The sequence below is a fragment of the Streptomyces spinosus genome (genome assembly GCF_020400655.1).
In the GTDB taxonomy this organism is placed as follows: domain Bacteria; phylum Actinomycetota; class Actinomycetes; order Streptomycetales; family Streptomycetaceae; genus Streptomyces; species Streptomyces argyrophylli.
In genome coordinates, this window is the sequence record NZ_JAINRC010000009.1 from 1 (window position 1) to 57,671 (window position 57,671).

Below are 57,671 nucleotides of genomic sequence, written 5' to 3' on the forward strand. Positions count from 1 at the left end.
ACGTGCGATGCGGGTCCCCGTCCCCCTTCGACGCGAAACAGCCCTTGACCGACCGATCAGCAGATCTTTCGCGCTCGGACGGCAACCGGTCCACGGCACGTCCCCGGCTCAGGTCGCCGGCTGGTCGTCATGGTCGTCCGTCCGCATACGGCGACGTTCCTGTTCGCGCTTGGAGAAGGCAGCCGCCCGGATCGCCTCGTCGCTCTCCAGACCGGATCCCAGCGCGCCGCCCACCGTGGCGATCGAAGCGACGAACCAGGACAGCGTCCAGTACTCCGTGGCATGCAGCGGGGTCCGTGTCATCGAGGCGAAGACCTTGTCGTTGAGGATGAAGAGCGCCCACACCAAGTTGACGACCATCAAACCCGCGTAACAGACGATCACGCCGATGCCCAAGGTCACGACCGTGGACGCGTTGTAGAGAGTCGTCCTCTTCCTCTCCTCCGGCGAGGCGTCCTTCGACCGGTGCCACAGGTGCGCGTCCACGATCAACCAGCCGATCATGAGCGCGACGGACCCGACCATGGCGATCACGAGACGCGGCGTGCTCAGGGCCTCGGACAGGCTCCAGAGGGTGGAGTTCACGGTGGCGACGGCTCCCGTGGCGAGGGCGGCCGCCAGGGCTTTCGACAGGCCCGGCACCAGCCGCCAGGGCTGGTTGGCGCGGACCATACCGCCGAGGACCCTCAGGTAACCGCCCGGCCCGCTGACGACGTACCGCAGATCGGCGATCTCCCCCTCACCGATCGGACCCGGGTGGATAGGCGCAAGACGACTGGCGAAACGTCCCAGCGATCGAGGCCGGGAAGGTTCCTCTTCCCCCGCGGCTCGCGGAGCCGCCAAGCTGAGCACGGCTTCCTCGACCGCCCGCAGGGCCCTTCGCCGAAGCCGCAGCCCCCCCAGCGACGGGAGGGACAGCAGCGCCACGCCGTGTTCATGACTCAGCTCCACGACGAGCTTGTGCCCGTGCGAGTGCAGCGGAAGGTCGGTGAGGGCCACGACGACGTCCCAGTCCTCCGCTCGCGTACGGTCCATGATCCGGTGCATCAGCGTGGCCAGGTCCTCGGTCCCCGCGGTGAAGGGCTCACTGACCACCTTCACGTCGAACCGTCGCCCCTCGCCCGCCTTGTCGGCGAGCCGGGCAGGCAGTACCCGGGCCATGTGCCGCGCGATCTCCGTCGGGGCGTCCGGATCCGCCAGGAGAGCCACGACCGTAACGTCCTGTGACGACTCCCGCATGACCGGACCCTTCTCGTCGCTGCCCCGGCGCTCACCCGTGCTCACAGGATGCCCCCGGGGCGACATCGGCGCGCCCTGACACGCTGACCTCCCCACGCGCGGGCAGACAGACCTCCCCACGGCGGAGACCCGGCAGGACGCGCCCCCCGCTCACGCCGCGCCGAACGCGGCGAACGCCCAGCCCGTCGCCTGGTGCACCGCGTCGCCCGGCAGGGCCGCACGGGCGTCCCGCAGCGCCTCGGCCAGGGAGAGGCCCGCGCCGAGGCCCTTGTGCAGGGCCAGCATCAGCGGGACGACCGCCGCGTCGTTGACCGGGGCGCTGCTCGCCACCACCCCGGCCGTGCCCAGCGGCAGCAACGCCGTGACCAGACCGAGGAGTTCGTCGGCGCCGACCGAGGCGAGGCGGGCGGTGTCGCAGCTGGACAGGATGATCCGGTACGGGCTGCGCGCCAGCCGCTCGAAGTCGTGGACGATCAGCGGTCCGTCGGCCATGCGCAGGGCGGAGAACAGGGGGCTGTCGGCGCGGAACGTGCCGTGCGCCGCGAGATGGGCGAGGCCCGCGCCGTCGAGCTCCGCCAGCACCCGCGGCACCTGCGCGTCGTCGCCCTCCAGGACCGTCGCCGTGCCGTACCGGTCCGCCAGCTCGGGTACCTCCGCGCCGCCCGTCGCCAGGCCGGGACCGCGCACCAGCACGGGCGGGCCGTCCGGCGGCGGCCCCGTCTCCCGGGCGCGCAGCCAGCTCCCCGCCGACGGCGACACACTGAGCACCCGCTCCCGCAGCGCGGGCAGCAGCGCCCACGGCACCCGGTGCAGCGCGCCCGGCGGCACGATCACCACCGGACCCGGGCCGAGGTGCCGTACCGCCCCGGCCAGCAGCAGCTCTTCCAGGCGCCGGCCGGCCGCCTCCACCACAGGGAGCCGCGCCTCGGCACCCGGGTGCGCGAGCCGCCGCAGCCCGGCCTGCACATGCTCGGCCTCGGCCACCGCCTCCGCCAGCGAGCCACCGGCGAACCGGCGCACCTTCCCCTGCCCGCACAGCAGGACGTGCACCCGGCCGTCGACCACCGCCAGTTCGACCAGCCACCCGTCACCGAGCCGGTCCAGCAGCCGGCCCACGTCGAGACGGTCGCCCGCGTCGGCGGCGGCCCCGCCGATGTGCCGGGTGCGCGAGCGGATCTCCCTCTCCAGGCGCCGCTGTTCGCGCTCCAGCGCCGGCACGGGACGGCCCTCCATCCGGGCGGCCTCCGCGCGGGCCGCGATCTCCCGGTAGGCGGTCAGCCCGCTCAGCAGCGCCGGATCGTCGGGCGGCCGGGTCGGCGGCGCGGACAGCACCGTCGCCCGCCAGCGCTCGCTCCACCCGAGCAGCCGCCGCGCAGAGCCCTCGGCGAGGCTCACCTCCTGCGCCAGCGCGGCCAGTTCGGCGCCCTGCGCGGTCGCGTGGGCGCGCAGCTCGGAGGCGCCCAGCGTCATCCGGTGGTCGTCCAGCACGTCCAGGCCGCGCCGGCACGCCTCCAGCACACCGCGCCGGGAACCGGCCGCCCGCGCCCGCAGCGCCTGTGCCGCCCAGCCCGTCATCCGGGCCGGCGGCGGCCCGCCGTGCCGGCTGCGCGCGGCCACCGCCAAGTGCCGTTCCGCGTCCGCCGTCCAGCCCAGCGCCAGCGCGATCCGGCCGGCGAGCAGCGAGGCCTCGGGCGCGGCCGGGGAGCCGAAGGAGGCCAGCCGCTCGGCGACCGCCGCCGCGTCCGCGACCATCCGCCCCGACCGGCGCCCGGCCGCCACCCGCGCCTCGATCAGCACCAGCCGGGCGTGCGTCTCCCACCACGTGCGGCGCTGCGCCGCGAACAGCCGTACGGCCACGGCCGCGCGGGCTATGGCGGTGTGCGCCTCCCCGGCCGAACGGGCGGCCCGCGCGGCGGCCAGCAGCAGCTCGGCCTTGCGGGTCGACTGCCCGCCGATCCGGTCCAGCAGCGCGATCGCCGCGTCCGCCTCGGCCAGCGCCTCCGGGGCGAGCCCCGCCGCCATCAGCACCTCGCAGCGCCGGATGGACAGGTTGTAGGTGGGGGTGTCCAGCTTCGCGTAGCGCTCCTCGGCCTCGTCCAGCAGCCGCAGCGCCGCCGGGATGTCCCCGGAGCGGAACGCGGCAAGGCCCCGGCTCTCCACCGCGTCCGCCTTGTCGTGCTCCTGGCCGGTGGTGTCCCACAGCCGCTCCGCCGCCGTGAAGTCGGCGACGGCCCGCTCCACCGCGCCGAGCGCCAGGTGCACGGTGGCCCGCAGGGTCAGCGCCCGCGCGGTCCAGATGTCGTCGGCGACCTGGCGCAGGACGGGAAGGGCCCGCCGTACGTCCTCCAGGGCCTCGCGGTGGTGCCCCAGCACCCACCACACGTAGGCCCGCCGGTACAGCACCCGCGCCCGGGTGTGCCCGCTGCCCCGGGCGACCCCCCGTTCGAAGGACGCGAGCCCCTGCCGCGTGCGCCCCGCGTGCACCAGTGCGACCCCGAGGGTCGCCAGCACATCGGCCTCCCGGTCGGCCGACTCGGCCCGCGCGGCCAGGTCCCGGGCCCGCCGCAGATGCCTCAGCGCGATGCGCAGATCCCCGAAGTCCCGCTGCCAGATGCCGAGTACCTGATGGGCGACGCTCGCGTGGACCGGTGACGGAGCGGCACGCAGGACGTGTTCGGCACGTGCCCGGGCCTCGCCCGGATCGGCGAACACCATGGGCAGCAGTTCGAGAACCGGCTCGCTTCCCGCTGTCACGTCTCGCATGGTAGTGGCCTGTTGTATCAGACGGCGGTCCCGCGGCTCTCACTGTCGGACACCGTCTCGAGGGGGAGGACACCACATGGCACCACACCGGTTCCACGAGCAGTTCCACCACATCCAGCGCTCCCTGCCGGACGTCCCCCTCACCATGGGGCCGGACGACTCCGCCGGGTACTTCTACGAGAAGGGCGTCGTCCTCGTCCGGGACGGCGAGGAGGCCCGGTTCGTCGAGGACGCCGTGCGCACGCACTTCACCGAGACCCGGGGGCTCGTCCCCGACCACGTGCGCCGCGTGGGCCCGCGGGCCGGCCGCACCGGCGTCACCCGCATCCGGGTCGGCGACCCGGCCGAGGGCGAGGACAGCGTCCCGCACGCCCTGCGCGCGGTCCGCGAGGCCGAGGACCGCCAGGGCCGCCGGCTCGCCGGCCGCAACCACGTGGTGCACATCGCGGGCAACGTCAACGCCTGCCCCGGCGACGAACCCGTGCCCGTCCCGCGCACCGGGACCGCCAACCCCGCGCCCGCCGACGGGAGTTACGACCCGGCCACCGCGGTCGGCGTCCTCGTGGTCGACACCGGGCTGGTGCACGACCACCGCTCCTACCCGCTGCTCGCCCACACCACGGGCGACGCCCAGCTGACCGAGACCGACGCCGACGGCGTGCTGCGCCAGTACGTCGGCCACGGCACGTTCATCGCCGGCATCCTCGCCGCCGTCGCCCCCAACACCGACATCACCGTGCGCGGCACGCTCAACGACGCCGGCGCCGTCCTGGAGTCGGAGTTCGGCGCCCTGCTCTTCGACGCGGTCGACCGGGGCGGCTGGCCGGACATCATCAGCCTCTCCGCGGGCACACCCAGCGCGGACACCGACGGCCTGATCGGCCTGGACGCGTTCATGGCGGAACTGCGCGAGCAGCGCACCCTGCTGGTGGCCGCCGCCGGCAACAACGGCAGCGACGTCCCCTTCTGGCCCGCCGCCTACGCCGGCCTGCCCGGGTTCGCCGACTGTGTGCTGTCCGTCGGCGCCCTGCGCGCGGACGGCGTGTCCGGGGCCTGCTTCACCAACCACGGGCCGTGGGTGCGCGTCCACACCCCCGGCGAACGCCTCACCAGCGCCCTCACCGGCTTCACCGCGCCCGTGCCGTACGTCTACCAGCACTCCACCTACGACGCCTGCCGGTTCGGCGACGCCGACTACGCCTGCACCTGTCAGTTCCCGCGCCACACCGGTGTGCTGAGCGAGGGCCGGGAGAGCACCGGCGCCAAGCCGGACCAGGTGATGTTCGACGGCCTCGCGCAGTGGAGCGGCACCTCCTTCGCCACCCCGGTGGCCGCGGGACTCGTCGCCGCCCGGATGACGGCGTACCGGGAACGCGACCCGCGCGCGGCCGGCGCCGGGCTGCTGGCGGCGGACGCGGAGGGGGCCGAGGTGCGCGGGACGCGGGTCGCGGCGCTCCGGCCGCCCACCTGGCGACCCGTCCCCGTCGTGCTCCCGGCGCTGCCCGCATGACGGCCGGAACCCTCCGCTCCGCGGCGTACGATGACAGGCCGTACACAAGGGGTGGAGCCGTGGACCGAACAGAGGTCGGCGCGTTGGTCCAGTCCGCCGTCGACGGGGACGCCGCGGCCTGGAAGGCGCTGGTGGAAGGGATGAGTCCGCTGGTGTGGTCGGTGGTCCGGGCACACCGGCTGTCGGACGCCGACGGACACGAGGTCTTCCAGACCACCTGGTTCCGCTTCGCCCAGCACCTCGGCCGCATCCGGGAACCCGACAAGGCCGGTGCCTGGCTGGCCAGTACCGCCCGGCACGAGTGCCTGAAGGTGCTCAAGGGCCTGGCGCGGCTGACCCTGACCGACGATCCGCGGGTGCTGGACCGGGCCAGCGAGGACCGGACACCGGAAGAGACGCTGATCGATCTGGAGGAGGCGGCAGACCGGGCCGAGCGGGTCCGCCGCCTGTGGCAGGAGCTGGACGGACTGGGCGAGCGCTGCCGGCAGCTGCTGCGCGTGCTGATGGCCTCGCCGCCGCCCAGCTACGGGGAGATCTCGGCCGCCCTCGGCATCGCGGTCGGCAGCATCGGCCCGCTCCGCCAGCGCTGTCTGCGCCGGCTGCGGGCCCGGATGGACACGCGGGGTGCGGTGTGAACGGCGACGACGGGATGCCCGGGGGGCCGGAGGAGTTCGTGGACGGGCTGCTGGAGGAGGAGCTGCGCCAGGCGGCCGCCGTCCTGGACCCGGTCCCGGCCGAGCTGGTCCAGGCGGCCCTGGAGGCGTTCGCGCTGCACGAGCTGGACGCCCGGCTCGCCGAGCTGACCTTCGACTCCCTCGTGGACGCGCTGCCCATCAGGGGGGTCACCGACGCGCCGCGCATGCTCACGTTCCGCGCGGGCGAGACGACCGTCGACGTCGAGGTCACCGAGGACGGACTGATCGGCCAGCTGCTGCCGCCGCAGCCGGCGCGGATCGAGGTGCTCGGCGGCCCGCAGACTGCCCGCGCCCCGCTCACCGCCGACCCCCTCGGCCGGTTCACCAGCACCACCCCGCCGTCCGGCCCCTTCGCCCTGCGCCTGCGCACCGGCGCGGAGGTGATCGTCACGGAGTGGCTCCGGGCCTGACGAACCCACCCGGACGGAGAGACGGGACCCCTGCCGACCTGACGCGACGGGAACCCGGACCGCGTTCCCGGAGCTACCCGGGCCCGGCTGGGGGCGTACCGGGCCGGGCCGGCCGAGCCGGGCTGGCCGGGCCGGGGCTGGGCGGGTGTGCGTCGGGGGAGGCGAGCTGTGTGCCTGGCTGGGGGTCGAGCGGGGCGTGCCGGAGCCGGGCTGGGTCGGGTCCGGCTGGGGCTGGGCGGGTGTGCGTCGCGGGAGGAGTGTGCCTGGCCGGGGTCGCGGGGCGTGTCGGGGTCGGGCGGGGGTCGGGTCCGGCTGGGGCTGGGCGGTGTGCGTCGGGGGAGGCGAACCGTGTGCCTGGTCGGGAGTCCCGAGCGGTGCGTGCCGGGTGAGGGGCTGGGCAGGGGCTGCCGGGGTCGGGCTGGGGCCAGGGCTGGGCGGTGTGCGTCGCGGGAGGCGTATGCCTGGCCGCGGGTCGAGTGGGGCGTGCCGGATCGGACTGGCCGAGCCGGGCCGGCCGAGCCGGGCTTGGCCGGGCCGGGCCGGGGCTGGGCGGTGTGCTTCGGGGGCGAGCCGTGTGCCCGGCCAGGGGGCGCGAGCGGGGCGTGCCGGGTCGGGCCGGTCTCGCGGGGCGCGCGGCGCGGATTGGCCGCCTGGTGCGCGGTGACGGCGGTCCTGCCGACGCCGGGACGCCCCCCTGCGACCAGCACTCCCCGGCGGGGGAGCCGGGCGCCCGGACAGGGACTGGGCACGGCTGCCGGGGCAGCGGCTCGCGGGGCCCGTTCGGCAGATCGCCGCGCGGTGCGCGGCGACCGCCGGTGGCGGCGCCCTCCGCCAGCACCAGCGTGCCCCCGGTGGTCCGCTCCACCGGCCGGACGGCTACACCGCGTCGACAAGTGCCGCCAGCGCCGCGGCGAGACGGTCCAGGCCCGGGCCGGCCGGGCCGCCCGGCTCCGTCATGTACGTGTCCCGCCGGATCTCCACCATCAGCGCGCCGACCCGGGCGTCCGTGCCGTAGAACTCCAGCGGCACGTACGTCCCCGCGAACGGGCTGTCCAGGCCCGTCTCGCCGCAGCCGGCGAACGCCTTGCGGGCGGCCTCGGTCAGCTCCGGCGGGGTGTGGAAGGCGTCCGTGCCCAGGCACACCGGCGGGCGCGGCCCGCTGCCGTGCAGCTCGTACGGGAGCGGCCGGGCCGGATACGAGTGCACGTCGATGATCACCGCGCGCCCGGTCGCGGCCAGCCGGCCGGCCACGGCCTGCGTCATGGCCGCGGCGTAGGGCCGGAAGTAGCGGGCGAGCAGCGGCTCCGGGTCGGTGTCCGCGGGCCGCAGCTCACCCTTGTGGGTGGTCCGCGTGTACACGGCGCCCATGCCGACGGCGAGCATCTCCTCCCGCTCGTCCGGGAACCGTTCCGGGTCCACCACCAGCCGCGACAGCCGGTTCACGAACCGCCAGGGCCGGAGCCCGGCGAGCGCGGCGGCCCGCTCGGCGATCTCGGCGGTGTGGGCGTCCGTGATGTGGTCCAGCTCCCGCTCCAGCGCGGTGTCGTCCAGCACGATCCCGGCGCGCACGTCCCGCGGTACCGCCCGCGCCGAGTGCGGCACGTGCAGCAGCACCGGCGAGTCGGCGGCGCCGGGGAGGAGGTCGAACGAGGGGATGGCCTGGGACACCGGCTGCTCCTGAGGTGGTGGCGGGAACGTGCACGATCAAGGTGCCATACGGCACTGACAACGCCCCCGCCCCCGCACGCCTCCGCCCCGGCCGGGAGACCCGGCCGGGGCGGAGGGACACGTCACCTGGACGTTACTGGCCGAGCGACGCCAGCGCCTCGTTCCAGGTGGCCGACGGACGCATCACCGCGTCCGCCTTGGCCTTGTCGACCTGGTAGTAGCCGCCGATGTCGGCCGGGGAGCCCTGGACCGAGTTCAGCTCCTCGACGATCTTCCGCTCGTTCGCGGCGAGGGTCTCGGCGAGCGGGGCGAAGGCCTTGGCCAGGTCGGCGTCGTCGGTCTGCCGCGCCAGCTCCTGCGCCCAGTACAGGGACAGGTAGAAGTGGCTGCCGCGGTTGTCGATGCCGCCGACGCGCCGGGTCGGGGACTTGTCCTCGTTGAGGAAGGTCGCCGTGGCGCGGTCCAGGGTGTCGGCGAGGACCTTGGCGCGGGTGTTGCCGGTGGCCGCCGCGTACTGCTCGAAGGACGGCACCAGGGCGAAGAACTCGCCGAGGGAGTCCCAGCGCAGGTAGTTCTCCTTGACGAGCTGCTGGACGTGCTTCGGCGCGGAGCCGCCGGCGCCCGTCTCGAACAGGCCGCCGCCCGCCATCAGCGGGACGACCGAGAGCATCTTGGCGCTGGTGCCCAGCTCCAGGATGGGGAAGAGGTCGGTCAGGTAGTCACGCAGCACGTTGCCGGTCACCGAGATGGTGTTCTCGCCGCGGCGGATGCGCTCCACCGACAGCTTGGTGGCCTCGACCGGGGACAGGATGCGGATGTCCAGGCCCTCGGTGTCGTGCTCCGGCAGGTACTGCTTGACCTTGGCGATCAGCTGCGCGTCGTGGGCGCGGGTCTCGTCCAGCCAGAACACGGCCGGGTCGCCGGTGGCGCGGGCGCGGGTGACGGCCAGCTTGACCCAGTCGCGGATCGGGTCGTCCTTGGTCTGGCAGGCGCGGAAGATGTCGCCCTGCGCGACCGGCTGCTCGATGAGCACGTTGCCGGCCTGGTCGGTCAGGCGGACCGTGCCGGAGGCCGGGATCTCGAAGGTCTTGTCGTGGGAGCCGTACTCCTCGGCCTTCTGCGCCATCAGGCCGACGTTCGGGACCGAGCCCATGGTGGACGGGTCGTAGGCGCCGTTGGCCCGGCAGTCCTCGATGACGGCCTGGTAGACACCGGCGTAGGAGGAGTCCGGGATGACGGCGAGGGCGTCGTGCTCCTGGCCGTCCGGGCCCCACATGTGGCCGGAGGTGCGGATCATGGCCGGCATGGAGGCGTCGATGATGACGTCGGAGGGCACGTGCAGGTTGGTGATGCCCTTGTCCGAGTCGACCATGGCCAGCTCCGGGCCCTCGGCGATCTCGGCCTCGAAGGAGGCCTTGATCTCGGCGCCCTCGGGCAGGTTCTCCAGGCCCTTCAGGATGCCGCCGAGGCCGTCGTTCGGGGTGAGGCCGGCGGCCTTGAGGGTCTCGCCGTACTTCGCGAACGTCTTCGGGAAGAAGGCGCGCACCACGTGACCGAAGATGATCGGGTCGGAGACCTTCATCATCGTGGCCTTCAGGTGCACGGAGAACAGGACGCCCTCCTGCTTGGCGCGGGCGACCTGCGCGGCCAGGAACGAGTTCAGCTCGGCGACGCGCATGACGGAGGCGTCGACGACCTCACCCGCGAGGACCGGCACGGACTCCTTCAGGACGGTGGTGGTGCCGTCCTCGCCGACCAGCTCGATCTTCAGGGCGCCGTCCTCGGAGACGACGACGGACTTCTCGGTGGAGCGGAAGTCGTTCTCGCCCATGGTCGCCACGTCGGTCTTCGACTCGGAGGTCCAGGCGCCCATGCGGTGCGGGTGGGTCTTGGCGTAGTTCTTCACCGAGGCCGGGGCGCGGCGGTCGGAGTTGCCCTCGCGCAGCACCGGGTTGACGGCGGAGCCCTTGACCTTGTCGTAGCGGGCGCGGATCTCGCGCTCCTCGTCGGTCTTCGGGTCGTCCGGGTAGTCCGGCAGCGCGTAGCCCTTGCCCTGGAGCTCGGCGACGGCGGCCTTCAGCTGCGGGATGGACGCCGAGATGTTCGGGAGCTTGATGATGTTGGCCGCCGGGGTCTTGGCCAGCTCGCCCAGCTCGGTCAGCGCGTCGGGGATGCGCTGGTCCTCGTTCAGGTACTCGGGGAAGACGGCGATGATGCGCCCGGCCAGCGAGATGTCACGCGTCTCCACGGGCACACCGGCCTGCGAGGCGTACGCCTGGATCACCGGCAGGAACGAATGCGTCGCCAGGGCCGGGGCCTCGTCTGTGTAGGTGTAGATGATGGTCGAGTCAGTCACCGGGTGCTCCGCTCCACGTCTGCAACATTGCTCGACATCAAGATATCTCGTGCCCGGGGTCGGATCGACAGGGGTCCTGGCCGGAAGAACCCCCGTCCGTCATCTCCCGCGCGATCCACCGGCTGATCACCTCCACCACGTACGCGTGTTCGGTACGGGTCAGCGCGCGCCCCTTCGGGATGCCGTGCCAGCGCTGCAGGCAGCTCCGGCAGCAGGTGGCCGTTGCGTGCTGGGCGACGAAGACCGGGTGACCGCGGTACGGCGTCTGCCGGCCGTCCTTGTACGGCTCGGCCGGCGCCAGCCGTTTCGCGATCAGGTCGTACGCGTGCCACCGCAGGGTCGCCGGTCCCTTCAGGGCGGCGGTCGCCCGGTCCCGCCCGCGCAGGTGGAACTTCGCCCGGAACGGCTGGCGCGCGAGCGCGTCCAGCCGCCGGTCGAGCGTGCGGGGGTCCGGGGCCGGCGTCGTCATGCTGCTTCCAGCGTACGTGCCGGTCAGGACTTCGCGGCCGGGCTACTCCGTGCTCTGCGGCCCCGGCACCGCGCCCTGCCCGCTGCGCTGCTGCGGGATCACCGCGGTGCCCTGCTGGAGCGAGACCGTGCGGGCGGGGGCCGGGATGCGGATGCCCTCCTCGCGGTAGCGGCGGTGCAGGCGCTTGATGAACTCGTGCTTGATCCGGTACTGGTCGCTGAACTCGCCGACGCCGAGGATCACCGTGAACCCGATCCGGGAGTCGCCGAAGGTGTGGAAGCGGATGGCGGGCTCGTGCTCCGGCACGGCGCCGGTGACCTCCGTCATGACCTCCGTGACCACCTCGGCGGTCACCCGCTCGACGTGCTCCAGGTCGGAGTCGTAGCTCACCCCCGCCTGCACCAGCACGGTCAGCTCCTGCTCCGGCCGCGTGAAGTTGGTCATGTTGGCCTTGGCGAGCTGGCCGTTGGGGATGACCACCAGGTTGTTGGAGAGCTGGCGGACGGTCGTCTGGCGCCAGTTGATGTCCACGACATAGCCCTCCTCGCCGCTGCTGAGCCGGATGTAGTCACCCGGCTGGACGGTCTTGGAGGCGAGGATGTGGACGCCCGCGAAGAGGTTGGCGAGCGTGTCCTGGAGCGCCAGGGCGACCGCCAGACCGCCGACGCCCAGGGCGGTGAGCAGAGGCGCTATGGAGATGCCGAGGGTCTGCAGGACGACCAGGAAGCCGATCGCCAGCACCAGCACGCGGGTGATGTTGACGAAGATCGTCGCTGAGCCCGCGACCCCGGAGCGCGACTGGGTCACCGAACGGACCAGGCCGGCGATCACACGGGCCGCGGAGAAGGTCACCACGACGATCAGCCAGACCTCGAGCGCCTGGTTCACGTGGCGCTGGACGGTCCGGGTGAGCGGCAGCACGGCCGCTGCCGCCGCCGCGCCGCCGGCGATCGCCGCCCAGGGCACGACCGAGCGCAGCGCGTCCACGATGACGTCGTCGCCGCTCCAGCGGGTCCGCTTGGCGTGCTTGGCCAGCCAGCGCAGCAGGGTGCGCGACATGAAGGCGAGCACCAGGCCCGCCGCCACGGCGATGCCGGCGAGGACGAGGTCGTCCAGGGTCAGCGCGCGGTTCACCGGTCACCTCCGGGGCGCGGAACCGCTGCGGAGCACCGTCTGTGAAGTCTCGTCACGTTGTCACCTGCTCGAAGTCCGGGATGTGCGACCGCGCCGGCCGGAGGAACTCCGGTGACCGGCGCGCTCGTTCATCCTGCCGCATCCGGCACACCGGTCAGAACCGGGACCGGCGCTCCTCGGGCAGCCGGCTCAGACGATGCCCTCCGCGAGGTCCGCCTGGTCGCGGTCGCTGCCGTACGCGGCGGTGGTGGGGGTGCCGTACGACCGGCGGGCGACGTACCACCAGACGCTGGCCAGGACGAGGACCACGGCGAGGGCGACGGAGGCGTAGTTCATCGTGTCGACCGTGACCGGCGACGACTGCGGCAGGCAGAACAGGACCGTCACGCACGCCACCCACACGACGGCGACCCAGCCGACCGGCCTGCTCCAGCGCCCCAGTTGCCACGGACCCGGCCGGAAACGGTCGCCCGCCCGCAGCCGCAGGAACACGGGGATGGCGTAGGCCGGGGTGATGCCGATGACGTTGATGGCGGTCACCGCGTTGTACGCCGTCGCCGAGTACAGCGACGGCAGGGCGAGGACACAGGCCACGACGACGGACAGCCAGACGGCCGCGACCGGCGTCTGGGTGCGCCCGCTGACCTTGCGCCACAGGTGCGAGCCGGGCAGCGCGCCGTCCCGGCTGAACGCGAACACCATCCGGCTGGCCGCGGCGACCTCGGCGTTGCCGCAGAACAGCTGGGCGACGATGACCACGAGGAGCAGGGCGCCGGCCCCGTCGGCGCCGAGGCCGTCCAGCATGATCTGGGCGGGCGGTACACCGGTGCCGGTGGTGCGCGTGGCGTCGTAGTCCTGGATGGCGAAGGTGAGGCCCGCGAGGAGTACGAAACCGGCCAGCCACGACACCCAGATGGCGCGGACGATGCCGCGGGAGGCGGCCACCGAGGCGTGCGAGGTCTCCTCGGAGAGGTGGGCGGAGGCGTCGTAGCCGGAGAAGGTGTACTGCGCGAGGAGCAGGCCGACCGCCGCCACGTACAGCGGGTTGTCCCAGCCGGTCTCGTTGACGAACTTCGTGAACACGAAGGACGCCGACTGGTGGTGGTCCGGGACGATCACCAGTACGCCGACGATCAGCGCCACGCCCGCCAGGTGCCACCACACGCTGACCGAGTTGAGCAGGCTGACCAGGCGCACGCCGAACAGGTTCAGCACCGCGTGCAGCAGCAGGATCGCGCAGAAGATCAGCATGGTCCTGCCGGGCGTCGGCTCGAAGCCCCACTGGAGGTTGGCGAACGCGCCGGTGAACAGGGCGGCGCCGTAGTCGATGCCGGCGATCGCGCCGAGCAGGCCCAGCAGGTTCAGCCAGCCGGTGTACCAGCCCCAGCGCCGGCCGCCGAGCCGGTCGGCCATGTAGTACAGGGCGCCGGAGGTCGGGTAGGCGCTGGTGACCTCGGCGAGCGCGAGGCCGACGCACAGCACGAACAGGCCGACGCCCGCCCAGCCCCAGAGCATCACGGCGGGGCCGCCGGTGTTCAGGCCGAAGCCGTACAGGGTCATGCAGCCGGACAGGATCGAGATGACCGAGAAGCTGATCGCGAAGTTGCCGAAGCCGCCCATGCGGCGGGCCAGTACCGGCTTGTAGCCGAGTTCCCGCAGCCGCTGCTCCTCGTCCTGCTGCGGCAGACCGGGGGAGGGGGCGGGCGAGGGACCGGGGGTGGGGGACACGCGGGGACCTCCTGGATCAACGGTTGTCGGACGGGCACGTGCAACGGGGTCGTTCAGGGGGCGGGGCGAAGGGGTGGCGCGGGGGGCTCCGGGGTGGTGTGCGGGCGCGGTGGTCAGGGGCGGTGTCCGGGCCGGGAGCCCTTCGCGGCGGCCCGGCAGCGGTCCCGGGCCTGTACGAAGACCTCCACGGCCCGGTCCCGGTCCGGCGTGCGGTACATCCAGGGCGGCGGGGTGAAGTAGGGGCCGATCGCGTCGAACACCCGTGCCGCCTCCGGGAACTGCAGCGAGCCCCACAGCGCGTGCGCCAGGTGGTTGAGGTCCGGCAGCCCGCGCTCGGCGGGCTCCGTCCGCTCGAACCACGAGTGCAGCGCGCGCCGCGCCTCCCGGGTCGCCTCCTCCACCACCCAGTGCAGGTCCAGCGCCGCGTCGTGCCCGCTGTCCCGGCGGTAGCGCTCGACCCGGACGTACAGCGGCAGCAGGTGCAGCGCCGAGCCGGGCGGGGCCTGGCCAGCGGCCCACTGCGCGTACCCGGCGGCCTCCGCGAGCCGGCCCGAACCGCCGCGCGCGTACAGGAACTGGAGCATCCGGTGGTGGGCCTCGCGGTTGAACGGGTCGCGCTTTCCGGCCTCGGCCAGCAGCCCCCAGGGGCCCGGCGGCAGCATCGGCTCCGGCGCGGCGATCCGGTGCTCCTCCCAGCGCTGCTCCGGGTCGAGCTGGGCCAGAGCCAGCAGGCAGACCCAGGGCACCGGGTCCCGCGGGGCGGCCACGGTCGCGGACTGGGCGGCGTCCCACGCCTCGATCCACAGCTCATGGGTACGGCGGTGCCGTTCCCGGCGGGCCCGCAGCGCGCGCTCGACGCCGACGCGGGCGTGCATCACCACCGCGTGCGCGCTGTCCGGCTCCTCGGTGAGCCAGGCCCGCACCACGTCGGTGCCGGCCGCGGCCGCCGCCAGCACCTGGGTGCGCTGGGTCCACTGCCACCACCGCGTGGTCTCCGCGAGCAGGGCGCGCATGGCCATCCAGCGGCCGGTGCGCAGCTCCTGCAGCGCGGCGCGCAGCGCGTGGTCGGGGCCGGCGGGGTCGTAGGAGGGGCGGGCTCCGTCTCTGGCCATCAGCCGCCGGCCCCCGGCCACGGGCGCACGGGCGTGGTGGCGGGGTGACGTTGCAACAGCCCTCCCCTGGGCGGTGATGAAGATGTCTCCTGTGGTCGGCGGTCACTATAGAGGCGTGTGTTCCGCCGTACCATTGTTGCCAAATCAACAAGCCACAGGGCGAGTTGAGGACCGGGGCGGGACCTTGACTCCGGGGCCGCGACGGCGGCAGGCTGACGCGGTGATCTTCCAGGCCGCTGCGCGGGGCGCGGGACGGACACGGGCGTACGACGCCCGGCCCGTCGACGCGGAGGGCGCGCGATGACCGGACCGGTGCTCGCCGTCGACCAGGGCACGTCCGGCACCAAGGCGCTCGTGGTCTGCCCCGAACGCGGTGTCCTCGGTACCGGTTTCGCCGAGGTGCGCCCCCGCCACCTGCCCGGCGGCCTGGTCGAGGTGGACCCCGCGCGGCTGTACGACTCGGTGGTGGAGGCGGGCCGGAGCGCGCTCGCCGAGGCCGGTGAGGACGTCGTCGCGCTCGGCCTCGCCAACCAGGGCGAGACCGTCCTCGCCTGGGACCCGGACACCGGCCGCCCGCTGACCGACGCCCTGGTGTGGCAGGACCGCCGGGCCGAGAGCGTGTGCGCCGAACTGGTCCAGCATTCGGATGAGTTGAGGGAGCTGACCGGCCTGCCCCTCGATCCGTACTTCGCCGCGCCGAAGATGGCCTGGATCCGCCGCCACCTCACCCGCGAGGGCGTCGTCACCACCTCCGACGCCTGGCTCGTCCACCGCCTCACCGGCGCCTTCGCCACCGACGCCGCCACCGCCGGCCGCACCCAGCTGCTCGACCTGGACCGCGCCGAGTGGTCCCCGCGCGCCCTCGACCTCTACGGCCTGGCCGGCGAACGCCTCCCCGAGGTGACCGACGCGGCCCAACGGATCGGCACCACACGCGCGTTCGGCCGGGAGATCCCCCTCACCGGACTCATCGTCGACCAGCAGGCCGCCCTGCTCGCCCAGCGCGTCACCGGGCCCGGCGCCGCCAAGTGCACCTACGGCACCGGCGCGTTCCTGCTCGCCCACACCGGCGACCGTCCCCGGCGCGGCGACTCCGGGCTGGTCAGCTGCGTGGCCTGGCGGCTCGCCGGACACACCGGCTACTGCCTGGACGGCCAGGTGTACACCGCCGCCTCCGCCGTCCGCTGGCTCACCGACCTCGGTGTCCTCTCCGGTGCCGCCGACCTCGACCCGGTCGGCGGCACCGTCCCCGACAGCGGTGGGGTCACCTTCGTCCCGGCCCTCGCCGGACTCGCCGCCCCCTGGTGGCGCGGCGACCTGCGCGGCTCCCTCACCGGCCTCGGCCTCGACACCACCGCCGGCCACGTGGTGCGCGCCCTGTGCGAGGGCATCGCCGCCCAGGTCGCCGAACTCGCCGAGGCCGCCGCCGGCGACCTGGGCGCGCCCCTGACCACGCTCCGCGTCGACGGCGGCCTCACCCGCTCCGCGCTCCTCATGCAGACCCAGGCCGACCTGCTGCAACGCCCCGTGGAGGTGTCCGCGCTTGCCGACGCCACCGCGCTCGGCGCCGCCACCCTCGCGCGCCTCGGCGCGGACCCCGGTCTGAGCGTCGCGGACGCCCTGCCCGACGGGAGACCCGCCACCGTGTACGAGCCCCGCATCCCGGCCGACCAGGCCGCCGAACGCCGCGCCGGCTTCCGCGCCGCCGTCGCGGCCCTCCTCGGCGCGTGAGCGTCACCGCGGCCGGACCGCTGCCCACGGCGCCCTACGACGTGGCCGTCGTCGGCGCCGGTGTCGTCGGCTGCGCCATCGCCCGCGAACTCGCCCGCCGGCCCCGGCTGCGCGTCGCCCTGGTCGAGGCCCAGGACGATGTCGGCCAGGGCACCTCCAAGGCCAACACCGCGATCCTGCACACCGGTTTCGACGCGGCCCCCGGCACCCTGGAGGCCCGCCTGGTCCGCGAGGGGTACGCGCTCCTCGGTGCCTACGCCGCCGGGAGCGGCATCCCCGTCGAGCGGGTCGGCGCGCTGCTGGTCGCCTGGGACGAGGAACAGCTCGCCGCGCTGCCCCGGCTGGCGGGGAAGGCCGAGCGCAACGCGTACCACGACACCGCCCTGCTGGGCCCCGGGGAGCTGTACGCCCGCGAGCCCCGCCTCGGCCCCGGCGCGCTCGGTGCCCTGCACGTCCCCGGCGAGAGCATCATCTGCCCCTGGACGACGACCCTCGCCTACGCCACCCAGGCGGTCCGCTCCGGCGTCGATCTGCACCTCAACACCGCCGTCCGCGAGGTGAGTTCCCCGGACGGGCACGTGCTGACCACCAGCCGGGGCACCCTGCGCGCCCGCCACCTGGTGAACGCGGCCGGACTGCACGCCGACACGCTGGACCGCGCGCTCGGCCACGAGGACTTCACCGTCACCCCCCGCCGCGGCCAGCTCCTCGTCTACGACAAGCTCGCCCGCCCCCTGGTGCGGCACATCCTCCTCCCCGTGCCGACCGCCCTCGGCAAGGGCGTCCTGGTCGCCCCCACCGTCTACGGCAACGTCCTGCTCGGCCCCACCGCCGAGGACCTGCACGACAAACGGGCCACCGGATCCACCGCCGACGGCACGGCCGCGCTGCGGGAACAGGGCCGGCGCATCCTGCCCGCCCTGGTGGAGGAGGAGGTCACCGCCGTCTACGCCGGGCTGCGCGCGGCCACCGGGCACGAGGACTACCGCATCACCGCGCACCCCGGGCAGGCGTACGTCACCGTCGGCGGCATCCGCTCCACCGGCCTGACCGCGTCCCTGGCCATCGCCGCCCACGTCGTGGGACTGCTGGCCGACGGCGGCCTCGACCTCGGCCCGGTCCGGGAGCCGGACCCGGTGACCATGCCCAACCTCGGCGAGGCCTTCCCGCGCCCCTACCAGCGCCCCGACCTCATCGCCGCCGACCCCGAGTACGGCACCCTCGTCTGCCACTGCGAGCGCGTCTCCCGCGGGGAGATCCGCGACGCCCTCGCCGGCACGGTCCCGCCCCGCAGCCTGGAGGGCCTGCGCCGCCGCACCCGCGCCCGGTCCGGCCGCTGCCAGGGGTTCTACTGCGGGGCGGCGGTACGGGACCTGTTCGAGCGGGGGGCGAGGCCATGACCGCCCCGCGTCACCCGGACGCCCTGACGGCCCCGCGGCACGTGGACGTCCTCGTCGTCGGTGCCGGCCCCGCCGGGCTCGCCGCCGCCGCGCGGCTGGCCGCCGCCGGCGCCGGACGCGTGGAGGTGCTGGAGCGGGAGGCGCGGCCCGGCGGAGTGCCCCGGCACTGCGCCCACGGCGGCTTCGGCACCTGGACGCACCCGCTGACCGGCCCCGGGTACGCCCGCCTGCTCACCCAGGCCGCCGAGCGCGCGGGCGCCACCGTCCGCACCGGCGTGACGGCGCTGGACTGGGCGCCGGACGGACCCGTGCTCACCGCCGTCGGACCCGGCGGCCCGGAGACCGTCACGGCACGGGCGGTCGTCCTCGCCACCGGTGCCCGCGAACGCCCGCGTCCCGCCCGGCTGGTGCCCGGCACCCGCCCCGCCGGCGTCTACACCACCGGCGAACTCCAGCAGGCGGTCCACCTGTTCGGGCAGCACATCGGCACCCGCGCGGTCGTCGTCGGCGCGGCGGACGTCTCCTACGCGGCGGCGGACACCGTCCGCGCGGCCGGCGCCGAGGTCGTCGCCCTCGTCACGGAACACCCGCGCGCCCAGACCGGCCGCGCCCGCGCCCGGGCGGCCCTGCTGCGCCACGGCGTCCCGCTGCTGACCGGCACCACCGTCACCGCACTCCTCGGCCACGGCCGCCTGTCCGGCGTCCGCGTCCGCCACCGGGACGGCCGTACGACCGTCCTCCCCTGTGACACCGTGGTCTTCACCGGCGATTTCGTCCCCGACCACGAACTGGCCCGGCGCGGCGGACTCACCCTGGACCCCGGCACCCGCGGCCCCGCCGTCGCCGGCTCCCTGCACACCTCCCGCCCCGGTGTGTTCGCCGCCGGCAACATCCTGCACGCCGTGGAACCCGCCGGCACGGCGGCCCGCGAGGGCGCCCGGGCGGCCGGCGCGGTGCTGGACTTCCTGGCGGGCGCGCCCTGGCCGGCCCCCGGCGTCCCCGTGACCGTCGCACCGCCGCTGCGCTGGATCGCGCCGAACCGTGTTACCCCTGACGCCCCGTCCGTCCCCCACCTCCTGCGCACCGGCGTCCCGCTGCGCCGGCCGGTCCTGTACGTCCGCCAGGACGGCCGTCTCCTGCACCACGAGCGCCTCCCCACCGCCCTGCCCGACCGCACCCTGGCCCTCGGCGCCCGCTGGCACCACCGCGTCGACCCCGACGGCGGGGAGGTACGCGTGAGCACCGGCTGAGCGCGGGGCCGCCGCGGGAGCGGCGGTTCACACGTCCGTGAACGACCCGTGCCGTCCGGCACCCGAAGCGAACCGGGCGGCGCCCTGCGCGCCCTCGGCCAGCACCCCCACGCCCCGGCGGAGTTCGCCGCGCAGCGCCGTCTCCTCGTCCCGCCCCTCCTGGTCCAGGACCGACGCCCGGTCCCCGCGCAGGCAGGCCTGCGGGAAGCGGGCGATCTCCGCCGCCAGCGCCTCCGCCTCGGCGCGCGCGTGCCCGGCGGGCACCAGCCGGTTCACCAGACCCATCCCGTACGCCTCGCGGGCCGGCACCGGGCGGCCGGTGAGGATCATGTCCAGGGCCCGGCCGGTGCCGATCAGCCGGGGCAGCCGTACCGTGCCGCCGTCGATCAGGGGCACGCCCCAGCGGCGGCAGAACACCCCGAACACCGCGTCCTCCTCGGCGACCCGCAGATCGCACCACAGGGCCAGTTCCAGGCCGCCCGCGACCGCGTGCCCGGCCACCGCCGCGATCACCGGCTTGGACAGCCGCATCCGCGTCGGCCCCATCGGCCCGTCGCCGTCGGGTGCCACCCGGTTGCCGCGCTCCGTGCCGACCGCCTTCAGGTCCGCGCCCGCGCAGAACGTGCCGCCCTCACCCCACAGCACCGCCACCCGGGCACTGTCGTCCGCCTCGAACGCCCGGAAGGCGTCGGCCAGTTCGGCGGCCGTCGGACCGTCCACCGCGTTGCGGGCCTCCGGCCGGGACAGCACGACCGTGGTGACGTACTCCTCGCGTTCTGTGCGGACCGGCACGGCGGGTGCTCCTTCTGGGGTGGGCGGCTCGGAGGGCCACTGTGCCTCAGATGACCTTCAGCCGCACCAGCGCGCCCAGGGTCAGCGCCCCCGGCACCAGCGGCAGCCACACGGTGATGATCCGGTAGGCCAGCACGACCGCCGTCGCCACCGCCGCCTCGCCGCCCACCGCGACCAGGGCCACGACCAGCGCCGCCTCCACGGACCCCAGCCCGCCGGGCGTGGGCACCAGCGCCACCGCCACTGTCGCCGCGAGGTAGGCCAGCACCATGTGCGCGGGCGGCACCGGCAGCCGCAGCGCCTGCCCGACGGCCGCGAGCCCGGCCGCCTGAAGCGCGGGGAAGGCCAGCGAGCCGCCCCACAGCGCCAGGGCGCGGGCCGGCCGGGTGTGCACCGACCGGGCCTCGTCCAGGGCGTCCCGCGCGAACGCGGACACGCGCGTGCGCAGCGGCCGTACGAGCGCCGCCCCGGCCACCGCCACGACCAGCGAGGCCACCGCGGCCAGCAGCAGCGGCAGCGCCGAGCCGTCCGGCAGCAGGGGACCGAGCCGCAGCGCGTCCGGGAACGCGACCAGCAGCGCGGCCAGCAGCCCGAGCCGGCCCACGCACTCCGCCACCAGATACAGGGCGAGCGCGGCCGAGGAGCGCGCCGGCGGCACCCCGCACACGGTCATGAAGCGCAGGTTGACGGCGCCCGCGCCCAGCCCGGTCGGCAGCAGGTGGTTGGCCGCGCCCGCCGCGAACTGGGTGGCCAGCAGCCGCCCCTTCGGCAGCGGCTGGAGCACCGCGCCCTGCCGGGTGACGGCGGCGGCGACCCACGTCAGACAGGTCGCCGTGGCCGCCGCGAGCAGCCACGGCCAGGAGGCGGCGCGCAGCTGGCCGAAACCCTCGGCGAGGACCGAGCGGTGCCGTACGGCGGCCACGGCGACGAGCCCGAGCGGCACCAGGCACAGCACCTGGCGCACGGGGAGGCGCCGGGGCGGGCGCCGGCGGGGGAGCGGGACGGCAGTCACACCGCCACAGGGTCGCCGGGGCGTCCCAACAGCGGGTGAACCGTCGCGGACATTGACCTCAACGAACCTTGAGGTTCTACGGTCTCTTCCATGAGCATGGAGACCACCGCCTGGACGCAGCTGCACAGCGTGATGAACGCGCAGTCCGAGCGTCGCCCCTTCGCCCGCGCCACCCTGCGCCGCATCGCCGCCTTCGCCCGCCCGCACCGCGCCGGCATCGCCCGGTTCGTGCTGCTCGGGGTGGTGACCGCCCTGCTCGCCGTCGCGACCCCCGTGCTCGCCGGCCGCGTCGTCGACGCGATCGTGGCGGGGCACGACTCCGGCACGGTGGTCCGGTTGTCCCTGCTCATCGCGCTCGTCGCGCTCGCGGAGGCCGGACTCGGCATCCTCGGCCGCCGCCTGTCGGCGACGCTCGGGGAGGGACTCATCCTCGACCTCAGAACGGCTGTGTTCGATCATGTGCAGCGCATGCCCGTCGCGTTCTTCACACGTACGCGTACGGGCGCGCTGGTCAGCCGTCTCAACAACGACGTGATCGGCGCCCAGCGCGCCTTCGCCAACACCCTCTCCGGTGTCGTCAGCAACCTGGTCACCCTGCTGCTGACGCTCGCCGTGATGCTCACCCTGTCCTGGCAGATCACCCTGCTCGCGCTGGCCCTGCTGCCGGTGTTCGTGCTGCCCGCCCGCCGCATGGGCAGCCGGATGGCCCGCATGCAGCGCGAGGCGGCGGCGCTGAACGCGGCCATGGGCACCCGGATGACCGAGCGGTTCTCCGCCCCCGGCGCCACCCTGGTCAAGCTGTTCGGGCGCCCGGAGGAGGAGTCGGCGGAGTTCACGGCGCGGGCCGCCCAGGTCCGGGACATCGGCGTGCGCACCGCGACGGCCCAGTCCGTCTTCATCACCTCCCTCACCCTGGTCTCCGCCCTCGCCCTGGCCCTCGTCTACGGCCTCGGCGGCTGGTTCGCGCTGCGCGGCACCCTGGAGCCCGGCGCGGTCGTCTCCCTCGCGTTGCTGCTGACCCGGCTGTACGCCCCGCTGACCGCGCTCGCCGGGGCCCGGGTCGAGGTGATGAGCGCGATCGTCAGCTTCGAGCGGGTCTTCGAGGTGCTCGACCTCGAGCCGCTCATCACCGAGAAGCCGGACGCCCGCGAGGTCCCCGACGGCCCGGTCGCCGTCGAGTTCGACGACGTCCGCTTCTCCTACCCGTCCGCCGACCAGGTCTCCCTCGCCTCCCTGGAGGAGGTCGCCGCGCTCGACACCCGCGGCGGCACCGAGGTGCTGCGCGGCATCTCCTTCCGCGCCGAGCCCGGCCAGACCGTCGCCCTCGTCGGCTCCTCCGGCGCCGGCAAGTCGACCATCGCCCAGCTCCTGCCGCGCCTGTACGACGTCGGCGCGGGCGCGGTCCGCATCGGCGGCGTCGACGTCCGCGACCTCACCTCAGCCTCGCTGCGGGCCACCCTCGGCATGGTCACCCAGGACGGCCACCTCTTCCACGACACCGTCCGCGCCAACCTGCTGCTGGCCCGCCCCGACGCGGGTGACGAGGAACTGTGGGACGCCCTCGGCCGCGCCCGCCTCGCCGACGTCGTCCGGTCCCTGCCCGACGGTCTGGACACCGTCGTCGGCGAGCGCGGCTACCGGCTCTCCGGCGGCGAACGCCAGCGCATGACGATCGCCCGGCTGCTGCTCGCCCGCCAGCGCGTGGTCATCCTGGACGAGGCCACCGCGCACCTGGACAACACCTCCGAGGCGGCCGTCCAGGAGGCGCTCACCGAGGCCCTGGAGGGCCGCACCGCCGTGGTCATCGCCCACCGCCTGTCCACGGTCCGCGCCGCCGACCAGATCCTGGTCGTGGAGTCCGGCCGCATCGTGGAACGCGGCACGCACGACGAACTGCTGGCGGCGCGGGGCCGGTACGCCGAGCTGCACCGCACGCAGTTCGCGTCGCGCGGCGAGGCGACGGGTGCGGCGGCGCCGGGAACGGTGGGGGCGGAGGTGCCGACGGTGGGGTGAGGCCCGGCCCCGCCGCTCACCCCACCGGCGTCCCCGCCGCCGTCCGTCACCGGTCCGTGGAGGGCGCCTGTGCCGAAGCGTGGGGCAGCACCGGCCGGCCCCTGACCCCGCGGGCCGCCCCGCCCCGGCGCCGTCCTGTCACCCCGCACACGCCGCGGTGAGCAGCGCGTCGACGGCGTCCCCTGATCTCCTCGTCCTGGGCGACGCCCCGCCGGCCGCCGGACCCGCGCAGCCGTTCGTCCGGGTGCGGGGCACCCCGCGCGGCAGCCCGGCAACGGGTCCTCTGCGGGTCAGGTGCCGTACCGCGGGGAGCATGACCGGCGGACACGTCCCCTCGCTCAGGCCCCGCACGGACGAGGTCATCCGCCTCGGCCTTGGGCGCGGCCTGGCCCTGGCGTCACGCCGTCCTCGGCCGTGGAGGCGGCCTGGCCTCGGCGTCATGCCGTCCTCGGCCTCCGACGCGGCCAGGCCCCGGCGTCGCACCGCTCTCGGCCTCCGAAGCCGCCTGGCAGACCGCCGCCTACGCGCCCCGGTCCAGGGCCGCCGGCCCCGCCCGATCCGCCGCTCCTCGGCGCCTCCGCTTCCTCCCCCGTGCGCCCGGCCCCACCGGCACCCGCCGGCGTCCCGGTGTCCGGCCGGGTTTCCCGTTCCCCCTCTTGACGCCAGTGGTCCGTACCTTTAGTTTCACGCCTTAAACAAAGCCCCGCAGGTCCCAACGGCCGAATGTCCCCCGGCTGTTGGGTCTGCGGTCCCCCCACCCCGAAAGGCCACCCGCCCACATGGCCAGACCCCTCCCGGCGGCGGGCACGCTCGCCGCCCTGTCCCTCGCCGCCACTCTGCTCACGGCGGCACCGGCGCCCGCCGCCACGGCCGGGGCCGCCGCCCTGCCCACGGGCTTCGCCACGGTCGTGAACGCCGCGAGCGGCAGGTGTCTGGACGCCAAGGCCGCCGCCACCGCCAACGGCACCGCCGTGCAGCAGTACGCCTGCAACGGCACGACGGCCCAGCAGTGGAGCTTCACCGACGCCGGCGGCGGCTACGTCCGCATCAACAACCGCAACGACACCAACCAGGTGGCCGACGTCGCCGACGTCTCCACGGCCGACAACGCGCCCGTCCACCTGTGGAGTTACGGCGGCGGCACCAACCAGCAGTGGCTCCCCGTGGACGACGGCGGCGGCGCCTTCCACTTCGTCAACCGCAACAGCGGCAAGTGCCTGGACGACCCCGGCGCCTCGCTCGCCGACAGCGTGCAGTTCGTGCAGTACACCTGCAACGGCACCGCCGCCCAGCGCTTCCAGGTGGTCCCCGTGACCCAGTCGGCGAGCGACCCCGACCTCGGCCCCAATGTCGTCGTCTTCGACCCGTCGATGTCCTCCTCGGCCATCCAGGGCAAGCTGGACACGATCTTCAAGCAGCAGGAGACCAACCAGTTCGGCTCCCAGCGCTACGCCGTCCTCTTCAAGCCCGGCGCCTACAACGCCAACGTCAACGTCGGCTTCTACACCCAGGTGCTCGGCCTCGGCCTGAGCCCGGACGCGGTGACGGTCAACGGCGCGGTGCACGCCGAGGCCGACTGGTTCCAGGGCAACGCCACCCAGAACTTCTGGCGCGGCGCCGAGAACCTGTCCGTCAACCCCACCGGCGGCGGCGACCGCTGGGCGGTCTCGCAGGCGGCGGCCTACCGCCGGATGCACCTGCGCGGCAACCTCGCGCTGGACGACGGCGGCTGGTCCTCCGGCGGCTACCTCGCCGACAGCAAGGTCGACGGACAGGTCAACTCCGGTTCGCAGCAGCAGTGGCTGACCCGCAACTCCCAGCTCGGCAGCTGGACCGGCTCCAACTGGAACATGGTGTTCGTCGGCAGCCAGGGCGTCCCGGCCACCAGCTTCCCGAACCCGCCGTACACCACCGTCGCGCAGAGCCCGGTCACCCGGGAGAAGCCGTTCCTGTACGTCGACGGCTCCGGGAACTACCAGGTGTTCGTGCCGTCCGTGCGCACCGGTTCCACCGCGACGAGCTGGGCCGGCGGCAGTCCGGCCGGCAGCTCGCTGCCGCTGAGCCAGTTCTACGTCGTCAAGCCCGGCGCCACCGCCGCACAGATCAACGCGGCCCTGGCGGCAGGCCAGAACCTGCTGGTCACGCCCGGCGTCTACCACCTCGACCAGACCCTGAAGGTGACCCGCCCGGACACGGTCGTCCTCGGCCTCGGCCTCGCCACCTTCGTCCCGGACAACGGCGTCACCGCGATGTCCGTCGCCGACGTCGACGGCGTGAAGATCGCGGGCCTGCTCTTCGACGCCGGCACCACCAGCTCCAAGACCCTGGTCGAGGTCGGGCCGGCGGGCTCCACCGCCTCCCACGCGGCCGACCCGACCTCCCTGCACGACGTGTACTTCCGCGTCGGCGGCGCGGGCGTCGGCAAGGCCGCGACCAGCCTCGTCGTCAACAGTGACAATGTCATCGGCGACCACATGTGGATCTGGCGCGCCGACCACGGCAGCGGCGTCGGCTGGACCAGCAACACCGCCGACACCGGCCTGGTGGTCAACGGGGACGACGTCACCATGTACGGGCTGTTCGTGGAGCACTTCCAGAAGTACCAGACCGTCTGGAACGGCAACGGCGGCCGCACCTACTTCTTCCAGAACGAGATGCCGTACGACCCGCCGAACCAGGCCGCCTGGATGAACGGCTCCACGCAGGGCTACGCCGCCTACAAGGTCGCCGACTCGGTCACCAGCCACCAGGCGTACGGCCTCGGCAGCTACTGCTACTTCAACGTCAACCCGAGCGTGACGGCCGCCCGCGCCATCGAGGCACCGGACAACCCGAACGTCCGCTTCACCAGCATGGTGACCGTCTCCCTCGGCGGCACCGGCACCATCAGCCACGTCATCAACAACACCGGAGGTCCGTCCAACGCGACGACCAACGTCGCGAACCTCGTCCGCTACCCGTGAGCGAAGGAGATGACCTTCCGGACGTGTGAGCCCCGCGTGTCCTGGATACGCGGTGTGCACGGCTCCACCGTCCGTCCGGAAGGTCATCCCCCGCCATGACCAGCGCATCCCACCACTCCGAGGTCACCCTGCGGGTCAACGGCAAACCGCACACCCTGCGCGTCGACCACCGGCGCGTACTGCTGGACCTGCTGCGTGAGGACCTGGACCTCACCGGCTCCAAGAAGGGCTGCGACCACGGCCAGTGCGGTGCCTGCACCGTGCTGGTCGACGGGCGCCGCCAGAACAGCTGTCTGCTCCTCGCCGTCACCCTCGACGGCAGCGAGATCACGACCGTCGAGGGCCTGGGCGGTGACCGCGAGGAACCGCACCCGCTCCAGCGGGCCTTCCTGGACCGCGACGCCTTCCAGTGCGGCTACTGCACCCCCGGCCAGCTCTGCTCCGCCGTGGGCATGCTCGCCGAGGCCGCGGCCGGCCACCCCTCCCACGTCACCGACCCGGCGGCCCCCGCCGACGGACCCGTACCGCTGGACCGGTCCGAGATCCGCGAACGGATGAGCGGCAACCTGTGCCGCTGCGGCGCCTATCCCCGCATCGTCGAGGCGATCGAGGACGTGATCTGAGTGAACGGCTTCGGATACCTCAGGCCCGGCAGCGTCCAAGAGGCCGTCGAGGCCTACGCCGCCCAGCCCGGCGCCCGCTATCTGGCCGGCGGCACCAACCTGGTCGACCTGCTGAAACTCGGCGTGGAGCGGCCCGCCCTCCTCATCGACATCGGCCGGCTGCCGCTGGACCGCATCCAGGAGCTGCCCGACGGCTCCCTGCGCGTCGGCGCCACCGTCCGCAACAGCGACCTCGCCGCCGACCCGCGCGTCCGTGAACGCTGGCCCGCCCTGTCCCAGGCACTCCTCGCCGGCGCCTCCGCGCAACTGCGCAACGCCGCCACCACCGGAGGCAACCTGCTCCAGCGCACCCGCTGCCCCTACTTCCAGGACCTGGACAAACCCTGCAACAAACGGGAGCCGGGCAGCGGCTGCGGCGCCCGGGACGGCGTCCACCGCGACCACGCCGTCCTCGGCCACTCCCCGCACTGCATCGCCACCCACCCCTCCGACATGGCCGTCGCCCTCGCCGCCCTCGACGCCCAGGTCGAGCTGTACGGCACCGACGGCACCCGGCGCCTGCCGGTGGCCGACTTCCACCGGCTGCCCGGGGAGCACCCCGAGCGCGACACCTGGATCCGCCCCGGCGAGCTCGTCACCGGCGTGCTGCTCCCGGCGGCCACCGCCGGCGCCCCGTCCGCCTACCGCAAGGCCCGGGACCGGGCGTCGTACGCCTTCGCACTCGCCTCCGTGGCCGTCCTGCTGCGGGTCGTAGACGGCGTCGTCGACCAGGTGGGCGTCGCCTTCGGCGGGCTCGCCCACCGGCCCTGGCGGGCCCGGCACACCGAGCTGGCGCTGCTGGGCGCCCCCGCCACCCCGGCCGCCTTCGAAGGAGCCGTGGCCCTCGAACTCGCGCACGCCGAGCCGCTGCGGGACAACGCCTACAAGGTGTCCCTCGCCGGCAACCTCGCCCTGGACGTCCTGAACCGTCTCGCCCCGGCCCCGGCAGTGGCCTGACCCTCACCAGACCGGAGGACCCATGACCGGCACGACCGGCACCGCCCTGGGCGCCCCCGCCGAGCGCAGGGAAGGGCGCCAGAAGGTCACCGGCGCCGCCCGCTACGCCGCCGAGTACACCCTGCCGGGCCGCGCCCACGCCTGGCCCGTGCCCGCAGCGGTCACCCGCGGCCGGGTCACCGCCGTCGACACCTCGGCCGCCCTCGCCCTGCCCGGCGTCCTCGCCGTCCTCACCCCCTTCGACGCGCCCCGGCTCGCCGAGCCCGAGGACGGCACGCTCGCCGTGCTGCAGAACCCCGACGTGCCGCACCGGGGCTGGTGCGTGGCCCTGGCCGTCGCCGAGACCCTGGAGACCGCCCGCGCCGCCGCCCGCGCCGTCCGCGTCACCTACGCCACCGCGCCCCACGACACCGGCCCCGCCGAGGGCCACCCGGACGCCTACGAACCAGAGGAGGCGGGGGGCCAGCCCGGACGGCTCGAACACGGCGACCCCGAGGCCGCCTACGCCGCTGCCGAGGTGCGCGTCGACGTCACCTACCGGGTGCCGCCGCTGCACAACCACCCGATGGAGCCGCACGCCAGCACCGCCCACTGGGACGGCGACCGGCTCACCGCGTACACCTCCAGCCAGGGCGGTACGACCGTGCGGTCCGTCCTCGCCCGGCTGTTCCGGCTGCCCGAGGAGCGGATCACCGTCGTCGCTGAGCACGTCGGCGGCGGCTTCGGCTCCAAGGGCACCCCGCGCCCGGACGTCGTCCTCGCCGCGCTCGCCGCCCGCCACACCGGCCGGCCCGTCACCGTGGCCTACCCCCGCCGCTACCTGCCCACCACTGTCGGCCACCGCGCCCCGACCGTGCAGCGGCTGCGGCTCGGCGCGCACCCGGACGGCCGGCTCACCGCCCTGCTGCACGACGTGACCACCCACACCTCGCGCGTGAAGGAGTTCGTGGAGTACGCCGGGGTGGTCTCCCGCGTCATGTACGCCACCCCGAACCTGCGCAGCGCCCACCACGTGGCGCCGCTGGACGTGCCCAGCCCGTCCTGGATGCGGGCCCCCGGCGAGTCACCCGGCATGTACGCCCTGGAGTCCGCCATGGACGAACTGGCCGACGTGCTCGGCATGGACCCGGTGGAGCTGCGCGTGCGCAACGAACCGGACCGGGAACCGGGCAGCGGCAAGCCGTTCAGCAGCCGGCACGTCGTGGAGTGCCTGCGCGAGGGCGCCCGCCGCTTCGGCTGGGCCGGCCGGGACCCGCGCCCCGGCATCCGCCGCGAGGGCCCGCTGCTGATCGGCACCGGCGTGGCCGCCGCCACCTACCCCGTGCAGACCGCCCCGTCCACCGCCACCGCCGAGGCCCGGCCCGACGGCACCTTCGTCATCCGGGTCAACGCCGCCGACATCGGCACCGGAGCCCGTACCGTCCTCGCCCAGATCGCCGCCGACGCCCTCGGCGTCCCCCTGGAGCGGGTGCGCACCGAGATCGGCCACAGCGATCTGCCGCCGGCCCCGCTGGCCGGGGGCTCCATGGGCACCGCCTCCTGGGGCTGGGCCGTGCACGAGGCGTGCACCCGGCTCGCCGCGGAGCCCGCCCCGCCGTCCGGCGAGCGCCACGTCGTCCGCGCCGACACCACCGGGACGGCCGACGCCGAGAGCCCCTACGCGCGGCACGCGTTCGGCGCGCACTTCGCCGAGGTCGCCGTCGACACCGTCACCGGCGAGATCCGGGTGCGCCGGCTGCTCGGCGTCTTCGCCGCCGGGCGGATCCTCAACGCCCGCACCGCACGCTCCCAGTTCACCGGCGCCATGGTCATGGGCCTCGGCATGGCCCTCACCGAGCACAGCACCCTGGACGCGGCCTTCGGCGACTTCCCCGAGTCCGACCTCGCCTCCTACCACGTGCCCGTCCACGCCGACGTCCCCGCCATCGAGGCCGACTGGATCGACGAACACGACACCCACCTCAACCCCATGGGCAGCAAGGGCATCGGCGAGATCGGCATCGTCGGCACCGCCGCCGCCCTCGGCAACGCCGTCCACCACGCCACCGGCATCCGCTTCCGCACCCTCCCCCTCACCCCCGACCGGATCCTCGCCGGCCTGCTGTCCGAGGGGTGACGGTGACGGGACCCGCGTGGGAGCACCCCTGGGAGTACCCCTGGGAGTACGTCTGGGAGTACGACGGCTACCGGCCGGCGGAGGAGCGCCTGCGGGAGTCGCTGTGCACCCTCGGCAACGGCTACTTCGCCACCCGCGGGGCGCTGCCCGAGTGCGTCGCGGACGACGTGCACTACCCGGGCACCTACGCGGCCGGCTGCTACAACCGGCTTACCTCCGAGGTCGCCGGGCGCCGCGTCGAGAACGAGGACATGGTCAACCTGCCCAACTGGCTGCCGTTGCGCTTCCGGCCCGCGGGCGGCGACTGGTTCACCCCGGACACCGTGCCCGTCACCGAGCACCACCAGGTGCTCCACCTCGACCCCGGTCTGCTGGAACGCCGTACCCGCTACCCGGTCGGCCCCGACGCCACGCTCCTCGTGCGCCAGGTACGCCTGGTCCATCTGGCCGACCCTCATCTCGCGGCCCTGCGGACCGAGTTCACCGCCGAGGGCCACACCGTCGAGCTGGACGTCGAGGCCGCGCTCGACGGACGCGTCACCAACTCCGGCGTAGCCCGCTACCGGGACCTGGACGGCCGGCACCTCAGCCGCATCGAGGCCGGCACCGGCGCACCCGGCACCGTCTGGCTGCGCTGCCGCACCCGGACCTCCGACATCAGCGTCGGACTGGCCGCCCGGCTGACCGCCGGGGTGCCGGTCACCCACGCCAACGAGGCCCACCGCGCCGTCCAGCGGCTCCGGTTGTCCCTGCCGCCCGGCCGGACCGCCACCGTCGACAAGACCGTCGCCCTGCACACCTCCCGCGACCCGGCCATCGGCGACCCGCTGCGCGCGGCCGTGGACCGGGCCGACGCCGCCCCCGGCTTCGACGAACTGCGCGAGACCCACCACGCCACCTGGGAGCAGCTGTGGCGACGCACCGCGCTCGACGTGCCCGGCGAGGCGGGCAGCATCCTGCGCCTGCACCTGTTCCACGTCCTGCAGACCCTCTCCCCGCACACCGCCGACCTGGACGTCGGCGTCCCCGCCCGCGGCCTGCACGGCGAGGCCTACCGCGGGCACGTCTTCTGGGACGAACTCTTCGTCCTGCCCTACCTGAACCTCCACCTCCCCGAGGTCTCCCGCGCCCTGCTCCGCTACCGCCACCGCCGCCTGGACGCCGCCTGCCACGCGGCCCGGGACCTCGGCCGGGGCGGCGCGCTCTACCCCTGGCAGAGCGGCAGCGACGGCCGCGAGGAGACCCAGCAGCTGCACCTCAACCCGCGGTCCGGCCACTGGCTGCCGGATCACTCCCGGCTCCAGCACCACGTCGGCTCGGCCGTGGCCTACAACGTCTGGCAGTACTGCGAGGCGACCGGCGACATCGAGTTCCTGCACGGCGAGGGCGCCGAGGTGCTCCTCCAGATCGCCCGCTTCTGGGGGCAGTCGGCGACCTGGGACGACCACCTCGGCCGCTACCGCATCCGGGGCGTGGTCGGCCCCGACGAGTACCACGACGCCTACCCCGGCGCGGCCCGTCCCGGCCTGGACGACAACGCGTACACCAACGTCACCGCCGCCTGGGTGCTCACCCGCGCCCTGGAACTGCTGCACGGCCTGCCCGAGCCGCGCCGCCGGGAACTCACCGAGCTGACCGGCCTCGGCGAGGACGAACCCGGCCGCTGGACGGAGGTCTCGCGCCGCCTGCACGTCCCCTTCCACGACGGGGTGATCAGCCAGTTCGACGGCTACGGCGACCTCGCCGAACTGGACTGGCCCGGCTACCGCAGGCGGTACGACGACATCCGGCGCCTGGACCGCATCCTGGAGGCGGAGGGCGACACCGTCAACCGCTACAAGGCGTCCAAGCAGGCCGACGTGCTGATGCTGGGCTACCTGTTCTCCCCGCTCGAACTGCGCCGCCTGTTCGCTCAGTTGGGGTACCACCTGGACGAGCACGTCTGGCTCGCGACCGTGGACCACTACCTGCACCGCACCAGTCACGGCTCCACCCTCAGCGGCCTGGTGCACGGCTGGATACTGGCCCGCGCCCGCCGCTCCGACGCCTGGAGCTTCGTCCAGGAGGCGCTGCGCGGCGACATCGCCGACCTCCAGGGCGGCACCACCGGCGAGGGCATCCACCTCGGGGCGATGGCCGGCACGCTCGACCTCGTCCAGCGCGGACTGACCGGCCTGGAGACCCGCTCCGGCGGCCTGGGCCTCGACCCGGTGCCCCTGCCCGAGCTGTCCTCCTACGGCTTCGGCATCCGCTACCGCGGCCACTGGGGCGTCCGCCTGCGCCTGCGCAGCGGCCTGCTGGAGATCGCCGTACCGGACTCCGGCCGCTCGCCCATCGACCTCCGCCTGCACGACCGCGTGGTACCGGTGGGACCGGGCGAAACGGCCCGCCTGGTGCTACCGGACTGACCCCGCCGGCCGGCGCCCCCGTACCCGGGCCCTGCCGCGGTCCCGCGTCGGTGCCGCCGTGGCGTCAGTACCGCGTGACCGGATAGCGGTGCACCGGCGGCAGGCCGGGCAGCAGTCCCGGCCACACCGTGTCCAGGACGTGCGCGCTCGGTGTGAACAGCGGACGGGTGAGGCAGGGGAGGTCGGCCGGCTCGTGCCACTCCCAGCGGCGGATCAGCCGCGGCTCGGTGACGACCGGCTCGCCGGTGAACGCCGTGACCTGGACGGCGGCCGTCACCCGGGGCATGCCGTCCACCGAGTCCATCAGGACCGCCCGCACCCGCGCGCCGGCGGGGCCGGCCTTCAGGGACGTCTCCTCCTCCAGCTCCCGCACGGCCGCCGCGGCGAAGTCCTCGCCGGGCTCGTTCTTGCCGCCGGGCAGCTCCCACCTGCCCCGCACCGGCCAGCCCGGCAGCACCCGTCCCGCCGCGTCCGTGACGACGACACCGGCACCGGTCAGCGCGTGCGCGGCCGGCCGGCCCTTGCCGGCGCGGACCGGAGCGGCGGGGGCGGGGCCGCGCAGGGCGAGCAGGGCCAGGCCGTCGGCGTCGTACCGCCCGGCGGACTCCCGGCCCCGCGCACAGCAGCCCGATCTCCTCCTCGTCCAGCGCCACGCCCCGCTCGCGCTCCGGTACGGCGCCCGCCACCGGGGTGATCACGCAGAGCGCGCCGCCGGGACGCAGCCGCTCCCGCAGCCGGCCGAGCACCCGGGTGCGGTCGCGGACGAACGCCCAGCCGAGCCGGACGGTGATCAAGTCGTACGCGTCGTGCGGGAGGTCGTCCAGACCGTCCCGTTCGACGTCCAGTTGCCGGTAGGTCACCCCGGTCCCGCCGGCCTCCCGGGGCTTGGCGAGCGCGACGGCGGACAGGTCCACGGCGTCCACCCGGTACCCGGACGCGGCCAGGGTCTTTCGTTTGGATCAGGCCGGATCGGGGAGCGGTGCCAGGGCCCGCGAGCCCGGCATGATCCGAACGACAGGCCCTCGGTGCCGGGCGAGTTCACCGAGCCCGCAGCCGACGTCCAGGCAGCGCCCGCCCGCCGGCGCCGGTACGTGCTCGGCGAGCAGCCGACGCCCGGCGGGGCCCGGCGGCCGGAACCGGCCCCCGCGCGCGTGGTGCGCGTCCCGCTCCTCGGCTCGCCGCTGTGCCACCGGGCCTCCTCATGACGGTCGATACGCGGACAAGGGGATCATGGCCTGGTCACGGCCGGGACACACCACCGTCCGCGATCTCGACGGCGCCCCTCGGCGGGACCACCATGGGAGGGCGGTCGAGGACGAGAGGAGCCGCCGCACATGAGGGTGACCGACGCGCCCTTGCGCGTCCTGGCCGTGGACGACGAGGAACCCGCGCTCGAAGAACTGCTCTACCTGCTGGGCAAGGACCCGCGGGTCGGCACCGCCGTGCCCGCCCTGGAGGCCACCGAGGCGCTGCGCCGGCTGAGCCGGACCATGGCGGAGGGCCCGGACGGCACGGAGGGCTTCGACGTCGTCTTCCTCGACATCGACATGCCCGGCCTCAGCGGCCTCGAACTCGCCCGGCTGCTGGCCGGGTTCGCCGCTCCGCCGCTCGTCGTCTTCGTCACCGCCCACGAGGACTTCGCCGTGCGCGCCTTCGACCTGAAGGCGGTGGACTACCTGCTCAAGCCGCTGCGCGAGGAGCGGTTCGCCGAGGCGGTACGACGGGTCGCCGAGCTGGTCCGGGCGGGACAGGGTCCCCGCCCGGCCGCCCCGGCGCCGCCCGCGCCCGCGGCACCCGCCGCCGGCGACCAGGTGCCCGTGGAACTGGGCGGGGTGACCCGGTTCGTGCCCCTCGCCGACATCACCCACGTCGAGGCGCAGGGCGACTACGCGCGGCTGCACACCGGCCGGGGCAGCCACCTGGTGCGGATACCGCTGTCCACTCTGGAGGAGCAGTGGCGCTCGCGCGGCTTCGTCCGCATCCACCGCAGCCGGCTCGTCGCCCTCGGCCGGATCGAGGAACTCCGCCTGGACGGGGGCAACGTGAGCGTCCGGATCGGCGACCGGGTGCTCGCCGTCAGCCGCCGCAACGCCCGCGAACTCCGCGACCTGCTGGCGGGCCGCGCGACGGGCCGGATGCGCTGAAGACCGCACGGCGGTGCCGTCGCCCGTCCCGGCCGCCGCGCGTGTTAGGTTCGCCGGATGAGTGCCCAACACGGCTCGTTCTCCCTGGACTTGGACTTCACGGTGCCCCGGTCCGAGGTCTTCCGCGGCTTCGCCGACGCGTCCCTGCGGCGCCGCTGGTTCCGCCTCCCCGGCGGCTCCGCCACGGCCCGGCACGAACTGGACTTCCGGGTCGGCGCCGGCGAGACCGCCCGCAACGTCTTCGTCTCCGGAGACACCGAGGAACACCTCGCCTACCGCTCCCGGTTCCTGGACATCGTGCCGGACACCCGGATCGTCTACGTCTACGAGGCCGAGGTCGACGGCAGCCGCCGCTGGATCTCCCTGGTCACCGTCGAACTCGCCGACGAACCCGCCGGCTCCCGCCTGACCTGGACCGAGCAGTACACCTGGCTCGTGCCGACCGGCGACGGCACCCAGGACGCCGCCCACCTCCGCGGCGGCACGCGCCTGCTGCTCAACGGCCTGTCCACGGTCGTCAACCCCGACCGCCACCACGGCCTGCGCGTCCGGTCCTGAGAACCGCCCGCCGGGCTCATCCGGCCGGCGCCACGACCACGTCCCGCCTGGCGACGCCGGGGTCGGTGAACTCAAGGACCCGCTCGGCCTCGGCACGCAGCTCCCGCACGGCCTTCGCGGGCAGCCGCCCGAACGGGGTGAGGGTCAGGGTCACCGCCGTCCTGCGCCGGGTCGTCGCCCAGGTCCCGGCGACGAACCCGTCCCACAGGAAGGACGCCGGCACCCGCAGGTTCCTGGTGATGAGCCGGGGCCGGTGCTCGGCGGGGACGATCCGGCTGCGGTCCTTGTGGGCGAGGACCAGACTGTCGAACTCCGGCAGCAGGCGGACCGGCGCCGGCGTGTCCGGACCGGGGCGCGGCGCGTCGGGGAGGTCGTGGACCACCTGGCCGTCCTCGGTGGTGAACGTGCGCAGCTCCGGGCCGAGCCGCTCGAACACGTCCGCCGCCCTCAGCCAGGCGAACTCGCGCAGGTCGGCGGGGCCGGCCGGGCCGTAGGCGGCCAGGTAGCGGCGGACGAAGTCCTCCGCCGAGCTCTCTTCGGCCGGCTCCGCGCCGAGCCAGGATCCGGCCGTGGTCACCTCGCTTGAGGCGGGGAACGCCCACCGGTCCGCCGTCGGCACCATGACCAGCGGCAGGCGCATGCGCACGTGGTACCCGAGCGCCCGCTCATCGGCGCCGGGGAACTCCCGCCGCATCCGCTCCCGGATCGCCGCGAAGTCCAGCGGCCCGGCGCCGAGGACGCCACGGGCGACGGCCACCAGGCGCTCCTGGTCGATCTCCGGGCCGGCGATCCGCTTGGTGACGCCGGCCGCCGCGGCTGCCAGGGAGGGCTCCACCAGGGCGCGGAAGGCCAGGTAGTCGCGGGCGGTGAGCAGGTGCAAGGTGGCCCGGACATAGGTGGCCCGGACCACCTCCCGCTTCTCCAGGGCCGTGCGCAGGTCGTCAGCGCCGAATCCGGCCAGCCGGTTCCACAGGGCGAGGAACGGCGAACCCGGCTGCTGCGCCTGGAGGGCGAGCAGGTGTTCCACGGCCCCGGCCACGGACATGCGCGCCCGCTCCAGGAGCAACTGCCGGGCCAGGACGGCCCGGTTCAGTGCCCGTCGGCTCAGAACGTCGGTCATGTCGCTCCTCCGGCTCGGGTGACGCTTCCCGCGCCAAACTAGGGCACGGGGGCTTCGCCGGGGGAGCCCGCTCACGGTGACGGACGGTCCCCGGGCGGCCGCCCCCGCGGCCCGCCGCTTTCCGCGGCCGACGCCTCCCCGGTCCGGCCCACCCGCCCGTCGGCGCGGATGCCGTCCGGCGGGACGAGTGACAGACTGGGGATTCCGAGCCGTGGCCCGCGGCAGCCGGCTCGGCATCTGCCTGTGCGCGGCCGGATGGGAACCGTCCATGACTCCTGAGACCTCTGCAGCGCAATACCCCCCGGACCGAACCGCCCTCCTGATCATCGACCCGTACAACGACTTCCTGTCCGAGGGCGGCAAGCTGTGGCCGCGGGGGAGGGAAGTGGTGGAAGGCGTCGGCCTGCTCGGCCACATGCGCACCATGCTCGCCACGGCCCGCGGCCGGGGCTTCCGCGTCTTCATCGTGCCCCATCACCAGACGACGCCGGAGGACTACGTCACGTGGGACCACCTGTCCCCGGCCCAGCAGCGCATCGTCGAGCACCAGATCTTCGCCGCGGGCAGCTGGGGAGCCGAGTGGCACCCCCACTTCCGGCCCCGCGAGGGTGAGTTCGTCACGCTGCGGCACTGGGCTTCGAGCGGTTTCGCGAACACGGACCTGGACCTCCTGCTCAAGCAGCACGACATCCGCAACCTGCTGTTCATCGGCATGCGGGCCAACACCTGCGTGGACACCACCGCACGCTTCGGCCAGGAGCTGGGGTACCACGTGACCCTCGTCCGTGACGCCATCGCCGCCTTCAGCTGGCAGGAGATGACAGCGACGTTCGACATCAACGCCCCGCTGTACGCCCACGCCGTCCTCACCACGGACGAGTTCGTCGCCATCGTGGACGGCGGGAGCGGCGAGGGCGCCGGGCGCGAGGGCGTACGGGAACCGGGCGGAAACGGTGGTGATGCGCGGTGAGCGTGGCCGGGGAAGGAGCGGTCGGGACGCCTGGAAGGCTGGCCGGGCAGACGGTCGTGGTGGTGGGGGGCAGCGCCGGCATCGGCCTGGAGACCGCGCGCCAGGCGCGTGCGGCCGGCGGCGAACTGGTGCTCGTGGCGCGTGACGCCGAACGTCTGCGACGGGCGGCGGACGAACTGGGCCCGCGGAGCACCGCCGCGTTCGACGCCCGGGACACCGACCGTCTGGAGCGGTTCCTCGGTGAGCTGCCCGGGCAGGTCGACCACGTGATGGTCACGGCGGGCAGCCCGTCGTACACCCCCCTCGCCGAACTCGACCTGACCGACGCTGGGCGGGACTTCGGCGGGCGCGTCGCGATGCTGCTCGCGGTGGCACGGGCGAGCCGGGAGAAGGTCAGGGCCGGGGGGACGCTGTTGTTCGTCGGCGGCACCGGTGGCCGCCGGCCCGCCGCCGGGATGGCCGTGACGGGTGCCCTCACCGCCGCGCTGCCCGCGCTGACCGCCAACCTGGCACTGGAGGTCGCCCCCGTCCGGGTCAACCTGATCGCGGCCGGGTTCGTGGACACCCCCCTGTCGGCGTCCCTCCTCGGTGACCGGCTGGAGGCGCGCCGCGAGGAGCTGAGGAGGACGCTGCCCATCGGCCGGGTGGTCGGGCCGGCGGACGTCGCCGCCCTCGCACTGCACCTCATGACCAACGGCGCCGTGACCGGCGCGACGTACGACATCGACGGCGGCCAGCAACTCGTGACCCACTGAGACACCGAGAGGGAAGCACAAGTCATGGACATGAAACTGGAGCTCGTGGTGGTGCCGGTGGCCGACGTCGACCGCGCCAAGGACTTCTACACCGGACTCGGCTGGCGGCTCGACGCGGACTTCGCCCCCGAAGAGAACTTCCGGGTGGTGCAGGTGACGCCTCCCGGTTCCCCGGCGTCGGTCATCTTCGGTTCAGCGGTCACCGACCGGCCCCCGGGCTCGGCCCAGGGCCTGTACCTGGTCGTCGACGACATCGAGGCCGCCCATGAGGAGCTGACGCGGCGCGGGGCCGACCCGGGCGAGGTGTTCCACGACGCCGGCGGGGTCTTCCACCACGCGGGCACCGAGGCCCGGGTGCCCGGCCCCGACCCGAAACGCGGCAGTTACGGCTCCTACCTGACCTTCAGCGACCCGGACGGCAACGGCTGGTTCCTCCAGGAGGTCACCACCCGGCTCCCGGGGCGGCTGGATCCCGCGGTCACCTCGTTCTCCTCGGCCGACGACCTGGCGAGTGCCCTGCGGCGGGCCGCGGCGGCACACGAGGAGCACGAGTCCCGTACCGGCACGAAGGACTCCGACTGGCCCGACTGGTACGCGCGGTACATGGTCAGCCGGCAGGCCGGCACGGAACCGCCCGCCTGAACCCGTCGCGGAACCACCCTTCCCGGACCATTGCCGGCGCGCGCCCGGCCCTGGCCGTGCTCCCGCCGAGGGTGCGCCGCGCGGCGTCTCTCAGCCGGGGCGGAAGCAGCGACGGTCTGCGAGCGCGTGGGGCCACCACCGGCCGGACACCTCCTGTCTGGTGAAAGGGATGTTAGGCGCATATACTCGTAGGCGGATCCCGGTATCCGGAGGAGATCATGACCCGCCCCGAGACAGACACCGTCGAACTGTGCAACAACCTCGCCCTGCGCAAGGCGGCCCGGTACCTCGGTGCCACCTATGACAAGGCGCTCGCACCGACGGGTCTGCGGGCGACGCAGTTCAGCATCCTGCAGAAGCTGAGCACCCAGGAGAAGGTCACCATAACGAGCCTGGCCGAGATGATCGCCATGGACCGCACCACCCTGGCCACCAATCTCAAGCCACTCGCCCGCGAGGGCCTCGTCACGGTCGAACCCTCGCCGACGGACCGCAGGGCGCGCGTCGTCACCCTCACCGAGGACGGCCTCGCCCGGATGAAAGCCGCCCTCCCGTACTGGCGAACCGTGCAGTCCCGGTTCGAGGAGAGCTACGGGCAGGGCGAGGCCGCCCGGCTCCGCGCCGCGCTCGGAGGCGTCCTGGACACCGGGTTCCAGCCCTGGGCCGAGTGAGCGCCGGGTGACAGAGCACAACCCGTCGTGCGCATCGCCGGCGCCGGGGTCCGGCACCCCGTGCTGCCGACGATCGCCGGCGCGTCCCCCGCTCCTCGTCCAGCCCGTCGCTCCTGCGGACGTCGCCCGCGCCGCGCCCACGACCTTCGGCGAGTGACCGGCGGAGCCCGGCCGGTGACCGGGGGAGAGGCGGAAGCCCACCGGTCCTTCCCGCCGCCCATCGGTCGCCGGGAGTAGGTCCCGCGCCCCAGGCGCGCTGCGCGCCCGTCCGGCTAGGGTCGGTCGTCATGGAGACCACGGGACTCGTCCGTCGCGGAACGGCCGAGCGCAGACGCGACGTTCTGCGGCGGCTCGACGCCGAGCGGGACGTATGGGTGTCGACGGCCCACCCTGATCACGGGCCGCACCAGGTGCCGCTGTGGTTCCTGTGGGACGGGCGCGCGGTGTGGATGTGCACCGGCGCGACGTCCGTGACCGCGCGGAACGTCCGCGAAGAGCCGCGCGTGCGCCTGGCGCTGCCGGACACCTTCGACGTGGTGCTCCTCCAGGGTGAAGCGGAGTGCTTCCCGGACCGGGAGGTGGCCGGGGACACGGCGGAGGCGTTCGCGGGCAAGTTCGGGTGGGACCCACGCCGGGAAGAGGGTTCCTTCGTGTACGTACGCGTGGTCCCGAGGACTGTGCGTGCCTGGCGCGGCGAGCCGGAACTGCGCGGGAGAGTCGGCATGCGCGACGGGACATGGCTGTGACGGCGGCCGTCCCTCGCCCAGGGGGTGTCGGCCGGCCCCATGCTACGGCGAGGTGGGCGCGTGCGGGCCGCGGAGCACCAGCAGGGTGATCTCGCTCGGGGCGAAGACGCGGAACGGCGGCCCCCAGAAGCCGGTGCCCCGGCTGGTGTAGAGCAGGGTGCGGGTGCCGTGGTGGCTGAGGCCGGCGAGGGCGGGCTGGTCGAGGCGGACCAGGTGGTGGAAGGGCCAGATCTGGCCGCCGTGGGTGTGGCCGGAGAGCTGGAGGTCGATGCCGGCGGCTGCCGCCCGGTCGACGAACTTGGGCTGGTGTGCCAGGAGCAGGACGGGCAGGCCGGGGTCGGCGCCGTCCAGGGCTCCGGCGAGATGGGCGCGGTGGCCCGCCAGGCCGGAGGACTCGGCGGTGACGTCGTCCACGCCGGCGACCACGAGAGTGTCACCGCCGCGCTCCAGCAGCAGGTGGCGGTTGCGCAGCGGCTCCCAGCCCAGCTCGTCCATCAGGTCGACCCAGCCCTGGGCCTCGCTGTAGTACTCGTGGTTGCCGGTGACGTAGACCCGGGCGTGGGTGGCGCGCACGGTGCCGAGCGGGGTGGCCTGGGCGCGGCGGCGTTCGGCCGTGCCGTCCGCGATGTCACCGGTGTGGCAGACCAGGTCGGCCTCCAGGGAGTTCACCGTCTCGCACACCCGCGCCGACCAGCGGGCGCGGTCGAGGGGGCCGTAGTGGGTGTCGGTGACGAGGACGACGCGCAGGCCGTCCAGCCCGGCACCCAGTCGGGGGAGTCGCACGTCGAGTCGGCGCACGCGCGGTACGCGGCGGGCCTCGGCGTACCCCCAGACGAGCAGTACGGCGGTCACGGCGAGGACGGCCCACGTGACGACACGGGCGCGGTCCTGGCTCTCGCCGGCGCCGGCCAGGGTCAGGGCGAGCCGCAGGAGGACGCCGAGCAGAACGGACCAGGTGAACAGGACCCAGCTGGTGCCCAGCAGGGTGTCACCGACGATCGCCGCCCGGTCCTGCTGACGCCGGCCGTGCCCGCGCACCATCGCGAGCGGCATCCCGACGAGGCCGAGGGCGCACAGGGCGGTGCCGGCCAGAGTGACGGGCAGCGGCCAGTGCTGGCCCGTGTACAGGAGCACCCAGCAGGGCACGGCCCACAGCAGGACGGGGGCGATCAACGGGATGTAGCGCATCAGGCGGTACAGCAGGCTGGGCCGAGTCGCTCGCGCCTCACTCTCGGCGGGCCGGGTTTCGCTGGTGTCGGTCACGCTTCCCCTCCCTGACCGGGCTCCCTCCAGCGCACTGTATCCGGTCGCCCCCGGGCCGGGCGGACCGGCTGTCACGGGAGCGGACCCACGCCGGTGGAGCGGGCCCTGGCCCGGCGGCACGGAACAGGGACAGCCGGGCACCGCGCCACCGTACGCCGACGCCCTGCGGGTCCGTTCGGGGAGGCGCTGCAGCTGTTCGCCGCCGCGGCCCACCACGACCGTCTCACCCGGGAGGCCGAGCGGGCCATGACGGTCACGGTGGACGCGGTGGAGCGCAACTGGGCGCGGCCCGACGCGGGCTTGTGGGAGCTGGAGGACCGGTGGTGGACCCAGTCCCGGCTCAGTGTGGTCGCGGACCTGCGCCGGGCGGCCCAGGTGCTGCCGGCGAGATCCGCCCTCGCCGAGTACGTCCCGGGCACTGCCCTGCGCGTCGACTGCGCGCCGAGCGCGCCCGGGGTTTCCTTTTCTTCCCCCGGCGCGGACGAGAAGCCCGCTTCGACGGACCGGTACCAGGACCAGGCTCAGCCGGCCGGGTGTCGCGCTCACCGCCGGTTGCCGTACCGCAGGCGCCCCGCGCGTGGGTGTGGCAGGCGGGGGTACCCAGGACCGCTGAGACAGCAGTGAGGAGGAACCGACATGGGCACCTTGACGAAGCAGGCCGCGCAGAAGGCGGCGACCGCGCCGCTGCTCGCGGGAAAGGCGACGGCCAAGGCCGCACCGGCCGTTTCCGCCTGGTCCGGGCGGGCGCTGGCAGCCGTAGGCGGCGAGAACGTCGTGGACGTGCTCACCCGCCAGCACCGGCAGATCAAGCTGGGCTTCCTCCGGGCCGCCCTTCCCGGCCCGTGGCGCCGCCGGAACTTCGACCGGCTGATGCGCCTGCTCGCCGTCCACGAGGCCGCCGAGGAGGCGCACGTGCATCCCGTCGCGCGCCGCGCGCTGGACCACGGCCGTGAGCTGGCGGCCCGCCGCCGCGCCGAGGAGAAGCAGGCCAAGGAACTGCTGGTCGCGCTCTGGCGCACAGGACCCCACGGGACCGGATACCTGCGGCGCCTGAACGAGGTCAGGCGCGCGGTCACCCGGCACGCCGCGCGTGAGGAGCGCGAGGAGTTCCAGGCGCTGCGCAAGGCCGTCAGCCTGTCTCGGCTGCGCATGCTGGGCGCCGAGGTGAAGCTGACCCAGGCGTACGCCCCGACCCGGCCGCACCGGTGGGTCAACAACGAGGCCGCGAACAAGCTGGCCGCGCCGATCCTCGGCCCTGTCGACCGGGCCCTGGACGCCCTTCGCCACCGCACCGCCTCGTGACGCGACAGGTCCGTCAGGTCATGTGTGTGTTCACCGCGCGCGCAGGCTTGCCCCGCTGAGCGGAAGCCTGCGCGGCGGCCCCCCTGACGCATGCCGCTCCCTGACGTGCCCCGCACCCGGTCGTGGCGCAGCGTGCCCGCCGCCGCGGACCGGGCCTCGCTGCTCACGGGTACGGGAGGGGCAGCTCCGCCCAGATGATCTTGCCGTCCTGGGTGTAGCGGGTTCCCCAGCGCAGGGCGAACTGGGCCACCAGGAACAGGCCGCGACCTCCTTCCTCACCGGCCTTGGCCCGGCGCAGGTGCGGGGAGGTGCTGCTGTGGTCGGACACCGCGCAGGCGAGTCGGTTCTCGGTCCGGATGAGGTGGAGTTCGACGGGGCCGCAGGCGTGCCGGATGGCATTGGTGACCAGTTCGCTGACGATCAGTTCCGCCGGGAAGGACAGGTCGTCCAGCCGCCACTGGGCAAGGCGCTCCCTGGTCAGCGTGCGGGCTCTTGGCGCGGACGCCGGCTGGAAGGCCAGGTCCCACATGGCGACGTTCTCGGGAGGCAGCGGCCGTGGCCGGGCGACGAGGAAGGCGACGTCGTCACGGGGGCGGTCGGGCAGCAGGACGCGCTCCACGGTGCCGCAGATGTCCTCCAGGGGACGGTCGGGGTGAGCGAGGGCGAAGCTGAGCCGTTCGAGCCCGGTGTCCGTGTCACCGTCGGAGGCCGTCAGCAGGCCGTCGGTGTAGAGGGCCAGAACGGAGCCCGGCGGGATGTCCACCTCAGCCGACTCGAACGGCAGCCAGCCCGTGCCCAGGGGCGGTCCGGCCGGTATGCCGAGGAACTCCACCGGCTGCCTCAGGTGGGCGAGCGCCGGCGGCGGCTGGCCTGCGCGGGCGAAGGTGGCGCGGCGGGTGACAGGGTCGTAGACACCGTACAAGCAGGCGGCGCCGACCACGCCCTCGGCTCCCGACGGATGCGCTGCCTCCGCCTCCTCGGCCAGGCGACCGACCAGGTCGTCGAGGTGGGAGAGCAGTTCCTCCGGCGCCGGATCGAGATCGGCCAGGGTGTGCACCGCGGTACGCAGGCGCCCCATCGTGGCCGCGGCGCGGATGCCGTGGCCGACGACGTCGCCGACGACGAGTCCCACGCGGCCACAGGCGAGGGGCAGCACGTCGAACCAGTCGCCGCCGACGCCGGCCTCGGTGTCCGCGGGCAGGTACCGGTAGGCGGCTTCCACTGCCGCGTGAGCGGGCAGTGCGCGAGGCAGCAGGCTCCGCTGCAGGGTGAGTGCGGACCTGCGCTCGCGGTGGAAGCGGCGCGCGTTGTCGATACAGACGGCGGCACGTCCGGCCAGCTCCTCCACCAGCAGCAGGTCCTCGGCGGCGAAGGCGAGCGGATCGCGCCAGCGCATGAGCGTGGCCACGCCCATGATGATTCCTCGGGCCCGGAGCGGAACCACCATGTGGGAATGGATGTTCAGCTTGTGCATGCGCGCACTGCGGGCAGGGTCGTCGAGCAGCCAGGGGCTGGCGGGGTCGAGGACGGCGTTCAGGACCGGCGCCCCGGTCGACAGGCACTGCCACTGCGGTGAGCCTTCGGGGTAGTCCACCTCGTGTCCCGGTACGACGACCGCCTCGGGCAGATCCTCCCGGACGGAGCGGTGGGCGACCCGGCGCAGCCCGCCGGGCCTGCCGGCACCCCCGGAGCAGGGTTCCCTGCCGGCCAGCACCGCGTCGATCAGGTCCACGGCGGTGAAGTCGGCGACCCGTGGCACCAGGACCTCGGCCAGTTGCTGCACGGTCCGTTCCAGGTCGAGCGTGCTGCCGATCACGGCACTGGCCTCGTTCAGCAGGATCAGCCGCCGCTGGGCCCGGTGGAGGTCGGTGACGTCCACGGACTCCTCGCAGACCCCCAGCGGCCGTCCCTCCTCGTCCTGCAACCGGTAGTAGGAGAGCGACCAGACGTGTTCACGGCCGGGATCCGCCGGGGGACAGCCCCGGTAGTGCAGACCCACGACGCTCTGCCCCGTGTCGAGCACCCTGCGCATGACCTGTGTGACCGAGGACGGATACTGCGCGGAGAGCACCTGGCTTCCCGGGTACAGCTCGTCCTCGCTGCGCCCCAGGTACTGCGAGAAGGGCCCGGGCAGTTCCAGCCGCGCCGCGTGGTTCGCCCACGCCACCCGCAGATCGGTGCCGTAGATCGTCAGGCCGACCGGAGACTGCGTTGCCACTCCGTGCAGCATCGCCTGCTGCAGCCGCCACTCCGCGAAGCGGCCGGCATCCGTGAGCAGCAGCACAGTGGCGGGGCCGACGGCCGTGTCGGGAAGGCTGCGGCACTCGCCGGCCACCCGCACGAGACGACCGGAGCGGTGGCGCAACGTCATTTCGCGGACACGGTGGGAGGTGCACTCAGGGCTGGGCCATGCGCCGCCCTCCTCGGCGGGGGCCCGCGCCGACACGGAGTCGACCGGACGACCGAGGATCTCATGCGCCCGGTAGCCGAGCAGCCGATCCGCCTCCGGACTCCAGCCGATCACCACTCCACTGTGATCCAGTATGACGGTGACGGGCCGGGTGAGCCCCAGCGGATCACCCGCGCCACCAGCCCCGGGCCCGTTCGATGGTGTCTTCATCTCACGTCCGTTCTCGCGAGCCCCGGTCGGCTGGCACACGCTCTACCTCAAGCATCGACCCGCGCAGCATGCCGCACAAACGCCCCGGACGGGGCGGTTGCGCGGCCCCTTCGGCCCTGGTTGCCGGATCACCTCATGCACCACAAAACCCCAGCTCTCTCCACCGAGCGGTCCGAGGCTGATCGAGTGAGGATGGAGGCATACGGATGTGTCGACGCTGCTTCGAGAAGGAGGCAGGTGCCATGACAGCTCCTTCGCATTCCTCCGGCTCCGTTCCCTCACACGGCACCGAGCCGCAAGAGGGTCCCCTGGCCGGAGGCATGACCGCACTGGCGAACCTGGGCTGGCAGTTCCTGTTCACCATGGGTCTCGCCGCCATCGCCCTGGGCGTCGTCGCGCTGGTCTGGCCCGGTGCGACGCTTCGCGTCATCGGCGTGCTCTTCGGTGTCTACCTGCTGGTCACCGGTGTCTTCCAGCTCGCCGCCGCCTTCGGCACCCACGTCCCTGGGCATCTTCGCGTACTGCACTTCGCCACCGGCGCGGCCTCCATCCTGCTGGGACTGATCTGCTTCGGGGGCACGCTCGAATCGGTCTTCCTGCTCGCCCTGTGGATCGGCTTCAGCTGGCTCCTGAGGGGCACCATGGAGACTGCCGCCGCGGCCTCCGACCAGACCATGCCGGCGCGCGGCTGGCACGTGGCCTTCGGCATCATCGGCACGATGGCAGGCATCGTGATGATCGTCTTGCCGTTCGCCTCCATCGCGACACTCACACTGGTGGTGGGCGTCATGGCGATAGTCCTGGGCCTCACCGAGGTGATCCGCGCGATCAGGACACGCGTCGAGATCGGTCATCTCGCTCCCGGCACGGCCACCCAGCGGCGCCCCCTGTTCCACGCGCGTGCGCACCCCCAGCACTGATCGGCCGGCGGATTGCTCGGGCATCGGCTCAGCGACGGCGGATCAAGGCCCGAGCACGTTTCTCCAGTGAGGCCGCGCGCCGGACGACGGCCCATCCCGGCGGTCGCCGTCCGGCGGGCGCGACGCCCGGCCGATCGCGAGGAACCCAGACCCGCAGCGACCCGGGACTGATCCGGCACCGCACGGGAGTCCGCAGGGTGACGGCCTCGCCGTCCAGTCCGACGGGGACGAGCGGGGCATCGGCGTAGATGACGACGTCCTCGGGCGTCGCCAGCCGGGTCAGCCCGTGCGACTGCCCGCCTCGCAGTCCGGCGGCCGTATCGGCGGGCGTCTCCGCTCTGGCGGCCAGCACTCCGAGGAGACCGGAGTCGAGCCGCGCACGCTTGTCGAATCCGGCCGGGTCGACCTGGTAGGGGTTGTTGCTCACGAGCACGGCATCCGGCCGGTCCACAGTGAGCAGCCCCACGCGCACCACCAGCTCCGGGCCCTCGTGGCGCGCCAGGAATTCCGGGAGGATCCGCACAATCGTGCCGATCTTGTCCTCCCGGTAGGCCGGGTCCCGCACCAGGGCGGCATACGCTCCGAACGACACGTTGTTGACGAACGCCCGCTCGCCCGCGTAGCCGAGATCCACGCGCAGTTCGACGCCGTCCGTGAGGGCGTCCAACGCGGCCGAGGGGTCGTCGCGGTCCAGGCCGAGATCCATGGCGAAGTGGTTCCGGGTACCCGCCGGAACGACCACGAAAGGCAGGCCGCTCTCCGCGGCCACCCCGGCGACGAGAGCCTGCGTGCCGTCTCCGCCGGCCACCCCGAGCAGATCCGCACCGTCAGCCACCGCGCGTCGCGAGACCGTCGCCAGGTCCTGCGGCAGGGAATCATCGATCACGAGAACCTGGGCTCCGAGCGCACGGGCTCGTTCCGCGATCCGGAAACGGCTCGCCTTTCCTCCGCCCGAGCGCGGATTGACGATCAGGCAGGGCCGTCGCACGCCGGTCGCCGGGCGCGACACGTTCTCGGTCACGGCACGTTCTCGGTCACGGCACGTACCGCCGAGCCGCACGCACCGGCCCGGCGCACGTGCCTGGCGACAGCGGGACCACCGTGATCACACCCGCGGCCACGGCCATCACGACACTTCCTTCGACGGTTACGGCCTACGGCACCAGCGTGCGGCCCGGCCTCGGTATCCGCACGGGGAACACACCTGTGACAGGCACGGGAGAAGCCTCCCCGCGGGAGAAGGCCTCCTCGTTTCCCGAGACCGCCGCTGGGCACCCAGTGCCCATGGCGACGCGTCCGGTTCCGGTGCGAACCATCCTCGCCACCATCGGTCTCGTGCTCGCCACCTACGTCGTGATCGCGTTGGTGGTGCAGGCTCGCCGCGTCCTGATCTGGGCGGTCATCGCGTTGTTCCTGGCCGTCTCCCTTCATCCCGCGGTCGAGGCGCTGCAACGACGGGTGCCGCGGTGCCGGCGGTCGGTGGCCACCTTGTTGGTCTTTCTGGCCACGGCCGCGGTCGTCGGCGCGGTGATCGCGCTGTTCGTCATCCCCCTGGCCGAGGAGGCCGGCCGGTTCGCCGGTCGTCTGCCCGCGATGATCAACGACGCCCGGGCCGGCCGCGGGCCGGTCGGAGACCTGCTGGAGCGGACCCACGCCCTGCGGTTCGTCCAGCGCCATCAGGCACGGATCGGCGCGTTCGCCACGGGGCTGGGTACGCCTGCCCTGCACTTCGTTCGCAGTGCCGCGACCACCGTGGCAGGGGCTCTCACCATCTTTGTCCTGGCCTACCTGATGGTGCTGGAGGGTCCCAAGGCCATAGACCGGTCCCTGTCGCTCGTGGACGAGGCGCCCGCGGCCCGCATACGCCGCGTCGGAGCCGCGTGCGCCCGCACGGTGAACGGTTACCTGACCGGAAACCTGCTGATCAGCGTCATCTGCGGGCTCCTGACCTACGTCGTGCTGCTGGTTTCCGGAGTGCCGTTCGCCGGCCTGCTGGCCCTCTTCGTCGCCGTGACCGACCTCATTCCCTTGGTGGGAGCCACCATAGGGGCCGTCGTCGCCTCTGCCGTGGCGTTCGTCCATTCCTTGCCGGCGGGCATTGGTGCCGTCGTCTTCTTCGTCGTCTATCAGCAGGCCGAGAACCACCTCCTGCAACCGGTCATCCTGTCTCGGACGGTCAGACTCAACCCCCTCACCGTGCTGTTGGCCATCCTGATCGCCACCGAAGTCGCCGGGATACTCGGCGCCCTGCTCGCGATTCCCGTCACCGGCATCATCCAGGTCGTCCTCGGTGACATCTGGGCTCACCGCGGCGGTCGGCGGCTGCAGCTGCCGATGCGGGCCGGCAACAGCCCTGGGAACGGCGACCGGTCCGACGCCGACGCATGACCGCCGCGCGGGGTCCGGTCGTCATGAAGGCATTCGAGTCGCAGACTTGCCGATGCGGCGTGAAGACCGCCCTCGGCCCGCACGGAGCAGGCAGGGAGCCGCCTTCCAGGAGCCGGGAGGCTGCCCGCTGTCACCGTGCCGCCCGCCGACGCCGCCGTCTCGACGCGGCCGGGAGACCGTGTCCGTTCCAGGAGGCGCGGCGCTCGCTGCCGCCGCGCCGTCACCCACCCCGGTGCGCGGGCCGCGGTCCGTTACCTTCCGCAGCCACGGTCGCCCGCACCCGCTGGTCCTCGCGAGCAGAGCCGACGTCCCGTTCCAGGGGGGTGCGGCTCACGGCCGTCGAAAGGTCCTCCAAGGCCCGTTTCTCCAGCTCCGCCTCGCGCCGCACGACCGGACTCCCGGTGCCGACGGCTGTGCCCTCCCACGCGTGGAGCGCCTCCTTGACGCGCCCCCAGTCCGGGTTCCTGTGCTCGCGCACGGCGACTGCCGCCTTCTCGGTGTCCGTCTCCAGGGCCTCGGCGAACCGCTCCGCCTCGGGGACGAGACGGCTGCCGGCCCGCGGGACGTGGCTCTCCATGAGCATGGCTGCCCGGCCGAACCCCTTGAGGGCCTCCTGCGCCTCCTCCGCCTCGCGCCACGTCAGACCCCGGGGGCGGACCGGTTCCTGCCTTGCCCGGTCGTACGCCTCCTGCCAGGCTGCACGTGCCTCCCTGCTCTCCAGCAGCGCCCGGCGCATGTCGGCGTGATGCTCACGGGTCGGTTCGGCGTAGTCGCGGAGCACCGCGGCCGCGTAACGGCCGTTGGCGGCGAGCCAGTCCGCGAGCCGGCCCGGCAGCCGTGGTGCCTCCCACGCGGGGAACACCACGTACGCCAGCATCGCCAGGGCCCCGCCGAGCAGGGTGAGCACCACCCGCTCCGGGACCGTCTGCTCCCATGCCTGGCCGCCCATGCCGAGCAGGAAGACGACGTAAGCGGCGGTGAAGCACTGGGAGTAGGCGTAGCCGGTACGGTTCAGCGTGTACGACAGGCCCGCCGAGACCACCGCCAGCGCGCCGGACACATGGGCGTCCGGGCCCAGGGCCCGCACCACGCCGGTGGCGAGCGCGACCCCCGCCAGGGTCCCGGCGAGACGGGCCACCGCACGCGCGTACGTCCGGTGGAAGTCCGGCCGCATCACCATCACCGAGGCGATGGGCGCCCAGTAGCCGTGGCCGAGGGGCAGCCGGGCGGCGATCAGATAGCCGAGCGTGGCCACGGCCGCCAGGCGGACGGCGTGCCGGAACACGGGCGAGTCCCGGCGGAGCTCACGGCGGACCGTCCGGACGACGACCGGGACCAGCCGGTGCATGGTCGGGCGCACCAGGAACTGGGCGCCGGCGAGGCCGGACGGCGCAGGCGCCGTCCCGCGCGCACAGCCGCTCCCGGCGATCTCCAACGCCTCGCCGAGCAGTTCCACGAGCCGTTCGGCGGCTTGCCGCGCGGGGCCCTCCAGCACCTCGTGCTCCTCGTCGACGCGCAGGACGTCCATGCTCTCGGGCCGCACCTCGGCGGGAGTGCCGCGCCGGATCGAACGCGCGGCCGCGTCCAGGACGTCGGCGGCGGCGTCGAGCAACTCCCGCGCGCGGTCCCGCCCGGGTCCCTCCGCCGGGGCGCCGACGTCCGGGTCGGCGAGTGCGGCGACGACCGGCCGGATGCGCTCGGCGAGCCCCCGGGGGCCGTGCAGGACGGGGGGACGGGTGCGGGCCTGTGACGGCGTCACGGCAGCCGCGTCCCGTGCCGTCATCAGCGGCTCCGGGTCGAACGGGGCCGTCGGGTCGTGCCGCAGTCGGCGGGCGTAGTCCGCCACGGCGGCCAGGGCGTCGGCGAGCGCGTCACGATGCGCTCCCCAGCGCCGGATCGGGAACAGCAGGATCAGCACGGCCTGCGTCACGCCCCCGAGCGCGATGACCCCGGCGTGCTCCAGGGCTCGCCCGGCGCTCGTGGGCAAGGTGATGGTCACCAGCATGCTGCCCACGGTCGTCGCCGCGACGATCCCGGCGGTCGATCCGACGGCCCACGCCGTTCCCGCGGCGAAGGCCCATACGGCCAGCAGCGGCAGGAACGTCACGAGTCGCCCGGCCGCCAGATAGCCCACGAAGGTACTGAGAGCCAGACCCGCGCCCGTGCCGAGCGCGACCACCTTGCGCGGACGCCAGCTGCGCTGGAAGGTGGCCCCACCCGCGGAGTAGGCGCCGAGGGCGGCGGACGCGGCATACGCGGGGGAGACCAGCCACAGCACCGGCCCGACGACGATCGCCACCCCGGCGGCCGCACGCAGGGCGAGCAGTGGCTCCAGCCGCGTCTCCTCGATCCTGAGCCCGGATCGCACGACTTCCCCGAAGGCCCGCAGCCACGTCACGGGTGTCCGCCTGGCCGGAACGCCCTGCCGGGTCGCGTCGGCCTGGTCGAGGTGCGGCAGCCGTCGCGCAAGGAAGCCTCCCGCACGGCCCGCCGGCCGGCCGCGGCCGAAGCCGCTGGAGGTGGTGCTGCCACCGCGGACACTGCCGGGTGTCCGCCGTCCGTCCCCCAGGCCGGAGCGCGGGCGATCGTAGTCGGTTCGGGTCCGGCCGGAACGCGGCGACTGCCCCCGTCCCCGCTCCGGAGGACGGGCAGATCGCCACCCCCGGTCCGGGGGAGCGGACACGGCGGCCCCGGGTCAGAGCGCGCGAAGAGCCTGACTCCCGCAGGCGCCGCGACGGTGGCCGTGGCTCCGGCACGCCTCCGCCGGCCGCTCACCCGGAACAGGTGGAACGGCCGCTCTGCCGCCGGCCCCGCCAGGCGGAGCTCCGGCGCTCCGGCGGCGTGCCGTGCGGGTCCCCGTCGACCCCCGAGGCGAAACAACCACGCACCGGACGATCAGCGCGATCTTTGGACCCCGACGACCACCAACCGGCGGCACGTCTCCGACCGAGGCCACCCGCTAGCCGTATCGACCTGGAGCGTTGTCGACGCGGTCGCCCAGCAGCGCGCTGCGACGCTCCTGTTCACGCTTGGAGTAGGCGGCCGCCCGGATCGCCTCGTCGCTCTCCAGACCGGATCCCAGCGCGCCGCCCACCGTGGCGACCGAAGCGACGAACCAGGACAGCGTCCAGTACTGCGTGGCGTGCAGCGGCGCCCGCGTCGCGGAAGCGAACATCCGGTCGTCGAGGACGAACAACGCACACACCAGGTTGACGACCACCAAACCCGCGTAGCAGACGACCACCCCGATCCCCACGGTCACGACCGTCGAGGCGTTGTAGAGGGCCGCCCTCTTCCCCGCCTCCGGCGACACCTCGTCCGTTCGATGCCACAGGTTCGCGTCCACGATCAGCCAGCCGGTCATGAGCGCGACGGAGCCGGCCATGGCGATCACCAGGTGGGGCGTGCTCAGGGAGGTGGCCAGGCTCCAGACGGTGGAGTCCACGGTGGCGACCGCTCCCGTGACGAGTGCGGCTGCCAGGGCCTTCGACAGGCCCGGCACCAGCCGCCAGGGCCGGTTGGCGCGGACCATACCGCCGAGCACCCTCAGGTAGCCGCGCGGCCCACTGGCGACGTACCGCAGATCGGCGATCTCCCCCTCACCGGTCCGCCCCGGACGGAGGGGCGCGGGACGACCGGTGCCGGGCCCCCGCGGCGACTGACTTCCCAAAGGCCGCTCAGGCCCGGTGGACCGCGGGCCCGCCAGACTGAGCACGGCTTCCTCCACGGCCTGCCGGGCCCGGGTGTGCAGCCGGAAGGCCCCCAGCGTGGGAAGGGAAAGCAGCGCCAAGCCGTGTGCGTGACTCAGCCCCGCGACGAGCCTGCGCCCGTGCGCGTGCAGCGGAAGGTCGGTGAGGGCCACGACGATGTCCCAACGTTCCCCGCTCCCGCGGTCCATGATCCGGCGCGTCAACGTGGACAGGTCCTCGGTCCCCGCGGTGAAGGGCTCACTCACCACCTCGACGTCGAACCGTCGCCCCTGGCCCGACCTGTCGGCGAGCCGATCAGGAAGCACCCGGGCCAGGCGCTGCGCGATCTCCGTCGGCGTATAGGGATCCGCCAGAAGGGCCACGACCGTAACGTGCTGAGACGTCACCCGCATGACTCCTTGTCGTCGGCTGCCCCCGCGATCGCACCTGGTCACAGGATGCCCCCGAGGTAACGCCGACGCGGCTGGACACGCTGGCCCCTGCCGGCAGGCGCAGGCGGTACGGCCGGATCTCCTCGCGCTCGCCCGGTCGGCACGTCCACGGTGCGGCACTCCCCACTCCCTGTAGGCGGGGCCCGGTGACGGCGCCTGTCGCGCGGTTCGCGGCACGATCAGGTAATCAGGAACGGTGAACAAGGACGCGGCCGACTCCTTCGTGCGGGTACGGGGCGCCGGTGAGAACAACCTGCGGAACATCGATGTCGACGTCCCCCGGGACGCGATGGTCGCCTTCACCGGCGTGTCCGGCTCGGGCAAGTCCTCGCTCGCGTTCGGCACGCTCTACGCGGAGGCCCAGCGGCGCTACTTCGAGTCCGTGGCACCGTACGCCCGCAGGCTGTTGCACCAGGTCGGCGCACCGCACGTGCAGGAGATCACCGGACTGCCGCCGGCCGTGGCCCTGCAGCAGCGACGCGGGTCGCCCAGCTCGCGCTCGACGGTCGGCACCCTCACCACCCTGTCCAATCTGCTGCGCATGCTGTACTCCCGCGCCGGCACCTACCCGCCCGGCGCCGCACGGCTGGCAGCCGAGTCGTTCTCCCCCAACACCGCGGCCGGCGCCTGCCCGGAGTGCCACGGACTGGGCATCGTGCACGACGTCGCCGAGGACCTGCTCGTCCCGGACCCCTCGCTGAGCATCCGCGAGGGGGCCATCGCCGCCTGGCCGGGCGCCTGGCAGGGCGCCAACCTGCGCAGTGTCGTGAGCGGTCTGGGGATCGACATCGACCGTCCGTGGCGCAGGCTCAGGAAGAAGGACCGGGACTGGCTGCTGTACACGGACGAGCAGCCCTCCGTGTACGTCGAGCCGGAGGAGGGCCGCGTCGACTACGGCTACCAGGGCAGGTTCTGGAGCGCCCGCAAGCACGTCATGCACGTCCTCGCCGACTCCAAGAGCGAGAAGATGCGCGAACGGGCGCTCCGGTTCGTCAGGAGTGTGCCCTGCCCCGCCTGCCACGGCAGCGGACTGCGGCCCGAGGCACTCGCCGTGACCTTCGCCGGGCGTTCCATCGCCGAGATCAACGCGATGCCGCTCACCGAGGTCGTGGCGCTGCTGCGGCCTGTGGCGGAGCGGTCCGAGGCCGACGCCACCACGTCGACCGCCCGATCCGGGGAGACGACCGAGGTCGCGGTCCGGATCTGCGGCGATCTGGTCGCGCGGATCGACGTACTCCTCGGCCTCGGCCTCGGATATCTCGGCCTCGGACGCCGCTCGACGACCCTGTCGCCCGGCGAGGCGCAGCGCCTGCGGATCGCCACCCAGCTGCGCTCGGGGCTGTTCGGCGTCGTCTACGTCCTCGACGAACCCTCCGCGGGCCTGCACCCGGCTGACGCGGAACCGCTGCTGGACGTGCTGGACCGCCTCAAGGCGGCGGGCAACTCGCTGTTCGTCGTGGAGCACGACATGGACGTCGTACGGCGTTCGGACTGGGTGGTCGACATCGGCCCCGGTGCGGGCGAGGGCGGCGGACGCGTGCTGTACAGCGGCCCGGTCGCCGGGCTCGAGCAAGTGGGGGAGTCGGCCACGAGCCGTTACCTCTTCGGGCGCGCCCGGCGCCTCGATCACCACCCGCGCACCCCGCACGGCTGGCTGCACCTGCGCGGCGTCTCCCGCCACAATCTGCGCGACGTGTCCGTCGACGTACCGCTCTGCGTACTGACGGCGGTGACGGGTGTCTCCGGTTCCGGGAAGTCGACGCTGGTGACGCAGGTGCTCGCGGAGGTCGTCCGCGGCCACCTCGGACTCGTGCCCGAGGAGTCCGACGAGGCGCAGCTGGAGGTCGACGTCCAGGACGCCTCGGGCGTCGAGTCGTTCGACCGGCTGGTCCGGGTCGACCAACGGCCCATCGGCCGGACGCCTCGGTCCAACCTGGCCACGTACACCGGGATGTTCGACGCGGTGCGCAAACTGTACGCGGCGACGGACGAGGCCAGGGCGCGCGGCTACTCGGCCGGGCGGTTCTCCTTCAACGTGCCCGAAGGGCGGTGCGAGACCTGCCAGGGCGAAGGATTCGTGGCGGTGGAACTGCTGTTCCTGCCCGGCACCTACGCGCCGTGCCCGACCTGCGAAGGCGCCCGGTACAACGCCGAAACGCTGGAAGTCACCTATCGCGGCAAGAACATCGCGGACGTACTGGCGCTGTCCGTCGACGCCGCCGCCGAGTTCCTGTCCGCCGTCCCGGCCGCCTCCCGCAGTCTGGAGACGCTGCGCGACGTGGGGCTGGGGTACCTGCGGCTGGGCCAGCCCGCGACGGAACTCAGCGGCGGTGAGGCACAACGCATCAAACTGGCCACCGAACTGCAGCGAGCCCGCCGCGGGCACGCGCTCTACCTGCTCGACGAGCCGACGGCGGGGCTGCACCCCTCGGACATCGCGCTGCTGCTGCGACAGCTGCACCGGCTCGTCGACGCCGGCAACACGGTCGTCCTCGTCGAGCACGACCTGGACACGATCGCCACCGCCGACTGGGTCATCGACCTCGGTCCGGGCGGCGGCGACGCGGGCGGGCGGGTCGTCGCGGCGGGCTCACCGGCCAAGGTGGCGAGGGCCCGCCGCAGCGCCACCGCACCCTATCTCGCGGCCCGGCTCGCACGATCCTGACGCCGCGATCGCGCATCCCCGAGCGTGGACAGTCCGCCCCCGCCCGGCACCGACCCGGTGTTCGCCGCCTACCTGAAGGCCAGGGGCGAGACGGACGCCGACACGGTGTTCCGCGAGCCGGGGACGTCGCCGCGCCGAGCGGTACACCCTTCGGGCGCCCGATCGGCCATGCCCTCGGGTGCGTCGGGGCGACGTCGCGGAAGGGACACGTCGAGGAGGCCCGGGACAAGGTGGGAGGATGGACGTGAGCGACGAAGGAGGCCCGTCATGAAATCCGGAGCCCCTGATTACGACGCCTGGTACTCGCGTACACCCTCGCAGGCCGAGGGCGAGCGCGACGAGACGGGCGAGCGGACCGCGACGGAACAGCACCCGGACGTCCCCCGGAGCGAACCGTCCCAGGCCGAGGGCGAACGGGACGACGCCTAGCGCCATGTGAGGTCGACCTTGACGGGCTTGATCCGTCCGGCGAGGTCGCGGGCGACCCGTCCGAGGGCGCGGGGCCGACCATGCGGCGGGGGCCGCCCCACGGGCACGAGAGAAGGGATCCACACAACTCGGGTACACAACTCGGGTAGCCGGCCCGTGAGCGGGTACGCGACATGGCGCTCGGTTATCGAAGGCTTTCGAGGGACGGAGTGGTCCCATGGCCGGCAGTCGGGCGCACAGCCTGTACCGGCGCTACGCCCGCCGGAAGGGCGGCCTTCCGCGGGGCGGCGCCGGGCCGTACCCCATGGCCGCGCGCGGAGGGCCCCGCCCGCCCGCTCGCGCCCCGGCCGACCATGCCCTCCACGAACTGGTCGAACTCTCCCGCGCCCTGTTCGGCAGTTCGGACGAAGCCGAGATCCTGCGCCTGGCCATGGACAACGTAGCCGCCGCGGGGCCATACAGTGCCGAGGCCGGATACCTCAACGTGGCCGGCGACCTGGTCCCCAGTCCAAGGGACGGGCAGATGCCCGCTCTGTCCGTGAGCCGGAGGGTGCGGGAGCTGGCCGGGCAGGACGGCAACGTGACCGTACCCGGCAGGCCCTGGGGCCGAGCCCTGGGACTACGCGGACTCGAGGGACTCCACGGCTACCTCGTGGTGACGTCCCGCTCCCGGCCCACCGAGGCCGAGCGATCTCTGCTCGCCACGCTCGTCCGGTACACCGCTGCCGCGCTGTCGGTCGCTTTCGCACATCGCCGCCGACACGAGGACGTGCTGGAGCTGCACCGACTGAGGAACGAACGTACGGCCCTCCAGCGGCAGCTGATCTCCGTGGTGGCCGAGCTGGGCTACGAGCGAGGCGTGCACGCGCTCATGGCCGGCGTCGCTGCCTCGGGTGGCGGCGAGGAAGCCGTCACCCGCGCACTGCACGGGCTCACCGGACTTCCCGCGCTGATCGAGGACCGCTTCGGTCGGCTGAGGTCCTGGACCGGCCCCAGCCGCCCCGTCCCCTACCCCGAACCGGACCCGGTGCGCCAGGACGAGATGCTGCACGCCGTCGCCCGCCAGGCCGGGCCGGTGCGGATAAGGGACCGGCTGATCACCCTGATCCGCCCGCACGGCGAGATCCTGGGCGTACTGGCCCTGGTCGACGCCCGGGACGAGGCCGACGAGCACACCGTGCTCGCGCTGGAACACGCTGCCGCGTCACTCGCCCCGGAGCTGACGTACCTGCGCAACCTGGCCGAAGCCGAGCTGAGGCTGCACCGCGAGCTGGTGGACGACCTCCTGGCAGGGACGGACGAGGCGAGCGCCTACGCCCGGTCCGTGGCAGCCGGGCACGACCTGCACCGCAGTCACTACGTCGTGGTGGTGCAGTGGTCGAACCGGACCGCCGACGACTCCTTCGCACAGACCGTGGGGCGGGCGGCCTCCGCCGTGGGCATGCGCTCGCTGCTGACCCGGCGCTCCGACCACGTCGTCCTGGTCGCCGACGACAGGCCGCACCCCCGCGCGCTGTACGAGGCGCTCGCCCGGGAGACCGGCACACGGTCCGGGAGGATCGGGGTGAGCGCCCCCTCCGACTGCCTGGACGACATCCCCCACCGCTACCAGGAGGCGCAGCGCGCCCTGGACGTGCGCCGCCACTCCCGCCAGTGCTACGGCACGTCGTTCTTCGACGAGCTCGGCCTCTACCGCATCCTGGGACCCGGCAACGACTACCGGGAACTGGAGATGTTCGTCCAGGAGTGGCTCGGGCAGCTCATCGACTACGACTCCCGGCATCACGCGACCTTGGTGGAGACCCTGTCCCGGTACTTCGACTGGGGCGGCAACTACGACGAGACCGCGGAATCCCTCGCGATACACCGCAGCACGCTGCGCTATCGGCTCCAGCGCATCCGCGACATCAGCGGCCACGACCTCGCGAACGTCGAGGACCGGCTGAACC

43 protein-coding genes and 1 pseudogene (1 of these 44 running past the window's edge) are annotated in these 57,671 nt (G+C 73.9%); 25 read left to right on the forward strand and 19 right to left on the reverse strand.

Annotated elements, in window-relative coordinates:
• Positions 1-108: 108 nt before the first annotated feature.
• Positions 109-1,239, reverse strand: a complete 1,131-nt coding sequence (locus LG395_RS17995) for a hypothetical protein (protein ID WP_171150689.1) — start codon at positions 1,237-1,239, stop codon at positions 109-111.
• A gap of 150 nt (positions 1,240-1,389) precedes the next feature.
• On the reverse strand, positions 1,390-4,002 hold the full coding sequence (locus tag LG395_RS18000) for a CHAT domain-containing protein (protein ID WP_225810438.1): 2,613 nt from the start codon (positions 4,000-4,002) through the stop codon (positions 1,390-1,392).
• Between the two features lie 76 nt (positions 4,003-4,078).
• Here LG395_RS18000 and LG395_RS18005 point away from each other — a divergent pair, with 76 nt between their 5' ends.
• The 3 genes from LG395_RS18005 to LG395_RS18015 are packed head-to-tail and all read left to right on the forward strand — an operon-like array spanning position 4,079 to position 6,617.
• Complete coding sequence (locus LG395_RS18005) at positions 4,079-5,512, forward strand: S8/S53 family peptidase (protein WP_225810439.1); 1,434 nt, start codon at positions 4,079-4,081, stop codon at positions 5,510-5,512.
• Positions 5,509-6,147 (forward strand): RNA polymerase sigma factor, encoded by a 639-nt coding sequence (locus LG395_RS18010; RefSeq protein ID WP_225810440.1) that lies wholly within the window; start codon positions 5,509-5,511, stop codon positions 6,145-6,147. The genes LG395_RS18005 and LG395_RS18010 overlap by 4 nt, the downstream gene beginning before the upstream one ends.
• Positions 6,148-6,161: 14 nt before the next feature.
• Positions 6,162-6,617 (forward strand): hypothetical protein, encoded by a 456-nt coding sequence (locus tag LG395_RS18015; RefSeq protein WP_225810646.1) that lies wholly within the window; start codon positions 6,162-6,164, stop codon positions 6,615-6,617.
• Between the two features lie 876 nt (positions 6,618-7,493).
• Here LG395_RS18015 and LG395_RS18020 read toward each other — a convergent pair.
• The 6 genes from LG395_RS18020 to LG395_RS18045 all read right to left on the reverse strand — a co-directional run bounded on the left by LG395_RS18020 (position 7,494) and on the right by LG395_RS18045 (position 15,084).
• Complete coding sequence (locus LG395_RS18020) at positions 7,494-8,285, reverse strand: N-formylglutamate amidohydrolase (protein ID WP_225810441.1); 792 nt, start codon at positions 8,283-8,285, stop codon at positions 7,494-7,496.
• A 133-nt stretch (positions 8,286-8,418) separates the two neighbouring features.
• Positions 8,419-10,641 (reverse strand): NADP-dependent isocitrate dehydrogenase, encoded by a 2,223-nt coding sequence (locus LG395_RS18025; RefSeq protein WP_225810442.1) that lies wholly within the window; start codon positions 10,639-10,641, stop codon positions 8,419-8,421.
• A gap of 37 nt (positions 10,642-10,678) precedes the next feature.
• Positions 10,679-11,110 (reverse strand): DUF4186 domain-containing protein, encoded by a 432-nt coding sequence (locus tag LG395_RS18030; RefSeq protein WP_171150682.1) that lies wholly within the window; start codon positions 11,108-11,110, stop codon positions 10,679-10,681.
• A gap of 42 nt (positions 11,111-11,152) precedes the next feature.
• Complete coding sequence (locus LG395_RS18035) at positions 11,153-12,244, reverse strand: mechanosensitive ion channel family protein (protein WP_171150681.1); 1,092 nt, start codon at positions 12,242-12,244, stop codon at positions 11,153-11,155.
• Between the two features lie 189 nt (positions 12,245-12,433).
• The gene (locus LG395_RS18040; RefSeq protein ID WP_225810443.1) at positions 12,434-13,972 is read right to left on the reverse strand and encodes an amino acid permease; all 1,539 of its coding nucleotides are present in this window, start codon (positions 13,970-13,972) and stop codon (positions 12,434-12,436) included.
• Positions 13,973-14,085: 113 nt separating this feature from the next.
• On the reverse strand, positions 14,086-15,084 hold the full coding sequence (locus LG395_RS18045) for a hypothetical protein (protein ID WP_225810444.1): 999 nt from the start codon (positions 15,082-15,084) through the stop codon (positions 14,086-14,088).
• Positions 15,085-15,384: 300 nt separating this feature from the next.
• Between LG395_RS18045 and LG395_RS18050 the strand changes: the two genes are divergently transcribed.
• The 3 genes from LG395_RS18050 to LG395_RS18060 are packed head-to-tail and all read left to right on the forward strand — an operon-like array spanning position 15,385 to position 19,465.
• The gene (locus LG395_RS18050; RefSeq protein ID WP_225810445.1) at positions 15,385-16,815 is read left to right on the forward strand and encodes an FGGY family carbohydrate kinase; all 1,431 of its coding nucleotides are present in this window, start codon (positions 15,385-15,387) and stop codon (positions 16,813-16,815) included.
• The gene (locus LG395_RS18055) at positions 16,812-18,215 is read left to right on the forward strand and encodes an FAD-dependent oxidoreductase (protein ID WP_225810446.1); all 1,404 of its coding nucleotides are present in this window, start codon (positions 16,812-16,814) and stop codon (positions 18,213-18,215) included. The genes LG395_RS18050 and LG395_RS18055 overlap by 4 nt, the downstream gene beginning before the upstream one ends.
• The gene (locus LG395_RS18060) at positions 18,212-19,465 is read left to right on the forward strand and encodes an NAD(P)/FAD-dependent oxidoreductase (protein ID WP_225810447.1); all 1,254 of its coding nucleotides are present in this window, start codon (positions 18,212-18,214) and stop codon (positions 19,463-19,465) included. The genes LG395_RS18055 and LG395_RS18060 overlap by 4 nt, the downstream gene beginning before the upstream one ends.
• 27 nt (positions 19,466-19,492) lie before the next feature.
• Here the strand turns inward: LG395_RS18060 and LG395_RS18065 are convergent, their stop codons facing one another.
• Entirely contained in the window at positions 19,493-20,257 is a 765-nt protein-coding gene (locus LG395_RS18065) for a crotonase/enoyl-CoA hydratase family protein (RefSeq protein WP_225810448.1), read from the reverse strand.
• A 46-nt stretch (positions 20,258-20,303) separates the two neighbouring features.
• A complete protein-coding gene (locus LG395_RS18070; RefSeq protein ID WP_225810449.1) occupies positions 20,304-21,269 on the reverse strand; it encodes a lysylphosphatidylglycerol synthase transmembrane domain-containing protein in 966 nt (321 codons plus the stop codon).
• Between the two features lie 90 nt (positions 21,270-21,359).
• Here LG395_RS18070 and LG395_RS18075 point away from each other — a divergent pair, with 90 nt between their 5' ends.
• From LG395_RS18075 to LG395_RS18100, 6 genes are all read left to right on the forward strand, one after another.
• Entirely contained in the window at positions 21,360-23,282 is a 1,923-nt protein-coding gene (locus LG395_RS18075) for an ABC transporter ATP-binding protein (RefSeq protein ID WP_372463385.1), read from the forward strand.
• A 779-nt stretch (positions 23,283-24,061) separates the two neighbouring features.
• Positions 24,062-26,245: an RICIN domain-containing protein gene (locus LG395_RS18080; protein WP_171150673.1), complete on the forward strand. Its 2,184-nt coding sequence runs from the start codon at positions 24,062-24,064 to the stop codon at positions 26,243-26,245.
• A gap of 95 nt (positions 26,246-26,340) precedes the next feature.
• Positions 26,341-26,868: a 2Fe-2S iron-sulfur cluster-binding protein gene (locus LG395_RS18085; protein WP_225810450.1), complete on the forward strand. Its 528-nt coding sequence runs from the start codon at positions 26,341-26,343 to the stop codon at positions 26,866-26,868.
• A complete protein-coding gene (locus tag LG395_RS18090) occupies positions 26,869-27,864 on the forward strand; it encodes an FAD binding domain-containing protein (RefSeq protein WP_225810451.1) in 996 nt (331 codons plus the stop codon).
• Positions 27,865-27,886: 22 nt separating this feature from the next.
• Entirely contained in the window at positions 27,887-29,980 is a 2,094-nt protein-coding gene (locus LG395_RS18095; RefSeq protein ID WP_225810452.1) for a xanthine dehydrogenase family protein molybdopterin-binding subunit, read from the forward strand.
• Positions 29,977-32,388, forward strand: a complete 2,412-nt coding sequence (locus tag LG395_RS18100; protein ID WP_225810453.1) for a glycoside hydrolase family 65 protein — start codon at positions 29,977-29,979, stop codon at positions 32,386-32,388. Before LG395_RS18095 ends, LG395_RS18100 begins: the two co-directional genes overlap by 4 nt.
• A 64-nt stretch (positions 32,389-32,452) precedes the next feature.
• Here LG395_RS18100 and LG395_RS18105 read toward each other — a convergent pair whose 3' ends face one another.
• From LG395_RS18105 to LG395_RS18115, 3 genes and pseudogenes are all read right to left on the reverse strand, one after another.
• The gene (locus LG395_RS18105) at positions 32,453-32,827 is read right to left on the reverse strand and encodes a nucleotide triphosphate diphosphatase NUDT15 (RefSeq protein ID WP_308071272.1); all 375 of its coding nucleotides are present in this window, start codon (positions 32,825-32,827) and stop codon (positions 32,453-32,455) included.
• A 319-nt stretch (positions 32,828-33,146) separates the two neighbouring features.
• Positions 33,147-33,311: pseudogene (locus LG395_RS41195) on the reverse strand (bifunctional class I SAM-dependent methyltransferase/NUDIX hydrolase); the annotation flags it as partial.
• A 36-nt stretch (positions 33,312-33,347) separates the two neighbouring features.
• On the reverse strand, positions 33,348-33,578 hold the full coding sequence (locus tag LG395_RS18115) for a class I SAM-dependent methyltransferase (protein ID WP_225810454.1): 231 nt from the start codon (positions 33,576-33,578) through the stop codon (positions 33,348-33,350).
• A 144-nt stretch (positions 33,579-33,722) separates the two neighbouring features.
• Here LG395_RS18115 and LG395_RS18120 point away from each other — a divergent pair, with 144 nt between their 5' ends.
• Together LG395_RS18120 and LG395_RS18125 are read left to right on the forward strand one after the other, a co-directional pair.
• Complete coding sequence (locus tag LG395_RS18120; protein ID WP_225810455.1) at positions 33,723-34,532, forward strand: LytR/AlgR family response regulator transcription factor; 810 nt, start codon at positions 33,723-33,725, stop codon at positions 34,530-34,532.
• A 57-nt stretch (positions 34,533-34,589) separates the two neighbouring features.
• Positions 34,590-35,090 (forward strand): SRPBCC domain-containing protein, encoded by a 501-nt coding sequence (locus LG395_RS18125; protein ID WP_171150667.1) that lies wholly within the window; start codon positions 34,590-34,592, stop codon positions 35,088-35,090.
• A 16-nt stretch (positions 35,091-35,106) separates the two neighbouring features.
• Here the strand turns inward: LG395_RS18125 and LG395_RS18130 are convergent, their stop codons facing one another.
• Positions 35,107-36,210 (reverse strand): winged helix DNA-binding domain-containing protein, encoded by a 1,104-nt coding sequence (locus LG395_RS18130; protein WP_225810456.1) that lies wholly within the window; start codon positions 36,208-36,210, stop codon positions 35,107-35,109.
• A 268-nt stretch (positions 36,211-36,478) separates the two neighbouring features.
• On the opposite strand from LG395_RS18130, the gene LG395_RS18135 reads away from it, so the two are divergent.
• The 5 genes from LG395_RS18135 (at position 36,479) to LG395_RS18155 (ending at position 39,994) form a co-directional block, all read left to right on the forward strand.
• On the forward strand, positions 36,479-37,180 hold the full coding sequence (locus tag LG395_RS18135) for a cysteine hydrolase family protein (protein WP_225810457.1): 702 nt from the start codon (positions 36,479-36,481) through the stop codon (positions 37,178-37,180).
• Positions 37,181-37,182: 2 nt separating this feature from the next.
• Positions 37,183-37,935 (forward strand): SDR family oxidoreductase, encoded by a 753-nt coding sequence (locus tag LG395_RS18140; protein WP_225810649.1) that lies wholly within the window; start codon positions 37,183-37,185, stop codon positions 37,933-37,935.
• A 24-nt stretch (positions 37,936-37,959) separates the two neighbouring features.
• Complete coding sequence (locus LG395_RS18145) at positions 37,960-38,577, forward strand: VOC family protein (protein WP_308071273.1); 618 nt, start codon at positions 37,960-37,962, stop codon at positions 38,575-38,577.
• A 218-nt stretch (positions 38,578-38,795) separates the two neighbouring features.
• Positions 38,796-39,248 carry a MarR family winged helix-turn-helix transcriptional regulator gene (locus LG395_RS18150; protein ID WP_171150663.1) on the forward strand — a complete coding sequence of 151 codons (453 nt, stop codon included), beginning with the start codon at positions 38,796-38,798 and terminating at the stop codon, positions 39,246-39,248.
• Positions 39,249-39,535: 287 nt separating this feature from the next.
• Positions 39,536-39,994, forward strand: coding sequence for a pyridoxamine 5'-phosphate oxidase family protein (locus LG395_RS18155; RefSeq protein ID WP_225810458.1), 459 nt, complete (start codon positions 39,536-39,538; stop codon positions 39,992-39,994).
• A gap of 42 nt (positions 39,995-40,036) precedes the next feature.
• Here the strand turns inward: LG395_RS18155 and LG395_RS18160 are convergent, their stop codons facing one another.
• A complete protein-coding gene (locus LG395_RS18160) occupies positions 40,037-41,257 on the reverse strand; it encodes a metallophosphoesterase (RefSeq protein WP_171150661.1) in 1,221 nt (406 codons plus the stop codon).
• A gap of 636 nt (positions 41,258-41,893) precedes the next feature.
• Between LG395_RS18160 and LG395_RS18170 the strand changes: the two genes are divergently transcribed.
• On the forward strand, positions 41,894-42,559 hold the full coding sequence (locus tag LG395_RS18170; RefSeq protein WP_171150660.1) for a hemerythrin domain-containing protein: 666 nt from the start codon (positions 41,894-41,896) through the stop codon (positions 42,557-42,559).
• 163 nt (positions 42,560-42,722) lie between these two features.
• On the opposite strand, the gene LG395_RS18175 is transcribed toward LG395_RS18170, so the two are convergent.
• Entirely contained in the window at positions 42,723-45,083 is a 2,361-nt protein-coding gene (locus LG395_RS18175) for a SpoIIE family protein phosphatase (RefSeq protein ID WP_225810459.1), read from the reverse strand.
• A 338-nt stretch (positions 45,084-45,421) separates the two neighbouring features.
• On the opposite strand from LG395_RS18175, the gene LG395_RS18180 reads away from it, so the two are divergent.
• Positions 45,422-46,099: an HdeD family acid-resistance protein gene (locus LG395_RS18180; protein ID WP_225810460.1), complete on the forward strand. Its 678-nt coding sequence runs from the start codon at positions 45,422-45,424 to the stop codon at positions 46,097-46,099.
• Positions 46,100-46,127: 28 nt separating this feature from the next.
• Here LG395_RS18180 and LG395_RS18185 read toward each other — a convergent pair whose 3' ends face one another.
• Complete coding sequence (locus LG395_RS18185) at positions 46,128-47,120, reverse strand: diacylglycerol/lipid kinase family protein (RefSeq protein ID WP_308071274.1); 993 nt, start codon at positions 47,118-47,120, stop codon at positions 46,128-46,130.
• Between the two features lie 263 nt (positions 47,121-47,383).
• Here LG395_RS18185 and LG395_RS18190 point away from each other — a divergent pair, with 263 nt between their 5' ends.
• Positions 47,384-48,487 carry an AI-2E family transporter gene (locus tag LG395_RS18190; RefSeq protein WP_225810461.1) on the forward strand — a complete coding sequence of 368 codons (1,104 nt, stop codon included), beginning with the start codon at positions 47,384-47,386 and terminating at the stop codon, positions 48,485-48,487.
• 220 nt (positions 48,488-48,707) lie between these two features.
• On the opposite strand, the gene LG395_RS18195 is transcribed toward LG395_RS18190, so the two are convergent.
• Together LG395_RS18195 and LG395_RS18200 are read right to left on the reverse strand one after the other, a co-directional pair.
• Positions 48,708-50,885: an FUSC family protein gene (locus tag LG395_RS18195; protein ID WP_225810462.1), complete on the reverse strand. Its 2,178-nt coding sequence runs from the start codon at positions 50,883-50,885 to the stop codon at positions 48,708-48,710.
• A gap of 561 nt (positions 50,886-51,446) precedes the next feature.
• On the reverse strand, positions 51,447-52,589 hold the full coding sequence (locus tag LG395_RS18200; RefSeq protein ID WP_225810463.1) for a hypothetical protein: 1,143 nt from the start codon (positions 52,587-52,589) through the stop codon (positions 51,447-51,449).
• 235 nt (positions 52,590-52,824) lie between these two features.
• Here LG395_RS18200 and uvrA point away from each other — a divergent pair, with 235 nt between their 5' ends.
• The 3 genes from uvrA to LG395_RS18215 form a co-directional block, all read left to right on the forward strand.
• Positions 52,825-55,293 (forward strand): excinuclease ABC subunit UvrA, encoded by a 2,469-nt coding sequence (uvrA, locus tag LG395_RS18205; protein WP_225810464.1) that lies wholly within the window; start codon positions 52,825-52,827, stop codon positions 55,291-55,293.
• A gap of 267 nt (positions 55,294-55,560) precedes the next feature.
• A complete protein-coding gene (locus LG395_RS18210; RefSeq protein WP_171150657.1) occupies positions 55,561-55,722 on the forward strand; it encodes a hypothetical protein in 162 nt (53 codons plus the stop codon).
• Between the two features lie 217 nt (positions 55,723-55,939).
• On the forward strand, positions 55,940-57,671 hold the 5' portion of the coding sequence (locus LG395_RS18215) for a PucR family transcriptional regulator (protein ID WP_225810465.1). Its footprint extends 50 nt past the window's final position; 1,732 of the gene's 1,782 nt are visible here — the first part of the coding sequence; it begins with the start codon at positions 55,940-55,942; the stop codon falls past the right edge of the window.

Excerpts from the sequence above, each read along its gene's own strand:
- LG395_RS17995 (WP_171150689.1), bottom strand. The coding sequence starts at position 1,239 with ATGCGGGAGTCGTCACAGGACGTTACGGTCGTGGCTCTCCTGGCGGAT.
- LG395_RS18000 (WP_225810438.1), bottom strand. The coding sequence starts at position 4,002 with ATGCGAGACGTGACAGCGGGAAGCGAGCCGGTTCTCGAACTGCTGCCC.
- LG395_RS18005 (WP_225810439.1), top strand. The coding sequence starts at position 4,079 with ATGGCACCACACCGGTTCCACGAGCAGTTCCACCACATCCAGCGCTCC.
- LG395_RS18010 (WP_225810440.1), top strand. The coding sequence starts at position 5,509 with ATGACGGCCGGAACCCTCCGCTCCGCGGCGTACGATGACAGGCCGTAC.
- LG395_RS18015 (WP_225810646.1), top strand. The coding sequence starts at position 6,162 with ATGCCCGGGGGGCCGGAGGAGTTCGTGGACGGGCTGCTGGAGGAGGAG.
- LG395_RS18030 (WP_171150682.1), bottom strand. The coding sequence starts at position 11,110 with ATGACGACGCCGGCCCCGGACCCCCGCACGCTCGACCGGCGGCTGGAC.
- LG395_RS18045 (WP_225810444.1), bottom strand. The coding sequence starts at position 15,084 with ATGGCCAGAGACGGAGCCCGCCCCTCCTACGACCCCGCCGGCCCCGAC.
- LG395_RS18050 (WP_225810445.1), top strand. The coding sequence starts at position 15,385 with ATGACCGGACCGGTGCTCGCCGTCGACCAGGGCACGTCCGGCACCAAG.
- LG395_RS18060 (WP_225810447.1), top strand. The coding sequence starts at position 18,212 with ATGACCGCCCCGCGTCACCCGGACGCCCTGACGGCCCCGCGGCACGTG.
- LG395_RS18075 (WP_372463385.1), top strand. The coding sequence starts at position 21,360 with ATGAGCATGGAGACCACCGCCTGGACGCAGCTGCACAGCGTGATGAAC.
- LG395_RS18080 (WP_171150673.1), top strand. The coding sequence starts at position 24,062 with ATGGCCAGACCCCTCCCGGCGGCGGGCACGCTCGCCGCCCTGTCCCTC.
- LG395_RS18085 (WP_225810450.1), top strand. The coding sequence starts at position 26,341 with ATGACCAGCGCATCCCACCACTCCGAGGTCACCCTGCGGGTCAACGGC.
- LG395_RS18095 (WP_225810452.1), top strand. The coding sequence starts at position 27,887 with ATGACCGGCACGACCGGCACCGCCCTGGGCGCCCCCGCCGAGCGCAGG.
- LG395_RS18120 (WP_225810455.1), top strand. The coding sequence starts at position 33,723 with ATGAGGGTGACCGACGCGCCCTTGCGCGTCCTGGCCGTGGACGACGAG.
- LG395_RS18125 (WP_171150667.1), top strand. The coding sequence starts at position 34,590 with ATGAGTGCCCAACACGGCTCGTTCTCCCTGGACTTGGACTTCACGGTG.
- LG395_RS18130 (WP_225810456.1), bottom strand. The coding sequence starts at position 36,210 with ATGACCGACGTTCTGAGCCGACGGGCACTGAACCGGGCCGTCCTGGCC.
- LG395_RS18135 (WP_225810457.1), top strand. The coding sequence starts at position 36,479 with ATGACTCCTGAGACCTCTGCAGCGCAATACCCCCCGGACCGAACCGCC.
- LG395_RS18145 (WP_308071273.1), top strand. The coding sequence starts at position 37,960 with ATGGACATGAAACTGGAGCTCGTGGTGGTGCCGGTGGCCGACGTCGAC.
- LG395_RS18150 (WP_171150663.1), top strand. The coding sequence starts at position 38,796 with ATGACCCGCCCCGAGACAGACACCGTCGAACTGTGCAACAACCTCGCC.
- LG395_RS18155 (WP_225810458.1), top strand. The coding sequence starts at position 39,536 with ATGGAGACCACGGGACTCGTCCGTCGCGGAACGGCCGAGCGCAGACGC.
- LG395_RS18170 (WP_171150660.1), top strand. The coding sequence starts at position 41,894 with ATGGGCACCTTGACGAAGCAGGCCGCGCAGAAGGCGGCGACCGCGCCG.
- LG395_RS18180 (WP_225810460.1), top strand. The coding sequence starts at position 45,422 with ATGACAGCTCCTTCGCATTCCTCCGGCTCCGTTCCCTCACACGGCACC.
- LG395_RS18190 (WP_225810461.1), top strand. The coding sequence starts at position 47,384 with ATGGCGACGCGTCCGGTTCCGGTGCGAACCATCCTCGCCACCATCGGT.
- LG395_RS18200 (WP_225810463.1), bottom strand. The coding sequence starts at position 52,589 with ATGCGGGTGACGTCTCAGCACGTTACGGTCGTGGCCCTTCTGGCGGAT.
- LG395_RS18210 (WP_171150657.1), top strand. The coding sequence starts at position 55,561 with ATGAAATCCGGAGCCCCTGATTACGACGCCTGGTACTCGCGTACACCC.